Raw genomic sequence first — 57,671 nt, 5'->3', positions numbered from 1 at the left:
TTGCAGCCGCCCAGGTAGACCCCGCTCTCCTTTTCGCTGATGTCGATGTAGTAGTCGGTCATGTCTGCCAGGAAGCGGCCGGCGCTGGTGCCTGTTGCGCGCAGGGCCTCGGTGTCCTCGCGGCTCATCAGAGCCTGGGTGGTCACGTCCAGACCAACCATGGTGATGTCCGCCGTGGTGGCGAAGACCCGATTGGCGGCCTCGGGATCCTGGTTGATGTTGGCCTCCGCGAAGGGTCCCACGTTGCCCGGCTGGGTCAGTGTGCCGCCCATCATGACGATGCTGATGCGGTCGACGATGTCGGGGGCCTTTTCCAGGGCGGCGGCGATGGTGGTCAGGGCGCCGGTGGGCACCACGACCAGCTCGCCCTTGGGGTAACGGCGGACAGCGTCGATGATGAAGTCCACCGAGCTCTGCTGGCTGGCCTGCCGGTCGGTCTGTGCAGGGATTTCGACGTTGCCGGTGCCGTTGGCCCCGTGGAAGATCTCGGAGTCCGGCGGAACGCTGAAGGAGTCGGCCGTGCTGGGGTGGTCGATCCCCTTGAAGACCGGGATGTCCTCCCTGCCATACATGGCCAGCAGCCGCAGATCGTTGTCGACGCCTTGGTCGAGCACCACGTTGCCGTAGGTGCCGGTGATTCCGATCAGTTCGGCATCCGGGGAGCCCAGGACGTAGGACAGAGCCAGCGTGTCGTCGATGCCAGTGTCCAGATCCAGGATGATCTTGGGGACGGTTTCCTTGCTTGCTGACACGTTGGTCTCCTTCCCAGAAGGATGGGCAGCCCCAACCCTCTGCTTACCTATGTCGTGCCTTCCCTAGGCTGATTCGTTACTGCCGTGAAACAAACAACCTGTTTGATGTAACGTTTCATCAAACTGTACGGAGCTAAACTACCTGCGGCTTGGAGGCTTGTCAAAGCGCGTTGGGGGGTGTTCGCCATCAGGGCAGAGACCTGCAAATCTATCGGTGATCATGCATTCGCAGGTTGACGGCCGCTTTTCCTCGCACTCGACGATAATGAGGGGTATGACTTTAGCGACCCCTGAACAGTATGTGGCGATGCTTGATGCAGCCAGACGGAGGTCCTATGCCTACCCCGCCATCAATGTGACCAGCACCCAGACCCTGAACGCGGCCCTGCAGGGGCTGGACGAGGCCCAGTCCGACGGAATCATCCAGGTCTCCGTGGGAGGTGCCGCCTACCTGTCCGGACAGCGCCTGGCCGACCGGGTGGCTGGCTCCATCGCCTTCGCCAAGTTCGCCCACGAGGTGATCGCCCGTTACCCAAGCATCACCGTGGCCCTGCATACGGACCACTGTGCCCCGCAATACCTGGGCGAGTGGGTTCGTCCCCTGCTGGCCTATGAGAGGGACCAGGTGGCTCACGGTCAGGAGCCGCTTTTCCAGTCGCACATGTGGGACGGTTCCGGCCTGCCTCTGGGGAAAAACCTGGCCACGGCGGCGGAGCTGCTGGAGCTGTCCCGTGCCGCCCACACCATCCTGGAGATTGAGGTGGGCACAGTCGGCGGCGAGGAGGACGGTCACTCGGCTGCCATCGACCAGCGGCTCTATTCCTCGCCCGAGGACGGCCCCAGGGTGGTTGATGCCCTGGGTCTGGGCGAGCGCGGCCGCTACATGGTGGCTTTCACCTTCGGCAATGTGCATGGGTCATATAAGCCAGGTGTGGTCAAGCTACGGCCCGACCTGCTGGGGCGGATCCAGGCCAGGACCGCCCGAGCCATATCCGATGGGGAGATTGGCGGCATCCCTTCCCCGGGCGCCCCTGCCGATAAGCCCTTCCTCTTGGTCTTCCACGGGGGCTCCGGCTCACAGCCGGAGGAGATTGCCTCGGCAGTTGCTCATGGCGTGGTCAAGATGAACGTGGATACCGACACCCAGTACGCCTTCACCAGGGCCGTGGCAGGGCACATGTTCGCCAATTACGACAAGGTCCTCAAGGTGGATGGGGAGGTCGGTGACAAGAGCGAGTACGACCCCCGTTCCTGGGGACGCCAGGCCGAGGACGGGATGGCTGCCCGAGTAGTCCAGGCCTGCCATCAGCTGGGCAGCGCAGGGCGGGCCATGAGATGATCGCTGATTTCCAGTTCGAACATGGTCCTGTGGGCGGGACAGTCATGATCGGCTGCTGAGCCTATTCGGCCTTTTGATGCCAGGGTTGGTTCCTGGGTCGGTCGGTCTTCCGCTCCATACATGGGGTTAGGCTCGTCTATGGATGGTCTGCCTTTGTTTTCCTTGAATGGCGACCAGTGGATAAGGAGCATCGTATGCCGGGAATCGTGATTGTCGGAGCCCAGTGGGGCGACGAGGGCAAGGGCAAGGCAACGGATCTGATCGGCGAGCACATGGACTACGTCGCCAGGTTCAACGGGGGCAACAATGCCGGCCATACCGTGGTCGTGGGCGACCAGGAGTATGCCCTCCACCTTCTGCCCTCGGGAATCATTCACCCGACCATCACCCCGGTCATCGGCAACGGCGTCGTGGTCGACCCGGCCGCCCTCTTCGAGGAGATCGATGTGCTCCAATCACGCGGTGTGGATTGCAGCCGGTTGAGAATCAGCGAGTCCGCGCACATCATCGCCCCCTATCATCGGACGCTGGACAAGGTGACCGAGCGCTTCCTGGGCAAGCACAAGATTGGCACGACCGGCCGTGGAATCGGCCCGGCCTACGCCGACAAGATCAACCGTGTAGGCATTCGTGTACACGATCTGTTCAACGTCGACCACCTGCGCGACAAGGTGGAGGCCAGCCTCCACCAGAAGAACCAGATGCTGGTCAAGCTCTACAACCGCCGGTCCATCGAGGTGGAGGCCACCGTTGAAGAGCTGGCGGGATACGCTGAACGACTCAAGCCATACGTGGCCAACACCTCGCTGATGCTCAACCAGGCTTTGGAGCAGGGCAAGAACGTCCTCTTCGAGGGGGGACAGGCCACCATGCTGGACGTGGATCACGGCACCTACCCCTTCGTCACATCATCCAACTGCACGGCCGGGGGTGCCTGCACCGGTACTGGGGTGGGCCCGACCAAGATCGACCGGGTGGTCGGCGTGGCCAAGGCCTATGTGACCCGCGTTGGGGAGGGGCCCTTCCCCACGGAGCTGGACAACGATCAGGGCGAATGGCTGCGCCGTCAGGGCCACGAGTACGGGGTGACCACCGGCCGCTCCCGTCGCTGCGGCTGGTTCGACGCGCTGGTCAGCCGCTATGCAGTACAGATCAACGGCCTGACCGACATCGTGCTGACCAAGCTGGATGTCCTCTCTGGTCTGGAGACCATCCCGGTCTGCGTGGGCTACGACATCACCCGGTCCGACGGCTCCCGGGCCAGGGTGGATCAGATGCCCGTGGACCAGGCCGAGTTCCAATCCGCCCAGCCGGTATACGAGGAGCTGCCGGGCTGGCGCGAGGATATCTCCGGCGCCAAGAGCTTCGAAGAGTTCCCGACCAAGGCCAAGGACTACATCCACCGTCTGGAGGATCTGTCCGGCTGCCGCATCTCGGCCGTGGGCTCGGGTCCGGGCCGCGACCAGATCGTGCAGATCCACTCGCTGATCGACTAAGGAAGATCCATGGCTCTGCCCTGCCTGACCGCCTTCCCTGGGGCGGTCGGTACGGGAATCATCATCTCCACGGACAGGCCTCTGGGAGAACGGCTGCACGGCGCCATCATCGATCTGATTGAGGGTTACGAGCGTGCCCTGTCACGGTTCAGGCAGGATGCCATACCTGCGCAAATGGCCCAGGCTACTCATGGGGGCAGGTTTGTCTTTCCTGACTACTGCCAGGGGCTCTTTGACTTATATGACAGGCTGTATTCCGCCACCGACGGGGCCTTGGACCCCATGGTGGGCGAGGACTTGACCCGTCTGGGCTACGGCAGGCAGCCGACCTTCCGGTTGCAGGCCGATGCCGCCGGTCATTTGGGACGGATCCATGGGCGACCGACCTGGGGTGGTGACCTCAGCCGTCAGGGTGCCGTCCTTATGACCGCCGGTCCGGTCAGCCTTGACTTCGGGGCGGTTGGCAAGGGCTATCTGGTGGATCTGATTGCCGACCTGCTCGAACCTTGGGTCGAAGAGTATCTGATCGATGCCGGCGGCGACATGCGTATGCGGACCTCCCGCCCGGTCTCCATCGCCATGGAGGATCCCGGCGATCTGTCTGCAGGCGTGGGCCGGATTGAGCTGTCCCATGGCTCCTTGTGCGCCTCGGCGCCCAGCCGTCGCCACTGGACCGACCGGTCCGAGAATGCCGCAGCAGCGGGACTGACAGCCCTTCACCACATTTTGGATGCCATCGACGGCCGCCCTGTCGACCATGTGCTGGCCTCTTGGGTGGTGGCTGATGGAAAGGATGACGAACACCCCACGGGCCTGGCTGACGGTCTGGCCACCGCCCTCTTCCTGGTGCCGCCGGATGCGCTGGCCGCCCAGTTTTCCTTCTCCTGCGCCCTGATGTATGCCGACCGACAGGCCGTGGTCTCCGACGAATTTCCTGGCCGGTTCTTTACTGACTCCAATAACCATTTGTCCACATAGTGGACCAGTCTCGCTGGACCGGCCGACGTCAGGCCTATGGTCGGCACCAATGCGGATGTGCAGAGAACGCATCCGATTCGTGAATGATGAAGGGAGGTTCGCCGTGATGACCAGCTTGACAGACACCCGCCGATTCGGCACCGTGTCCGCACGAATTATTAGCCCGTCCTCACCGGCGGACTGACTCGACAATCTTCATTGTTCGACCCCGTCGGAAGGCGGGGCTGGACGCATAGGCTTCATCGCATCAGACCCTGCCAACAGCGGGGTTTTTCTATAAGGAGATGAGATGAAGTGACGGCAAACGACGTCAGTGTTGCTTCCCCGGCCTCGGCAGCCTCCGTGTCCGGCAGCACCCGTGTGACCCGCAGCTCGGTTCGCACAGTCATCGGGGCCTCCATGGTCGGCACGGCCATCGAGTTCTACGATTTCTACGCTTACGGGACGGCTTCGGCCAACTATTTCCCCAAGCTCTTCTTCCCCAAGACCGATCCGACCGTGGCCCTGCTGGCATCCCTGCTGACCTTCGCCATCGCTTTCATCGCGCGGCCCTTGGGATCCTTGATCTTCGGACACTTCGGTGACCGCCAGGGACGCAAGACCACGCTGGTGGTCTCCCTGCTGACCATGGGCTGCTCCACGGTCCTGATCGGCGTCCTGCCCACCTACGCCACCTGGGGACTCTGGGCCGTGGTGGTCCTCTGCCTCTGCCGGTTCGTCCAGGGAATAGGCCTGGGCGGTGAGTGGTCCGGCGCGGCTCTGGTGGCCACCGAGAACGCCCCGGAAGGCAAGAGGGCCCTCTACGGCTCCTTCCCTGAGCTGGGCGCCCCCATCGGTTTCTTCCTGGCCAACGGGACCTACTTCCTGCTGGAGATGTTCTGCACCCCCGAGCAGATGCTGAGCTGGGGCTGGCGTGTGCCCTTCCTGCTCTCCGCCATTCTGGTGGTCGTGGGGCTGGCTGTGCGCGTCTCCATGCAGGAGACCCCCATCTTCCAGATGGCCGTGGATCAGCAGAAGGTCGTCAAGACCCCGCTGCTGGAGGTCTTCCGCAAGAGCTGGCGCCAGGTGCTCCAGGCCACCTTCCTGGTCGCGGTCACCTATACCCTCTTCTATACCCTGGCTACCTGGTCGCTGGCCTACGGCACCAAGCCCAAGTCCCAGGGCGGCGGCGGACTGGGCTTCACCAACCAGGAGTACCTGCTCATGCTTATGGTCTCCATCCTGGTCTTCGCCCTCTTCATCGTGCTGGCCTGCGTCTATGCGGACCGCATCGGCCGTCGCCGGGTGCTGATCGGCAGCTCCGTCATGCTGGTAGTCTTCAGCCTGGTCTTCCCCTACCTGCTCATGGCCCATCACAACACCTTCCAGGTCATGGTCTTCCTCTGCGTCGGGTTCGCCCTGATGGGCATCGCCTTCGGGCCCATCGGCGCCTTCCTGCCGGAGCTCTTCGACGCCAACGTGCGCTACTCGGGTTCCGGCATCGGCTACAACTTGGCGGCCATCGTGGGCGCGGCCTTCGTGCCTACCATCGCCACCTGGCTCTCCTCCCACTGGGGAGTGCGCTCGGTCGGGCTCTACCTGGCCGTTATGGCGGTCTGCTGCCTGGTGGCAGTGCTGACCTGCCACGAAACCAAGGATGTGGACTTCACCAAGTAAGCCTGGATGCATCCCGCCGGCCGGTTCCTCGAATCGTGCCGGTGTCCGAACAACGAATTGCGGACAGTCCATCTGGCCATATCACGAGTATGGTTGGAGGCATACCGTATCCACAGGGTACGGATCGGGGTCAAGGACAAAATCCGTCGCCCCGGTCGAAAGAGCATCGTCCGCCTGGAACAACGACAGGAATTCACAGTATTTTGCGTTCCCCGGCCTGGAAGAGCCGGTCCGGTTGGACCGCACATAAAGGAGTGTAGATAATGGCAGCACAGATCTGGTATGAGAAGGATGGGGACCTTTCGGTTCTGGATGGCAAGAAGGTGGCCATCATCGGCTACGGTTCCCAGGGACATGCTCATGCGCTGAACCTGCGTGATTCCGGTGTGGATGTGGTGGTCGGCCTGCGTGCCAACTCCAAGTCGGTGCCCTTCGCCAAGGAGCAGGGTCTGGAGGTCAAGACCGTGCCCGAGGCCACCAAGGAAGCAGACATCGTCATGATTTTGGCCCCCGACCAGTACCAGCGCAACATCTGGCGGGACGACATCGAGCCCAACATCAAGGAGGGTGCGGCCGTCGCCTTTGCCCACGGGTTCAACATCCATTACGGCTACATCAAGCCCAGTGCCGACCATCCGGTCTTCATGGTGGCCCCCAAGGGCCCGGGCCATATCGTTCGTCGTGAGTATGTCGCTGGTCGTGGCGTGCCCGTGGTCGTGGCCGTGGAGCAGGATCCGCGCGGCGACGCCTGGGACATCACCCTTGCCTATGCCAAGGCTCTGGGTGCCCTGCGGGCCGGTGCCATCAAGACCACTTTCAAGGAAGAGACCGAGACCGACCTCTTCGGCGAGCAGGATGTGCTCATGGGCGGCGTCAACCATCTGGTCGAGGCCGGCTTCGAGGTGCTGACCGAGGCCGGCTACCAGCCTGAGATCGCCTACTTCGAGGTCTGCCACGAGCTCAAGATGCTGGTCGATCTGATGAACGAGGGCGGCCTGAACAAGGCCCGCTGGTCCTGCTCCGACACCGCCCAGTACGGTGATTTCACCTCCACCGTGGTGGACGAGTCCACCAAGGACAGGATGCGTCACCAGCTGAAGCGCATTCAGGACGGCTCCTTCGCCAAGGAGTTCATCGATGACCAGGATGCCGGCGCCCCCAAGTTCAAGGAGCTCCAGGAGAAGTACTCCCACGAGAAGATCGAGGAGGTCGGCCCCAAGCTGCGCGCCATGTTCTCCTGGAACAAGGACGTCAAGGATGCCGACGAGGCCCAGTCCTTCACCGGCAAGATCGCCCGTTCCCAGGTGCAGTGACCTCTGGGTTCTGTCGGGAGGAGCCTGCCTGGCCCGACTGACCATTCAGTAAATGGCCGTTCCCTCATCCGGATGCAATGCCGATGAGGGAACGGCCATTTTGTTATTCCCGAAATTCATATTGCAGTTGCGCGGTCAGATTGTTCGTTGACCGGATTGGTCATATGGATGTGCGAAATATTCAATGCCGGAGGATATTGGTAGTGCCCCGCGGCTGGAACGACCATCTGCGGGGCACCATTGGTTATAAGGGGAAGTGGTCCTTCTGAAGTGATCCTTCTACAAGGTGTCCTTTGTTCCCGCCGCCTCAGCGGGTGGATTCGGCGCCGGACACGTCCATGTCCTTGAGACGCACGATCTTGGTGTGGTTGACGAACTTGAAGCCCAGGTAGAGGACCAGGACCAGTACCACGCTGAAGTATGTCATGGCCATGTGCGACCAGTTCAGGCTGAGCAGGGAGGGGATGTCCTGTCCGGCGATGACGATGACGCAGAGCACCATGGCCAGGATCGGGCCGAACGGATAGAGCTTGGAGTGGTACTTGAGCTCGCTCAGGTCGTGCCCCTGGAGCTTGAAGGCCCTCCGGAAGCGGAAGTGGCTCAGGGCGATGCCGATCCAGGCGATGAACCCGGTCAGTCCTGTGGCGGTCACCAGCCACATATAGAAGGACTGGCCGAAGATGCTGGAGGCGAAGGTGGCCAGGGACATGCAGACCGTGGCCACCAGCGCCGCCAGGGGGATGCCCCTCTTTGTGGTCTTGGCGAAGATGGCCGGGGCATAATGGTCCTTGGCCAGTCCGTAGAGCATGCGGCTGGATGCATAGGCCCCGGTGTTGACGGCCGAGAGGATGGATGTCAGCACCACCGCGTTCATGACGCTGGCCGCCGAGGCCAGGCCGGCCCGCTGGAAGACCAGGGTGAAGGGCGACATGGCGATGTTCCCGTCAGAGGCTCCCAGGAGGTTGGGGCTGGTGTAGGGGATCAGGGCGGCGATGACGAAGATGGACAGCACATAGAAGAGCAGGATTCGCCAGAAGACATCGTTGATGGCCTTGGGAACGGCCTTGCCGGGGTTTTCGGATTCACCAGCGGTCACACCCACCACCTCGGTGCCCTGGAAGGAGTAGCCGGCAATCAGGAAGACGCTCATGATGGCCGGGAATCCTCCCACGAAGGGGGCATCCTTGTAGGTGAAGTTCTTCAGGCCGACTGCAGGTTGGAACATGATTCCGCAGATCATGGCCATGCCGATGACCAGAAAGACGATGATGGTGGCCACCTTGATCAGGGAGAGCCAGAACTCGGTCTCGCCGAATGCGGAGACCGTCAGGGCATTGATCAGGAAGACGATGACCAGGACCAGCAGGCTCCAGATCCATCCTGGGGTGTGGGGCAACCAGTACTGGATCAGCAGGGCGGCGGTGGAGATGTCCACGGCACCCGAGATGGTCCAGTTCAACCAGTAGTCCCAGCCCATGGCAAAGCCCAGGGCCGGATCCACGTAGCGGGCGCTGTAGGCGGCGAAGGATCCCGACACCGGAAGGTGGGTGGCCAGCTCGCCCAGACTGGTCATCAGGAAGTAGACCATGACGCCCATGGCGATGTAGGCCAGAAGTCCTCCGCCGGGACCGGCTGTGGAGATGGTGGAGCCGGAGGTCATGAACAGGCCGGTGCCGATGCAACCGCCCAGGGCGATCATGGAGATGTGGCGGGTCTTGAGGTTGCGCTTGACGCTGCCGTAGCCATGATGCTCTTGCCCGGCCCGGTCGGATTGATTGGTGTTCGACGCTGCATTGCTGGTGTTCTGCGTCATGATCCTCCTCCTTTTGGCTGGGCGACGCACCGGGGAGTCCGGGGTCGTACTGAAATTGCGATTCCTGATACACCGGCCGGATGCCGGAATAGGTTCATATGGCCGGGTCCTTGAGCCGGTCCTCGAACGCTTAGGGAGTCTATGCCATTGGTATGGCCTTTCGACTCCCTTGGTCACAATGTGTCATGGTAATTGGCAAACCTGTCATAGCGATTCCGGATCTCCGCTCAAATCCATCGTCTCCAGAGGCACAATCCGGGTATGGTTCCGGACCTTGTAGCCCAGGTAGAGCGCGAGTACCAGAGGCACGCTGATGTAGGTGACGCCGATCTCCTGCCAGTTCCAGTTGACGAAGGCCTCGAAGTTCTGCCCGCCGATGACGATGACACATAGGACAAGGGCCAGGATGGGCCCCAGGGGGAAGAGTTTGGCATGGTAGCGCAGTTCATCAACCCGGTGGCCCTGGACCACCCAGGCGCGGCGGAAGCGGTAGTGGCTCAGGGCGATGCCGATCCAGACGATGAATCCTGTCAGCCCCGAGGCGGCCACCAGCCACATGTAGATACGCTGGCCGAAGATGCTGGCGGCGAAGGTGGCCAGGGAGACCACGAGAGTGGCGACCAGCGAGGCCATGGGGATGCCGTGACGGGTAGTGTGGCCGAAGAAGGCCGGGGCGTAATGGTCCTTGGCAAGGGCGTAGAGCATTCGGGTGGAGGCATAGACACCCGAGTTGGCGGACGAGAGGACCGAGGTCAGGATGATGGCGTTCATGACGCTGGCCGCCGAGGCCAGACCCGCCCGCTGGAAGACCAGGGTAAAGGGCGACATGGCGATGTCTCCTTGCGCGGAGCTGAGCAGATTGGGGCTGGTGTAGGGGATCAGGGCGGCGATGACGAAGATGGACAGGATATAGAAGAGCAGGATCCTCCAGAAGACATCATTGATGGCCTTGGGTACCGCCTTGCCGGGGTTTTCGGACTCGCCGGCTGTGACGCCGATCAGCTCGGTGCCTTGGAAGGAAAAGCCGGCAATCAAAAAGACGTTGAGAATGGCGGGGAATCCGCCCACGAAAGGCGCATCCTTGTAGGTGAAGTTGCCCAGGCCCACGGCCGGCTGGAACATGATGCCGCAGATCATGGCCAGACCGATGACCAGGAAGACGATCACTGTCACTACCTTGATCAGGGAGAGCCAGAACTCGGTCTCGCCAAAGGTGGACACGGTCAGGGCGTTGATCAGGAAAATGACCACCAGGACCAGCAGGCTCCATATCCATCCTGGGGTGTGGGGCAGCCAGTACTGGATCAGCAGGGCGGCGGTGGAGATGTCCACAGCCACGGTGATGGCCCAGTTCAGCCAGTAGTTCCAGCCCATGGCGAAGCCCAGGGCCGGATCCACATAGCGGGCATTGTAGGCGGCGAAGGAACCGGAAGTGGGCAGGTGGGTGGCCAGCTCGCCAAGACTGGTCATCAGGAAGTAGACCATGAGGCCCATGGCCGCATAGGCCACCAACGCGCCTCCTGGCCCGGCCTTGGAGATGGTGGAGCCGGAGGTCATGAACAGGCCGGTGCCGATGCAGCCACCCAGGGCAATCATGGTGACGTGTCGGGTCTTGAGGTTGCGTTGGACCCGGTCGTCGGATGCGGAGGGACTGGCCTTTCCGCCCTGCCTGGTCGCCATGACTGCTCTTTTCCTCGAACTGACCTGAGAGCCCTATGGCGACGGTTCCGGTCGGTTCCGCTCAGGCGGAATCCAGACGCATTGCCTGTCCGTGACACTGCACATAGCGCTCCGCAACATGGGGTTGCGACAGTCCCGGACCTGTTCGACCCGGGCCCAACGGGACGGATGGGCGGATCCGTGCCGTTTCGGCCGAACTTCCTTTCGCCGGGAATACGCGACACCGTACTGTCTGATCCCGGTTACTGATAGGTTCGGCGACCTCTTCAGTGATTTGCAATTACCGGTCAGCATAGAGGGATTCTCAGACAAGGCCCAAACGGATCCCTTGTCTTCGATGATCGATAGGCAGATCTGCAATGTCCCTGGCCATGCTGAGCGGTCCTGGTCATGCCGGTCGACTGTCTTAGGATAAGTATGAATTCGTTAGGAAAGAAGGCAGCGACTGATGAAGGTCGACGACATCAAGGTAATCGGCAATATCGGAGCGGGGACCATGGGGCATGCCACGGCGCTCCAGTTCGCCATGCAGGGGTATCCGGTCCGGCTGGTGGACTCCAGCCGCCAGGCCCTGGACCGGGGGAGGGGATTGATCGAGCATGATCTGGATACCTTCATCGGTGCTGGGTTGATTTCCCAGGATCAGAGGGAGAGCGTGCTGGATCGGATTCAGGAGGACACTGATTACGGCATTCTGGCTGATGCCGACTTTGTCATCGAATCCGTCTTGGAAGACATGGATGTCAAGCACCAGGTTTGGCAGCAGGTGGAGACCATAGTTGGAGAGCAGACCATTCTGGCCACTAACACCTCGGGACTGGGGCCCACTGAGATCGCCTCGGTGCTGCAGCATCCTCAGCGGTTCCTGGTGGCCCACTTCTGGAATCCCGCCCAGCTCATGCCCCTGGTCGAGGTGGTGCCTGCTGCGGACACCGACCAGGGCGTGGTGGATACCACGGTTGAACTCATGAACCGCATCGGCAAGCATGCCGTGGCGCTATCTACAGAATCACTCGGATTCGTGGGCAACCGCATCCAGGCGGCGGTTATTCGGGAGTGCCTGAATATCGTGGAACGGGGGATCGCCACACCGCAGGCCGTCGATGAGATCGTCACCTACAGCCTGGGTCGACGGTGGAGCATCCTTGGACCCATCGCCAGCGCTGATTTGGGAGGATTGGATGTCTTCGACAATATCTCCAAGTACCTCTACGACGATTTGGACAACCGTCCTGGCGAGGACCCGATCTTGAAGACCAAGGTTCAAGCAGGGCAGCTAGGCGCCAAGAGCGGTCAGGGGTTCTATTCCTGGCAGGGGGCCGAGAGCCAAGCCATGATCGCCGACCGCGACCAGCGGCTGCTGGAGGCGCTGGTCGCGGACCGCAAAAAGGAGAAAGACCGCTGAGTTCTCCTGCTTATATCACTGCCGCGCTCGCCCCTGGGTCAGCTGATAGGCCACCAGCAGGACAATCAGCCAGATGGGCCCGGCGATGACGGCCACCCGGTAGCTGGGCGAGAAGCACATGAGCACCACGATCATGGCCAGGAAGGCCAGGACCGCCCAAGGGGTCACCCGGGCAAAGGGCAGCTTGAAGTGCAGGGCGTTCAGAGCGCTTTCGCCGGTCCTGCCTGCCAGGTCGCCGGGGCCCTCGCCGCGGGCAACAGCACGCCGGAAGAGCATCTCGGTCACCATGATCATGGACCAATTGATGATGGCCGAGATTGTTGCGATACTCATCAGGTAGTTGAAGGCGAACTGCGGCCAGAGGAAGACCACGACCACGGCCAGGGCGATGATGCAGGCCGAGGTCAGCACTCCTGCGTAGGGCACGCCGCCCTTGGACAGCCGTCCCAGATACCTGGGGGCGTTGCCCTGCCGGGCCAGGGAGAAGAGCATGCGGGAGTTGGAGTAGAGGGCCGAATTGTAAACGCTCATGACCGCTGTCAGACAGACGAAGTTGAGGATGCCTGCGGCTGCATGGACTCCAACCGAGTCGAAGATCTGGACGAAGGGGCTGACGACCATGCCCTGCGCATTGGGCTTGCCGATGGCATTCCAGGGGACAACGGCCATGATCACCCCAAGCGTCAGGATGTAGAAGACCAGAATCCTCCAGATGATGGCGTTGGTGGCCTTGGGGATGGTCCGGCGCGGATCGGAGGCCTCCCCGGCGGTGATGCCGATGAGCTCGGTACCGCCGAAGCTGAACATGACCACCGCCAGCGACATGAGCAGGCCGGTCCACTGGCCGTTGGCCCCGTGCCTCATGAGTCCGTTGGGCAGGAACCCGCCGCCCACAGTGAACCAGTTGGCGAAGGAGGCCCGCAATCCGTTGGCCGTGGGCAGGGCCATGACCACGACGGCCAGGCCGCCGATGATCATGGCGACGATGGCTGCGATCTTGATGATGGCGAACCAGAACTCGAACTCGCCGAACTTGCTGACCCCCATCAGATTGGCTGCCGTGATGACCACCAGGAAGAAGGCCGCAGAGACCCAGGCGGGGATTGCCGGGAACCAGAAGTTGACGAAGGTGCCCACCACGGACAGCTCGACCATGGATACCAGCACGTAGTTCATCCAGTAGTTCCACCCCGAAACGAACCCTGCCCGCTTGGACCAGTAGCGGGTGGCGTAGTAGCTGAAAGCGCCGGACTTGGGGTCTTCCACGCTCATTTCGCTCATGGCCCTGACGATCATGAAGATGGCCAGACCGCCTATCAGATAGGCGATGATGATGGCCGGCCCTGCCAATGAGATGGATTCCCCGGACCCGTAGAAGAGTCCCGTCCCGATGGCGCCGCCCAGCGAAATGAGCTGGATGTGCCTGTTCTTCAGGGTTTTGCGCAGGTTCTTGCCCTGCGACTCCTTGGGTTGATCCATGGGGATGTCGTTCCTTAGTTGGTAGTTGTCAGCTGAATGTGACCGGCTGACAGGGCCAACCCTATAGGAGCCGGTCCGAGCGGAATGAGCATGCCTTTGCATTGTGGAATAGAGGCGTCCGCCATATGAGACGGTCAATTCACCGAATGGTGACCGTCAGGCCCTACCATGGGCGTCGGGCCTGCCGCCTGCTCCCGGTTATCGACACCTCTGTGGTATTGCTGACCTACCGGCCTCGACGGGACGTCCCTTCCTGGACGGCGATGATTAATGGGTTGTGAAGACAAGGAGGTGCAGTCGCATGAACCGTACGGGCAATGGCCCTTTGGCGCAGCAGAATCAAGGTGACAGTGCCTCGGCAGGCGACGGTATGGAACGCGGTCTGAGCAACCGTCATGTGCAGTTCATCGCCATCGGCGGCACCATCGGCACCGGGCTCTTCCTGGGGTCGGGCAAGTCCATAGCCCTGACCGGTCCCTCCATCATCCTGGTCTACATCGGCGTGGGGCTGATCATGTACCTGCTCATGCGGGCCATTGGCGAGCTCATGTATCGCAGCCCCGTCCAGCACACCTTCATCGCCTTCATCAGCCGCTACCTGGGCCAGGGGTGGGGGTCCTTCGCCGGCTGGTCCTACTGGATCGTGCTCATCCTGATCGGCATGTCCGAGCTGACCGCCGTGGGCACCTACTTCGTCACTTTCTTCGGCACCTTTGGCATTGATCTGAGCGCCTGGCGGGGTCTGATCGAGCTGTGCTTCCTGACGGCCATGGTGTGCATCAACCTGATTGCCGTAAGGGTTTTCGGGGAGACAGAGTTCTGGTTCTCCATGATCAAGATCACCCTGATTCTGGCCATGATCGTCACGGCTGTGGTCATGGTCATCACAGGCTTCCACTATCCGGCGGTTCACATGCCGGGACAGGATTGGATCAGCCCGGCCGGACATGCCGGCTTTGACAACATCACCACCGGTCTGAGTCTGGCGCCCAACGGGTGGATGGCCTTCTTCATGAGCTTCCAGATGGTCTTCTTCGCTTACGAGATGATCGAATTCGTGGGGGTGACCGTCTCCGAGACCCAGAATCCCCGCAAGGTTCTGCCCAAGGCCATCAATCAGATCATCCTGCGCGTACTGATTTTCTACGTGGGTGCCCTGGTCGCCATCATGCTGATCGTGCCCTGGCGATCCTTCCGCCCCAACGCTGACGGCAGCTTCACCTCGCCCTTCGTCATGGTCTTCCGCTACGCCGGGGTGGACTGGGCGGCCGCATTGGTCTTCTTCGTGGTCATCACAGCAGCCAGCTCCTCGCTGAACTCCCTGCTCTACTCCGCCGGCCGCAACCTCTTCCAGTTGGCCGCCGCCGGCCGCTCTCCTGTGATGCGCAGCCTCCATACGATTTCGCGTCGCGGCAAGGTGCCCGCCCGAGCCATCATCCTGTCCGGAGTACTAATCCTCTTATCTCCGGTGTTGCATATGCTGCCCGGCTTCGAGAACACCTTTGTCTTGTTCACCTCCTGCTCCAGCGCGGTCATCATCTTCATCTACATCCTGACCCTGCTCGCCCACCGCCGCTACCGGACCAGCAAGGACTTCATGCCCGATGGGTTCATCATGCCTGCCTACCGGGTGACCGGGGCCGTTGCCATCGCCTTCTTCGTCCTGATCTACCTCTCGCTCTTCCTGGCTCCCGACACCCGGTATCCAGCCATACTGGGATTGGTCTGGCTACTGGTATTCGGCGGCATCTGCCTGTGGAAGCATAAGGGTGAGCCGTTGTCGGTCGACTGACCGTCTGCGAGCGTGGGCGCATTATATGGCCTTAAAACGCTAGAAACAAGTCTGTTTTTCCGCTTGCGCTTGGGCTAGATTGATTTTCGGTAGTTGTCAAATCGGCCTTCGTTTCTCGCAGGTTCGATTACGAGGGACTGACGAAGGAGATCATCGCCCATGGTTGCACAGGTCGGCAGGACACGAGTGGCCAGGACCGCTGGCTCCCTGCTCTCATGCCTGTTGCTGGCCCTGATGTTCCTGGTCCTGCAGACCCCGCAGTCGGCCATGGCGGCGAGCGGAGCCACGGATTATGACAGCTGGGCCCAGGTGGCTGGCTCAGTATCCCATCAGTTGGATAGAGGGTGCGAGGACTATGCCCGGGGGGATCGTGCCGGGGCGGCCTCGCAATTCATGGGGGCCTACAACGTAAGCTATGTGGGCTCAGGATTCGTTTCGGTCGTGGAGTCGACCCTGGGGCAGGACAGGCGCAACGCTCTGGACGGGCAGTTCCAGGCTCTGCAGGGCCAGGCCTACGCCCCGGATGCCGCGCAGGCCCTGACCCAGGGCAGTGAAAAGCTCAAGGCCGACCTGGTTGCTGCGGCCACCCAGCTGGATGCCACCCAAGGGCTGGCCAATCCCCGTGCCTATGCCAAGGCTCAGCAGGAGCAGATCAAGGCGGACCGTCGACGGCTGGACGCGGCCAAGAAGCATCGGAACATCGGCAAGGGCGACCGGACCTGGACCCAGGTGGCCCATGAGATGACGCCGATTCTCGATCAGGCGCTCGCCCAAGCGTCCAAGGGACAGGGCCAGGCGGGATCCGACCTGGTCAACAAGGCCTATTACCAGTATTACGAGAAGCTGGGCTTCGAAAAGAACGTCATGAATGCCATCAGTGGCAACAGGGTCTCCCAGGTCGAGTACCAGTTCAAGGAGACCCGGATGGCCATGGTGGCGGGCAAACCCGCCAAGACCCTGGTGAACGACCTCAAGAGCATGCTGGTCGAGGACGCAGCCACTCTGGACGGAGGCGCTGCGGACCAGGTCAATGGGTGGACGACCTTCCTGACCTCCGCCTTCGGCCAGGCCTTTGTGGTCCTGCTGAGGGAGGGGCTGGAGGCCATCCTGGTGGTGGCGGCCATCATCGCCTACCTGGTCAAGGCCGGCCATAAAGACAAGATTCGGCACATCTACTGGGGCATTGCGGCAGGTCTGGTGGCCAGCGGGCTGGTGGCCCTGCTCTTCACCCTGCTCTTCAACGGGAACGGTCCCCAGCAGGAGATCCTGGAGGGCGTGGTGGCCCTGGTAGCCATGCTCATGTTGCTCTACACCAGTAACTGGATGCTGTCCAAGTCCTCTGTGGAATCCTGGAACCACTACATCCGGAGCCGGACGGTGGCGGCCATCTCGAAGGGCAGCGTGATCTCCCTGGCCCTGCTCTCCTTCCTGGCGGTCTTCAGGGAGGGGGCGGAGACGGTCATGTTCTACCAGGCCATCTTCGCCATGGCTCCCGGTGGCAGACGGGAGATTTGGACCGGTTTTGCAGCTGCCGCCGTGGTCCTGGTCATCGTCTTCGTGCTCATTCGCTTCACCTCGGTCAAGATCCCCATCCGGCCCTTCTTCATCATCACCAGCCTGCTCATGGCGGTCATGGTGGTCATCTTCGCCGGCGGCGGTGTCCATGCCCTGATCGAGGGCGACCTAGTGCCGGCCACCTATCTGCCCGGTGTGCCCACCAGCGACTGGATCGGGCTGTATCCCTACACACAGACCATCGGCGCCCAGATCCTGGCCGCCTTGGTCGTGGTCGTGCTGGCAATTGTGTCGACCCGCCGCCTGCACAAGCAGGAGCAATCACGGTCGAATCAGGACTCCGGCGGGTCGCCGTCGGCAACCGTTCTTCAGACGGAAACCGAGCAGGCCGCCGAAGGGGCTGTGCCCTCTGAGGTCACGGCATCCATGCAAACACCAAAGAGCGAAGGACAATCATGAAGAAGAGACAATTGACCGCCCTGGTCGCGCTGGTGCTCTCAGGCACCCTGGCCCTGGCGGGGTGCGGCTCCAGCGGGTCAGGCACCCGTGAGGCCCAAGCGCCTGAGGCCTCCGGTGCCTCCCAGTCTTCGGCGGGCAAGGGGGCCGGGTTCGAGGAGATCCCCATCCCGCCCGACGATCAGCAGAAGGGTCCCCTGAACATCGGCACGGTCTTCTTCCAGCCCATCGACATGGAGCCCGCCTCCATGGGGCTGAAGGCAGCGGATGCCAGCCTGCACCTGGAGGCTGACATCCACGCCCTGCCCAACAACGACCTGGGCTATGCCAAGGGCGAGTTCGTTCCGGATCTGACCGTCAACTACACCATTCAGAACAAGGATGACCCCAACGACAAGCAGTCCGGCACCTTCATGCAGATGAACGCCTCGGATGGCCCGCATTACGGGGCCAACATCAAGATGGAGAAGGCCGGATCCTACAAGCTGACCTATTCCATCGACTCTCCTGAGAAGAAGGGCTGGATGCTGCACGTCGACCCGGAGACCGGCGTGAAGGGACACTTCTGGACCGAGCCCATCGTGGTCAGCTGGGACTGGGACTACACGCCCCACCAGTGGTAAGCTGCCATGCACCATGCTTGAACAATTTGTCACGGTCTTGCCGGGGACGCTGGCCCCGGCCCTCCTGGTCATGGTTTTCAGCGTGCTTCTGAGGGTTGGCGAGGGCCGCGATCGGCCCCGCTCCTCCTCCTGGCGACTGATTGGCCTGGGGGTCGGCGTGCTGGGGGCGTTGGTCTTCGCCCTCCTGCGCGCCACCGTGATCATCAACCGCCGGACCATGGTCAACTATCCGACCCTGGTGGCTTGCGTTCTGACCGATCTGGCGGCCATCGCGGTGGTGCTGGTCGCTGACCGGCTGGTCTCGGACTGGCATCGCCACCCCTGGGCCATGGATCTGGTCAACGCTCTGGCAGCCCTGGCCATAGCCCTGACCACCTTCCGAGCCCTGCCTGATGTCATCCTGCAGCTTACGGCCTTTGTGGAGCCGGGGGAGCCGGTGCTGACCTCGGCCATGCTCCTGCGGGCCCTGGGCTTCCTGCTCGGTCTGGCTGCCGCTGTGACGGTGGCTGCCATTCTGAGGACCATGCATACATCCTGCCCTCGGATGGCCTTTCGTCTGGCCGCCCTGCTCATGGTGGTCCTGCTGCTGATTCGGCACGGCGTAGCCCTGGTGGCCCTGATGCAGACCACCGGTCTGGTTCTTCTGCACGGCTGGGCCTTCCGGGTCATGGCCCTGGGTTACAACGCCGACCTGATCCTGGTCCTTGCCCAGGTGCTGGTCTTCATCATTCCGGTCCTGGCCTGCCTGGTTGCAGGCTGGCGCATGCCGGTGACCGGAGCCTCCACAGCCGACGACCGTAGCCACCGTGCCTTCCGCCGGAGGGCCCTGGCATCAGCGGTCTGGAGCCTGGTGGCCATGATCGGCGTCACCCTGGCCCTGACCGTGGGAACGGCCAAGGCCCACCAAGTGCCCGTGCTTTCGCCTCCAGAGCAGTATTCCTTGACTGCCCATACGGCTACCATCCGTTTCTCCCAGGTGGAGGATGGCCACCTGCACCGATTCAGCTACCGGGCCAAGGACGGCACCGAGATGCGCTTTATCATCATCCGCAAGAATGGCGCAGCCTACGGAGTCGGGCTGGATGCCTGCGAGAACTGCGGGGATGCAGGCTATTACGAAAAAGACGGCAAGATCATCTGCAAGAAATGCGATGTAGCCATCAACCTGGCCACCATCGGGTTCAAGGGCGGCTGCAATCCCGTACCCCTGCCATACAAAACCGGCCGGGGGGCCATACTGATCAGCACCGCCGACCTGGATGCTCTGTCCTCGCACTTCAAGAGCTGAAAAAGGGAAGGAGCGGTTGGTATGTTCTTCATGCGAATGATGCTGCGGTCATTCAGCCGCCAGTTCGGGCGAAGAATGCTCATCGCCGTCACGGTCTGCCTGTCGGCCTGCGTGGCCACGGCCATGCTGGGGGTGGTCTTCGATGTGGGCGACAAGCTCAACGCGGAACTGTCCACCTATGGATCCAATATCACGGTCCAGGCCAAGGCGGATGCCGTGGTCTCCGACCTCTATGGCGACCAGGAAGGCGGCCCCTCAGGCGATGAGTCAACGCCGACCGCCTTCCTCAAGGAGTCCCAGGTGCCCAAGATCAAGACCATCTTCTGGGCCTACAACATCACCGACTTTGCCCCCCGCCTGGACCTTCGCGGCACTGTGGACCAGGCCGCCGCCCCCCTGGTGGGCACCTGGTTCGGCCGGACCGTCAAGGTCGACAGCGGTGAAAGCAGCACTGCGGGTCTGAAAGGTCTTCGACCCTGGTGGAAGGTTCAAGGACGCTGGCCCAAGGACGAGGCTGGGTCCGGCGGCAGGACCGAGGCCATGATGGGCAAAGAGCTGGCTGCACGACTGGGCGGCCGTCAGGTTGGCGACCAGGTCAAGGTGGGTCTGGATGGTAAACAGCAGACTGTCACCATCGTGGGCATCTTCGACTCCGGTGATTCTGATGCCTCCTCCCTCTACCTGCCCACCAGACCCTTGCAGGAGATGTCCGGCCTGACCGATCAGATCGACCAGGTGGAGGTCAAGGCTCTGACCACTCCCGAGAACGACCTGGCCCGCAAGGCCGCACGAAACCCTGCTGCCCTCTCCCAGGACGAGTGGGAGACCTGGTACTGCACGGCCTATCCCTCATCCATCGCCTACCAGATCGAGGAGGCCATCCCCGGGTCCATGGCCAAGCAGGTCAGACAGGTGGCTGCCCTGCAGGGCGATGTTCTGCAGAAAACCCAGGCGGTCATGATTCTGATGACCGTACTCAGCCTGCTGGCGGCGGCCATCGCCGTAGCCAACCTGATGGCGTCCTCCATATCCGAGCGGTCCTCGGAGTTTGCCCTGCTCAAGGCTCTGGGCGCCACCGACGGGGCCGTGTCCCGACTGGTGCTGGCCGAGACGGCCCTGATTGCCCTGGCCGGGGCTCTGGTCGGTGCTCTGCTGGGCTCCGGAGTGGCTCAGATCGTGGGCAGGGTGGTCTTCGGCTCGGGCATTACCATGAGGCCCATGGTCTTCGTGCTGGTCTTCGTGCTGTTGGCCATTACAGTGCTGCTGGCGTCCATCTCGTCCATCAGATCGATTCTGCGGCTTCGGCCGGCGGAGGTGCTTCATGGCCGCTGATCGCCATAAGAGCCATATGACCAACACCCGCATGTTCCTGACCATGCTCTTCGGGGCCGTTTTCCGCCGTCGTGGCCGGGCCCTGATGGCCGTGGTGGCCTCCCTGGTGGGTGCCGCCACCCTCTTCTGCCTGGCGGCGGTCTGCATTGAGGCCCCTAGGCAGATCAACCAGGAGATGCGTTCCTACGGGGCCAACCTGGTCGTCTCGCCCATTCAGGGGGGCAATCGGTCCGGATCCGGCATTGAACAGGGCATGGTGGACCACACCACCCATATGGTGACCGTCAAGGCTCCGGCAAGGTACGCCACCTATCGATATGAGACGGTGCAGGTCAATGCCGGGGCCCGAGAGATGGCCGGCATCCACCCTGACCAGGTGCGTCAGCTCAACCGCCACTGGAGCGTGGAGGGTTCCTGGCCCCGGCCTGGTTCGGTCATGGTGGGGCGGGACCTGGCTGATTCACTGGGACTGACCACCGGCAAGCAGATGACCATCGGCTATCCGGCCGGACAGGTCACCGACACGGGCAAGGCCGGAGGCCAGGGCCGTGACTTTCGTGTGGGCGGCATTGTTGATACCGGTGGTCCCGAGGATCGGATCATCTACGCCGACCTGTCTGATCTGGAGCTCCTGACCGGGGCCAAGCGGGGCACCGATGTCATCGAATACTCGGTCAACACCATGGCCTCGGGGCTGAAGACCATTGCCGCAGGCATCAACGACATGACCTCCATGGGGGTCAAGGCCCGGCCGGTCACCAGGATCACAGCGGGCGACAGCCATACCATCGCCATGCTCCAGTCGCTCTTCTGGCTGGTTTCGGTGGTGGTGCTGGTCCTGACCTTTGTGGGCGTGGGGACCACCATGGCCTCCATCGTCTCCCAGCGGCGCAGCGAGATTGGCCTGCGCAAGGCCCTGGGCGCTTCCTCGCGGGGGATAGCCATGGAGTTTCTGGCGGAATCGGCTTGCTACGGATTGGCAGGAGGCCTGATCGGCACGGCCCTGGGCTATGGCTTCGCCCGGCTGCTCTGCCTGTCCGTCTTCCAACGGTCGCTGGGCTTCAACTGGTGGCTGGCCCTGGGCACGGTCCTGCTGAGCGTGGCCATATCCATGATCGCATCCATCCGGCCGGTCCTCCGGGCTTCGCGTATCGACCCGGCCCTGGTTTTGAGGGAGGAATGACAATGACGCAGGCAAAGGCGAGCGAATTCCAGTCGGGCGGCGGCATGCTGCTGGATCTGGACCATGTATCCAAGATCTACGGCGATCTGCACGCCCTGGACGATCTGAACCTGAGCGTCCCGCAGGGCCAGTGGCTGGCCGTGGTGGGGTCCTCCGGCTCGGGCAAGACCACGCTGATGAACATTCTGGGCTGCATGGACACCCCCAGCCGGGGGTCGGTCCGTCTGCAGGGGCGGCCGCTGGAGGATCTGAGCCAGTCCCAGCTGGCCGATGTGCGCAAGAATGTGATTGGCCTGGTCTTCCAGAAGTTCTACCTGGTCCCGCACCTGACCGCCCTGGAGAACGTCATGGTGGCCCAGTACTACCACTCGGTGGTGGATGAGGACCAGGCCATGAAGGCCCTGGACCGGGTGGGGCTGGCGGATCGGGCCCGCCACCTGCCCAGCCAGCTTTCGGGCGGCGAGCAGCAGCGGGTCTGTGTGGCCCGGGCGCTGATCAACGAGCCCAAACTGATTCTGGCTGACGAGCCCACTGGCAACCTGGACGAGGCCAACGAGCGGATCGTGCTGGATCTCTTCCGGCAATTGCATGACCAGGGAACCTCCCTGATTGTGGTCACGCATGATGCCCTGGTGGCCTCCTGCGCCCAGCGGGAGATCATGCTCAACCACGGTGTGCTGGCCGGCGAGCAGTGGAATGATGAGGAGGCCAAGCGGGCCTACCTGGCAGCCGGAGGCCGTCCGGCCTTCAGCGGGGCTCCTGTCGATTCAGGGGACCAGGATATTCCAGTGGGTTTCCATGACCCCACCAAGACGGCCAAGACCGGCGGCTCCCTGCCGGGATCGAATGCTGATGCAGAAGGAGGGCGTTGAAATGGCTAAAAGCAAGTCTCGGGGACTGGCCACGGCCTCGGCAACCCTGGCGACTCTGGTGGCGGTCGGCTCACTCCTGGGCGGTTGCGGAAGCCAGCAGGCCAAGCCCATGGACGACGAGTTCGTCGGATCTGGCGCCGAGTCCAGCTCTGCGCCAGAGTCAGGAGCCGGCTCTGCGGGCGAAGGTAATCCCACCGCCGTCTCCCGTGATGGACTGCCGACCGCCCCGGCTGACACGGGCAACTATCACGATGGCACCTACGCCCTGACGGGCAGGTACGGCCATGACGGGGCTGACAGCATTGATGTGGATCTGGACCTGTCGGGAGGCCAGGTGACCCGGGTCCAAGTCCAGGGGCATTCGGATTCGCCCATCTCGCGCGGCCACATGGAACGCTTCGCCCGGGCTGTGCCTGGAGTAGTCCAGGGGCGCCCACTCAAGGACCTCAAGGTGGACAAGGTGGCTGGGGCCAGCTGGACCTCGGATGCCTTCAACAAGGCCTTGGATCTGGCTCGGCTGGAAGCTTCGGCGGACAGGTCTTCCTGAGACCGGGCCGTACGGGTGGCAGAAACAAAAAGGGGCGAGGATTTGATTCCTCGCCCCTTTTCAAGCCTTCTATATTATAGGTCGTGTAGTTATATCGGTCGCCTCAGACCAACTATCGGTCCCACCAGGGCCGCAGCGGGTAGGTGTCCGTGCCGGTCTCGGGATCGGGCTTGATGCACTGGAACTGGTGTATCTGAATGTTGTCGAGCTCGAAGTTGAGCCGCGCGCCGGCCATGTACAGACCCCAGAGACGCGCCTTGGGCTCGCCCACCATGGGCTTGGCCTGGCCCCAATGCTCCTGGAGGTTCTCGGTCCAGTGCTTGAGGGTCAGCGCATAGTGCTGGCGCAGGTTCTCCTGGGTAATGACCTCGAAGCCGGTGTCCTGGATGGCCAGTTCGATCTCGGCCGGGCTGGCCAGCTCACCGTCGGGGAAGATGTAGCGGTCGATGAATCCGCCTGCCCGCTTGTGGTCGTGGGAGTTGGTGCGGGTGATCTGGTGGTTGAGCAGGATGCCGCCCGGACGCAGCTTGTCCATCATCTCCTTGAAGTAGGAGGGGTACTGCTTGTAGCCCACATGCTCCATCATGCCGATGGAGCAGATTCCATCGAAGCCGGACTCGGGCACGTCGCGATAATCCATCAGCCGGACCTCGGCCAGATCCTGCAGACCCTCCTGGCGAATCCAGTTCTGGGCCCACTCCACCTGCTCCTCAGCCAGAGTCACGCCGATGACGTGAATGCCACGGCGGGCGGCCGCTATTGCCATGGAGCCCCAGCCGCAGCCCACGTCCAGCAGACGGTCGCCCTTATTCAGGTGCATCTTGTCCAGGACCATGTTGAGCTTGTGCCACTGAGCGTCCTCCAGGCTGCCGTCCGCCTTCTCAAAGACGGCACAGGTGTAGGTCATGGAGGAGCCCAGGAAGAGCCGATAGAAGTCGTTGGACTGGTCGTAGTGGTAACTGACAGTGGCTGCGTCGCCCCGGCGGGTGTGGGGACGGATGCCCTCAGATAGTCGCTTGGCCAGCGAGGGCCCTTCGATGGCCGGTGGCTCGGGCACGCGCACTCCGTGAGAGAAGACAGCTCCTGCGGCCCGGGCCAGCTCCATCTTGCTGGGATGCTTGACGAAGTGCTTGAGACCCATCAGTTCCTTGAGAACCTGGTATGGGTTGCCTGGCAGCAGCTCGGGAGAGTCCAGATCGCCCTGCAGGTAGGCGCGGGCCAGACCCAGGTCGTTGGGATTTTCCGTGATGTAGTACATGGCACGGGAATTCTTGACTTCCAGATGCAGTGGCGCTTGGTCCTGCCCGAAGACCGACCCATCGAAGGCGGTCACCTGCACAGGCGCGTCAGGGGTGAGGAAGAGCCCGATCATCTCGGCTACAGTCATCTTGCTTTTGGCCATAAAGCCCCCTTGTGTGACCCGACATGACCGAACATGGCGGGTCTGGTAGTTAGTGGATACAAGTACTGTCTTCACCCTACCCCTGACACTGGTCCCTGTTGGTCCTATGTTCGGGGAATTATTCCGCATGGGAAACCTTGCCTGGGTACAGACTCTTTGGTAAGGCTGAGCATGGAGGCGAGCAGGAAATGGCCAGCAGCGGATCAGCGTCGGTTGGGGCAGATGAGGCCTGGATTAAGGGCACTCTTGCCAGATTGGGGCATTCGCGCTTCCGGGCCGGTTTCTCCCTGTCAGCCAAGGACCGCGCCTACGCCCGCGCCAAGGGCAAGGATACCATCGATCGCCACGCCCATGAGATGCTGGCCAAGCGTGTGGGGCCGGCCCATCCGCTGAAGGACGGCAAACAGACTCCCTACCGCGGGCATCCGGTTTTCACGGCCCAGCATGCAACGGCCACCTGCTGCCGGGGGTGCATCGAGCGCTGGCACCACATCCCGCGTGGCAGGGCTCTGACCGATGCAGAGGTGGATGCCCTGGCCAGGCTGGTCATGGCCTGGATCGAGCGCGATTTGGTCAATCATCCGGTTCGCTCGGCCTGACGGAAGTCGCTACTTTTTGTTCTTGGCTCCGGAGCGGGGAATGCCCAGAAGTTTGCGTGCCTCTGCTGCCAGCTTTTTCGGTGTCTTGCGCACTCCGCTCTCTTCGGCATCCTTGATGATGGTCTTCACATCCAGGTCGGGATTGCGGTCCTGGGTGGCCACCAGGTCGCGTGCCTCCTGTCGGTTGAGCACAGTGGGCAAGGTGCCGGGCATGGGGCGCCGGGCGGTCTCAGCCAGGAAGAGCACGGTAACAAGACCGCAGGTCGAGGTGAACATGATCCAGTAGGCAGGTGCCAGGGACTTGCCGGTCGCGGTCACCAGCCCTTCCATGATGACAGGCGCGGTTCCGCCGAAGACGGCTACAGCCAGGTTGTATGACAGCCCCATGCCGCCGTAACGGGAGGCAGTGGGGAAGAGGGCCGGCAAGGTGGAGGCCAGGTTGGCCACGAAGAAGATGACCGGGATGGCCAGCAGAACCAATCCGCCGAAAACGGCGCCCGTGGTTTCGTGCTCCAACAGTCGGAAAGCGGGCAGGGACAGGCAGAGTCCAGTGAATGCTCCCATAAACAGCACCTTCTTGCGGCCAAAGCGGTCGGAAAGGGCTCCGGTGATGGGGATGCAGCAGGCCACCATGAGCAGGACCGGCAGGGAGAGCAGGTTGGCCTGGGCTGTGTTGTAGTGCAGGGTGCCCGACAAGTAGGTGGGCATGTAGGCGGTCAGCGTGTAGCTCAGGGTGTTGGCCGCGGCCACCAGGATGAAGGCCATGAGCAGTTCCCGCCAATAGCCCCGGATCAGGTCCAGCAGGCTCTTGTGCTGGCTCTTGGTCTTCTCGTCGCTGGCATCCTGGGCTTGACGGAAAGCAGGGGTGTCCTGGACCTTGGCCCGGAAGTAGACCGCGATGGCAGCCAGCGGCAGGGCGATGATGAAGGGGATGCGCCAGCCCCAGGCCAGCATGGCTTCTGGGGAGATGGAGAACTCCAGGAGGGAGACCAAGGCTGCTCCGAAGGCGTAGCCCAGGTAGGATCCCACGTCCAGCAGGGAGGCGAAGAAGCCGCGATGCCGATCCGGTGAGTATTCGGTGACCATGGTCGAGGCGCCCGCATACTCGCCGCCTGTGGAGAAGCCTTGGATCAGCTTGAGCAGGATAAGCAGAATAGGTGCCAGCGGACCGACGGCCGCATAGCTGGGTAGAAGGCCGATCAGCAGGGTGGCTGCGGACATGCTCAGCAGGGTGAAGGCCAAAATGCGCTGACGGCCGATCTTGTCGCCCAGCTGGCCCAGGACCACGCCGCCCAGAGGCCGTGCGACGAAGGTGACAGCGAAAACACCCAAAGAGAAGAGCCGCTGCACGGCATCGGATGCGTCGGACAGGAAGACGCGGCCGATGGTCACCGCCAGGTAGCCGTAGACCCCTACGTCATACCATTCCATGAAGTTGCCGACCACGGTGCCGGCGATGGCCCGCTTGAGGGTGGACCTGTCCACCACGTTGATGTCGGTCAGATGCAGGCGCTCGCTCCAGCCCCGGTGCGGTTTGGGATTCTGTTTGCGGGCCCTGCGCTTTTCCGCGGCCTGCTGCTTCTTCAGTTGCTTGGCTGTCTGCCTATCGCGCCGTTCCTGATTGTGATGGCCGCTGTCAGCAGCCGAAATTTTATCGTCCTCTGCCATTATTCCTTCTCCGGCCACAAGGCCGTTGTTCGTCTATTCCGCCTTTGTGAGTTCTCTGCCTGCCTCTTCCTCTAGCGGTTTTCACAAAAATGCCATAAATACACAGCTTACCACGCCTCATGATGAAGGCTATGGTGGACCCGGCTCCGGCCCACCATAGCCCACTTGGTCGGATTTGATCAGACCTTGAGGAATCCGGGGTCCCGGTAGTCGGGATCAGGATACTGGTAGAAGCCCTGACCGGTCTCTTCGCCCAGCTTGCCTTGGTCTATCATGGCCTTGAGCTTGTCCAGGAGGGGCTTGGCTTGAGGATTGTCACCCTGGCGCTGGCAGAGGATGTTGTATGCGGTCCGAAGGCCGACCATGTCGTAGAAGCCGAAGGGTCCCTTGGGCGCGCCAGTGGCAATCATCCAGGTTTTGTCGATAGTCTGTGGATCGGCCACATCGTGCGCCCATAGCATGCCGGCGGCGCCCATGAGTGGCATCAGCAACGTGTTGAGCACATAGCCGGGCTGTTCCTTGTGCAGCTGGATGGGGACCATGCCAATTTCCCGGGCAAAGGAAACGATTCGGTTGTAGATGTCCGGATCCGTTTGATCGGTTCCCATGATTTCAGCAGTATTCATCAGCCAGATCTGGTTGGCGAAGTGCAAGTTCAGGAATTTGTCTGGCCTGCCTGTGTCGGCTGCAAAAGTGCTGGGCACGTAGGTGGAGGAGTTACTGGCGAAAATAGTGTTCTCGGGTGCCAGTTTGGCCAGGCTCTGGTAGAAGTCGTGCTTGATGGAGGGCTTCTCGGGAATTGCCTCGATGACCAGATCCGCGCTCTTGACTGCCTCGCTCAGGTCGGTGGTGAAGCTCATTCGACCTAACCCGGCATCAAACTGTTCGTCTGTTGCTTTTATGTCGCGCTTATAGGCGGCGCGAAGCGCTTTGACCCGTTCTCTGGCCGCTGCTACGGCATCGTCTCCGATGTCGTAGACCGTGACATTTTTGCCCTTGAATGCACATTGATAGGCGATCTGACTGCCCAAAACGCCACCACCGGCGACGGTGACCTGTTCGATCTCTGTCATAAATGACCTCTTTCATTGTGTCGGCACCCTTCCTTGGATGCCTGATTCAATGCTAGTAAAGAGGCGCAGTCGGCGGTTTGCGAGGGTTGGCGAGCAGCTTGACGGTTAGATTCGCTTGGAAATCGGCAGTGAAAACAGACCCTCCCATTGCGGGGAGGCGAGTTGCGTTGTGGTCCCCTGCAACGGGTGGGTCCTGTTTGGTGAAAACGGTTCTCTCAGGCCTTCAGGAAGTCAGGATCCGCAAAGGCGGGGTTGGGATAGGTGTAGAACCCTTCTCCCGAATCCTTACCGGTCTTGCCTTCGTCCATCATCTTCTGGATCTTCTCCAGGAAGGGCTTGAAGTCAGGGTTGTCTCCCCGCTGTTCCTTGGTGATATTGAAGGCGGTCCGCAGTCCCACAACGTCAAAGATGGCAAAGGGTCCCATGGGCGCACCTGTTGCGATCATCCAGGTCTTGTCCACGGTCTCCGGATCCGCGATGCCCTGACCCCAAAGGTAGGAGGCGGCTTCGAGCAGGGGGATGAGGAGGGTGTTCAGGACGTATCCGGGCTGTTCCTTCTTCAGGACGATGGGAACCATGCCGATCTCCTTGGCATAGTCCACGATTTCATTGAAGACCTTGGGGTCGGTCTGATCGGTGCCCATGATCTCAGCCGTGTTGTAGAGCCAAACCTGGTTGGCAAAGTGCATGTTCAGGAACTTGTCCGGCCTGCCCGTGTCAGCTGCGAAAGTGCTGGGCACGTAGGTGGAGGAGTTGCTGGTGAAGATGGCATCCTTGGGGGCCAGCTTGGCCAGGTTCTGGTAAAGGTCATGCTTGATCGAGGGCTTTTCCGGGACTGCTTCAATGACCAGGTCAGCGTCCTTGACGGCCTCGGCCATGTCGGCTGTAAAGGACATATTGTTCAGTCCGGCGTCGAATTGTTCATCGGTGGCATTGATGTCGTGCTTGTAGGAATCGCGCAGATTCTTGACACGCTCCTCGGCGGCCGCCACAGCCTGGTCATTGATGTCGTAGATCGTTACCTTCTTACCCTTGAAGGCTGATTGATAGGCGATTTGGCTGCCAAGCACCCCACCGCCGGCAACCGTGACATTATGAATGTTCGTCATAGAAACCTCTTTCCATAGCAATGCATCCGTCCTTGGATACTTATTCCATACTACTTGCAGTACCTGGGATTATTCTGGGTGTCCCTATGTTCCTGAAAGGCTGGAATAAGGGGATAAATCATGGTCTTTTCGGCCGTTCAAGCAAGCGTGTGAAACAATGAGAATTTTGTCGCTTTGCTCACATGAGTGTTCTGTGGCAGTCGTCGTTGGGGTGGGGTTGAGAGCTGCCATATAACCCGATTGTCCATCTGCATTCCTTGCTATACACGAGAGGGAAGAGTCGCCGGCCTTAGGAGGACAGTCAGAGAATCTGGCAGAACTCGATGGTCTCCTGGTTGGGGCCGATAACGTTGAAGTAGCGGATTCCCTGCTGCCAGAAAGTGGGAATGGACTGGATGGCCTTCTCTCTGATGGTCAACCCCATCTCCAGGGCATGCTCGTAAGCAGCATCGATGTCTGGCGCGTCCAGCGCCCAGTGGTTGATGGCCCCGGTGCGCATGGGCGCAGGCTCGCCCTCCCAGGTCTCGATGGTCAAATGTCCCAGGCGCAAAAAGGCGCATCGATTCTCTTCGTTGGGGTAGATGCCGACCAGTTCGAACCCGAGTTTGTTGGTGTAGAAGTCGATGGTCTCGTCCAGATCACGGGCGACCATGCCCGAGTGCTGCAGGTCCTTGGCATAGTCCGACATTGGTCTCATGATGGCTGCTCCTTTGGTGATTTGATGCTGCGATGCTTCCTTGCATCTACTCTAGGCGGTGGTGCGTGTGGAGATGGGGCGAGATGGAAAGTGGAACAGGCTTCGTAGCCTGAACCTTCAGAATCCTCCAATGTCCAGCATGAAAGCGAATAGGCTCTCAGTGTTAACCGAGAGCTGGGAGGCGAAAGTCGGTACTTGGGATGTTTCCAGAGGCGATTGTGGCCGTATACCTCGTTACGAACCTTGTCGACGATTGTCACTTGGTCCTTGTTGGCCAGAACCTCCAGTGTCGCCAAAACGTTGCTGACAAGGCGAACTGAGGGTTGTAGTACCGGTTGTTGCACAGGGTGGAATATGAGCGTGAAAGCTTAATGAAATTGGAAACGGGATGAATCATGTCTCGATTGAATAGGAAGTCGGGCCAGGACGAGCGGTCCTGACCCGATGTGAATGACGATGAGCTTCCGTGACTATGTGACGGATAGATCAGAGTATGCCCAGCAGCTCGTGGTTTCTGCTGTCCCTTGCGAATACCGGCAGAGTATCCAGCGGGGCTTCTGCAGTGATCGTCTGACCCCCGTTGTACATCGCTCCGTCGCGAAGATCCTGCCACTGCGTAGTCGCGTCCCCAGGCAAGTAGACCTGTCGGGATCTGGCTCCTTCCTCTACTACGGGGGCTACCAGCAGATCAGGTCCGAGCATATACTCGTCGGCGATATCGGAGGCAGCGTCGTCATTGGGGAATTCGTAGAACAGTCCTCTGATGAGCGGCTGCCCGTCCTCATGTGCCTGGGCAAACAGCTCACGCAGATAAGGGCGAAGATGCTCTCGGATCTTGATGAACTTGACATAGATGTCTTCGACGGACTTTCCATAGCTCCATGGTTCGTTGCTCGCTCCGGACGGTAATCGTCGTTCGCCTTGCGCCGTAGTGATGGCGGTCTTGGTGGTCCCGTCAGGGTGGTGCTGGCTACGGTCACCGTGATTGCGCATGACGGGCGAGAAGCAGGAGAATTGCGCCCAGCGCAACAGCAGTTCGCGGAATGTGGGATCGTCGATATCACCATCGTGGAAGCCACCCAGGTCGGTGGTGAACCAAGAAATGCCGGCCATGCCCATATGGATAGCGCAGGTGATTTGTGCTCTGAACGCCTCGAAGGTGGATGCTACATCGCCCGACCATACAAGAGCCCCATATTGCTGGGATCCGGCCCATGCGCATCTGGTGAGGTTAACGATCTGTCCCTGGCGCCCATAGGCCAGCTGTCCCTCGTAGAATCCCTTGTTGTATTCCCGCGGATACAGATTGGCTGTCTGCTGAGCAGGTCCAGCCCAGTAGCGGTAATTGCTGAAATCGTAAGTGCCATACTCCGGTTCGGCCTCATCCAGCCAGAATGCGTCGACGCCGACATCGGCGTAGTGCTCACGGCATTTCTCCCATACATATTGGCGGGCTCTAGGGTTGGTGGCGTCGTAGAATTGGCTGGGTCCCTCGAACATCATGCCGATGTCTTCGCCGTGGTCTGCCCGTACCAGCAGATTCTTGGCTTTCATCTCTGGATAGTTTTCAGAAGTCAGTGCTATCTGCGGCCAGACTGACACCATGAGTCGGATCCCCATCTTGTGCAATTCGTTGCTCATGCTGACGGGATCCGGCCAGAATTCGTCTTCGAATCTGAAATCACCCATGTGGGGCCAATGGAAGAAATCGATGACAATGAGATCCAGAGGAATGCTGCGTTTTTTGAACTCTCTGGCAACCTCCAGCAATTGATCCTGGTTCCAATAGCGCAGCTTGCTCTGCCAAAATCCAAGGCCCCATTCAGGCATCTGAGGAGCATGACCGGTAGCGTCTGCGTAATTGGACATGATAGAGCGGTAATCGGCACCGGCTGTAACCCAGTAATCAATCTGTCGAGTGCTGTCCGCCGACCATTGGGTCTTGTTTTTCCCAAAACTGACGGAACCGACGGCTGGATTGTTCCAGAGGAATCCGTATCCACAGCTGGAGACGACGAAGGGTATGGAGATTTGCGAGTTCCTATGGGCCAGTTCGAGCGTGCAGCCTTTCAGATTCATGATGTTCTGTTGATATTCGCCCATGCCGTAGAGACGTTCGTTTTCCGGAGGGACGAACGTTACCTTGACCTGGTGGTCGCCTCCCACGATGGGAGTGAAAGAACGCGCTCTTAAATTCAGGGAGCCGCCATCGTTCATCTCGCTGAAGAGCAGCTTGCCGTCGGCGCGCCAAAAGCTGAGCAGGCATTTCGGCTCGGTATAGCCGCTGCCGCCGTAAACGCCATCTGAGGCCTGTGCTTTGACCATTAGGGATCCGTTGATTATGGTGGCCTGGCCTTGCTGGTCATCGATGCTTATACGCACTGCCTCTGCAGGCTCGTGGTGGTCGTGTAAAAGCGCCCAGTCCGGGTCTTCAGGCTCGTGCATCTGCGAGGATCGGACGCGTATCGAATCTGTTCCCCAGGGCTCGATGCGAAGGTATTCGCCGTCGCCTGTCCACTGCAGCGCCTGGCCGTCGGTGGTAAATGTTGAATGTAGCATTGATTCAGTACCCTTTCAATTGGTTGATTCACTTTCGGTTTCAGTCCTTTATCGCACCTGCTGTAACACCCGCAGCGACATATTTCTGTGCGACGATCAACAGTATTGCGGTTGGCACCGAAGCCAGGACGGCTGTAGCCATCAATGGACCCCATTCCTGATTCTGTGCCCCTATAAAATCATAGAGGCCCATCGTGATGGGACGCATGCGCCCCCCGCCGGAATCCAGCGTTGACGCAAACATGAAGTCAGACCATGCCCAGAGGAATGAGAACAACGAAGTCGTTACGATGGAGTTTCTGCTTAGCGGAACCACTATGGTTGTGAATACACGCCAATGTGAAGCGCCATCGATTTCTGCAGCTTCAATGATGGAATGCGGCATGCCGGTCATGAAGCTCGATAGAAGCATGACGGCGAATGGCACGGCCACTGTGGAATCCGCAATGATCAGACCGGGGATGCTGTCCAAAAGGCCGATACGGTTGTAGATCTGATAAAAGCCCAGGGCCATGACTACAGCGGGGATCATCTGAGCCACAATCAGAAGGAAATTGATTGTTCTGCGGCCTTTGAGTTCAAGAAAAGCGATGGCGTAAGAAGACGGAAGTGCGATGGCGAGTGTCAACAGAACTACACCGATGGCAATGAGCAGGGATGTGCCCAGGTATGTCATTTCGGTGTGGAAGGCTGAAGAAAAGTTCGTCAACGTGAAATCGCGTGGATATAGGTCTCCCGAGCGAATCGACCGTCTTTTGGTCAGAGAGATGTTGATCATCCAATAAATCGGGAAAAGCATGATTAGGGTGAGTACGACGGCGATCAGCGTTTTCCACCATGTCGAACGATGCCTCATTATTGCTTGCTCCTCTCTGAACCTTGTGCCCGTAGATAGGCAAAGGCGAATACCAGGGCGATGGCGATCAGAATGGTGCCCACTACGGATGCTTCTGAATATCGGATGGTTGCGGATGTTCCCTTCCCGAATGCCATCTCATAAGCCCAGGTGGCAAGGGTGCGCGATGTGCCCGTTCCTTTGGTCATTATCCAAATTATGTCTACGGTTTTGAGTGTGTATACGAATCCGAGCAGGAGGGTGATCATGGTGACAGGTTTCAATAAAGGAAAGGTGATTTTCCAGAATCGCTGCCAAGAGTTGCAACCATCCAAGGATGCAGCTTCGTATAGATCTTGGTTAATGTTTTGTAATCCTGAATACAGAATGACCATATTGAATGGAATGCCTAACCAGATGTTGGCAATGATGACTGACCATAGGGAGTGATCAGCCTGCAGCCACCAGATAGGGGAGCCGCCGAAAAAGCCTATGACTTTGTTGATGACACCGGTATCGGCATCCATCATCCATTGCCAGATAGTGCCTGAAATCATTGGAGGCAAGAGCCAAGGGACCAGGAAAGCGCCACGGAGCACAGCCGATAGTCGAAAATTCTGGTTGAAGAATACTGCCAGTGCCAGCCCCAGGCTGTATTGAAAAATAATTGAGAGTACCACAAACAATAAGGTCTGTACGAGTATCGTCCAGAACTTCGGATTTCCTAGAACCTCTTGGTATACCTGAATGCCGGACCATGGTGCGTCACCGGTGACGAAAGTCCGGCGAGTGAAACGGTGCAGACTCATGAAGATATTTTGGATAAGAGGTGTTACGTAGAAGACGGCCAGATACACGATGAGAGGCATAGCGAAGCCCCAGGCCGCCAGTGTCGTCGAATGGATGCCGCGTTTTTTTGAGTTCTGGATGCTCCCGTCGGAGTCCTGTAGTGGATGAATATTGAATGACATCGTTCACCTGATCAACGCAAGAAATAAGATTATTGAAAATTGCCTTGAGACGAGGGGTGCTGAGAAGTCGAGCATCTCTGCCGACTTCTCAGCTGGTTCAGCGCTGGTTCAGCGCCTCTTGCAGATCTTCGGAGAGCTGCGCTGAAACATCCTCATATTTGAGGCCAATGTCAGAAGTTCTGCCCTTGGCCTGCTCGATCGGCTTTACCCACGGGGCCCAGATCTGGTTCTCTTTGACCTGTTGGTTTCTTACGGAGCGTTTCGCTGCTAAATAGACCATCTCATCATTGGTCTTTTTTAGATTATCCCCGTCAACCAGACAGTTAATGACTTCAGCCGTTGCTTTGCTGAGATTCTTGTCGGCCTTTTTCTGGGTAGGCATAGTGATGAATTCGCCTCCGGTCGGCACGGGGGCGACTCCGCCGGATTTGCCAGGAATCGGTATCATTCCGTATCCCTTTTCCTTGGCGGATTCGGCCTGCCATGAGCCATTTTCAGAGAATCCGTACTGATCAGTCAGGAAAGCATCCCAGGCTGCCGATTGGTTGTCGGTGGATACGGATTTTGGCGCCCAACCTTTTCGGACCCAATCGGAGACCAGGTTCAAAGCATCGGTTTCGGCTTGTGATTTTGGATGTTTCAGATCCCCCTCTGCTCCCCAAAACCAAGGCAGGAACTGGAATGTACCCTCCTCGCCGGAGATGCCTGCGAAGGTAATGCCTTTGCTTCCTGACGCCACCACTTGTTCTATAGCCTTGTTCAGGCTCGCCCAATCTTTTATGGACGCAGGATCGACGCCTGCTTTTTCCAGTATTTTCGGGTTATAGTAAAGCCCCAGTGCATTGGATCCGTAAGAGATGCCGTATTGGACGTTGTCGATGATTCCAGGCGCCTCGATGTTGCTGTCGTAGCCCTTGGTGTTGATGCCGGCGGCTTTGATGTCGGTAACGAGGCCAGCATCGACTGCGGTAGGCATTTTTGGATTATCTATCAAGGCGATTTGTGGGGCATTCCCGGCCTTTACGGCAGTGGTGAGATTATTCAGCAGATCAGACTGGGGGTATCCAGTACGCTTTATTTTGTAACCCTTGGGAGCGCAACGCTTGACGAATGCCTCCCATGTGCTGGATGCGTTTTTCTGTGGATAGGGATCCCAAAAACCAATGGTGTCCGCACTCTGATTCGAGCCGCCGCAAGCGGCAAGACTTGCCGCAATGACGACAGCTGAACAGATGGTTGCGAAGCGTTTGATGAACAGGTTGTGCATGATTTCCTTTCTGCGATGCCGCTACGGTGTGGCATCTTCATCCAAGCTGGTATGACTCGAGCCCCGGAGTCGAATCATCACTTATTGAACCGGTTCACAAACATTATATAATATCCGCGCCGTAGGTCAAATCAATTAATTATTGGACAGGTGGGATGCCGCTTGGGGTTTTGTATTCGGGATTGCAGAAACAAACTCTCCTGGAGATGGTCAGACGACTGCATCAGTGCTGTTTGCTGACTTGTTGCTGCAAGGTAAAATCCAATAATGATTTTGTGATGGGTGCATCCGGATCCTGAATGCGAGCCACCAATGTACTCACGATTTTCTGCGCCAACTGGTCTATATCGGTTTGGATGAAGGCGAATGAGGCTAGCACCGACCACTGCATTTGTTTGGGAAAGACGGAAATCACATACAGGTCGTCTGGAATCTGAATGCCTCTTGCGGAAAAGGCCTGCGGGGCTATAATCGATGCACTTTCGTTGTGGATGATCATCGCAGTGGCATGAGGATACAGATGTAACGCATGCAACAGTTCTCCTGCTGGATCCGATTCGTCGTTGTCAGGTGAATAGATATGCAGAATAATTCCTAGATCCTTGGCGCTTTGTGTGATTTGGTCTCTGAAGCGTAAGGCGAAACCCATACGCTTCTCAAAAATGCTCTTAGACCAGGAGTACAAGATCACCTCCTGATGGTTATCGGCAGCCATGCATTGCATGCATCTTGCAGCCTCCGATCGGAAGTCTGAGTCCACTGTGTCTAAACCGAAAGATGAAATCGGTGATCCGAAGACGACTGTGGGGATTCCAATCTCTTTGGCAGTAGTCATGCGCGGGTCGTTGTCACATACATCCATAAGTATGAAGCCGTCCACTTTATGGGAGGCGGCGGCTTTCTTCATGGCGTCGCAACCGTCATCAGAACCGATGAACATGCTGTCGTAACCGGATCGTGTCGCATACTCAGACAACAGATAAATGTGCAGTCCGAAAAAGGATGACAGGTAGACACCATGGTGGGTGGGCGACACAATTCCCAGTACGTTGCTTTTCTTGGTTGACAGGGCTCTGGCAGCGTGATTGACGGTATATCCCAGATCATTTATTGTGCGCCGCACCTTCTCTGCCGTTTGTTTGCTTATTCTTTTATCGTTGGAGAGTACGTATGAAACAGTGGCTTTCGAGACTCCAGCCGCTTGGGCTACGTCAGAAATCGTCACTACTTTATCCACTTTTTACCCTCCTTTTGGTCTGCGCAGCCCCTGGCGGGTATAACACGCAAGGCGTCAGGGCAAAGATGCCCACCCCTCATTAGCTATCTATATGGTACTCAGAGATTGAATAAGTTAAGTCGCTTCACATTGTCGCCGTCAGTATTATCGGAGAAACAGATCGCTCGCAGATGAAAAGTCGGGTTCCGAAAGGAACTGGTCATAGCTGTATTCATGGGCGACTGACTGCAAAATTCTTAAAGTACAGCCCCTGATTGCTGTGTCGGGCCGACGAGCATACCTTCAGAAGCTGTAGACCTTGATGATAGGCACGGCAGACAATCACAGCCTTCCGACGACCGTGCTTGCGCCCGGGCCGCTCAGTCGATCAGGCCTTCCAGCTGGCGGCGGTTGATCAGTGAGGGGATGACGCCTTCGTGGGCGACGCTGAAGCCGGCGGCCAGATTGGCAATGTGAGCGGCTTTGTCCAGGGAGCATCCGCTGCACAGATAGGAGGCCAGGGCGCTGATAAAGGCATCGCTGGCGCCGGTGTCGTCGATTGCTCGGGTCTCGTGGGCTGGGAAGTCCTTGTGCCCGCTGGAAGTGACCAGAGTGCAGCCGCGCTCGCCCAGGGTGATGATGACCCTGCCCACCCCGCCGTCTATGAACCGTTTCGCCTTGTCCACCACGGATCCTGCTCCGGGTATCAGGGTGTTCAACTCGTTCAGATTCGGGATCAGGATGTCGATCGAAGCCAGCAGGTCTTCAGGCAGGTGGTCGCAGGATGACGGTTTGACGATGGTGGCGGCCTGGTGGCGCTTGGCTGTTCTGCAGGCCTCGGCGACAGTGTCCATGGGGATCTCTGTCTGGATCAGGCAGTAGCCGGTGTTCCGGAAGATCTGGTCGCGCTCGGTGATGTCGTCCGGGGTCAGGGACTCGTTGGCGCCCGCCACCAGGGAGATCATCGACTCACCCTTGCCGTCGACGAAGATGTAGGCTTTGCCCGTGTCCGCGCCGGCGACTCTGCGCACACCGGTGGCATCCACATGGGCCTGCCTCATGGTTTTGTAGATGTAGTCTGCGGCCGGATCGCTGCCGACATTGCCGATCAGGGAAACCTGATGCTCCAGCCTGGCCACTCCCACCGCCTGGTTGGTGGCCTTGCCCCCCGGTGTGGAGGCGAAGTTTCTGGTAGTGGTGGTCATACCCGCCTTGGGCAGGCTTGGGGCGGTCAGGTAGGTGTCCACATTGATGCTGCCGACCACCACGATCTTCTTGCATTGCTGGTCCGGGGGCCGGCCGACGGTCTTCTCGCCTTCCAGGGTGAAGACGTGCTCAAAGGTCTCGCTCCGATCAGACTCATGCTCAATGGCGTGGATGATCCGTCTGCACAGGTAGGCGCCGAAGTCGGCGTTGCGCATGACGTAGGACGATATTTCCGGGCTGCCAGGGTAGCGCAGGTGCACGTTGGTGTCGTTCATCAGGGAGACCAGGGAGAGGTCCTGGGGCAGACGGTAATGCATGGATTCGGCGAACTGAAGGAATTCCAGGGCATGGTGGTAGTGGGATGCCACGATACCGGTGACGTGGCGGTTCTCCAGCACCTGGGTCAGGTCCTCGCCGATGGTTTCCAGGACCATGTCGGTGTGGTATTGGAGGTTATGGTCGAACAAGCAGCGACGATAACCGTGCAGGAAGCTCTGTGTCCGTCTGCCCGGCGAAATAAGGCAAGCGATGCTGGTGTGGTGGCGCTTGATCAGCTCTTCAGTAAGACTGTAGGCAGCCTCCTCGTAGGGCATGAGCGCGGCCCGGTCGTCTCCCAGGGGTCCAATGGTCAGTTCGGGAATCCCCCCTGCCTCGATCCTGCTTTTCAAGGCCAGGCTTGTGCGGTCGATCGGTTCCCAGACCATGCCATCCACTCGATGCTCCAGGGCGGCCAGGATGTTGCGTTCCTCCTGGTCATGATTGCCGTAGCTGTTGAAAACCAGGGTGCCGTACCCCGACTTTTGTGCCTGCTGGATGATCCCATCCAAGGTGGAGTCCATGGAGATGGATGAGCTGAGCAGGACTCCGATTCTCCAGGTGGTGGTGTTGGGTTTGGAGGATCCGTAGGGCGTGTAGTGGTACTTCCTGACCAGTTCAAGGACCCTGTCGCGCGTGGCGGCTGTGATGCTCGCGTCCTTGTGATTCACAATCTTGGAGACCGTCGATGTGGATACGCCGGCAAGCTGAGCAATGTCCTTGATGTTCATGTGGTTTCCTGTGCTCCTCATCTCTGACGCTCCGGCGAACGGCTCTGTCGACCTGTTGGATCTGGCGAATCAAGCTTACCTGAGAGATCGTCGTCGGAGGTTTCGCATTTGACACCCCATCCGGCTGTTGATAGTCTCTGTCAATGAAAGTTGTTTACTAAAGTGGTTTCTCAAAGCGGTGATGCGGATCTGGCTGTGAGCGACGGCCATCTGCAGAAATCGACATTCAAGGACCAAAGGCGGTACGGATTATGAGCGCGCGACCGGTGTGGAGAGGGATCACTGCGCAGTTCTCGACAAAATCCTTGGTGCTGATACCCATCGCGGTGGGCATCAACCTCATCGGCGGTACCCTGAGCTCCACCCTCAAACTGCCGCTTTTCCTGGATATGATCGGCACCACGGTAATCGCCTGCCTGTCCGGCCCCTGGGTGGCTGCCCTGTGCGGACTGCTGACCAACGTCTTCCTCGCCTTGGTGGCCAATCCGGTCTATCTGCCCTATGCGCTCTCCAGCGTTCTGTGCGGCCTGGTGATCGGATACATGGTCAAGGCCGGGCTCTTCAAACGGATATGGGGAGTCGTCCTGGTCTGGCTGGCCTGCGCCCTGGTCAACACGGTCACAGCATCTCTGATCACCGTGCTCGTCTACGGGGGTGCCACCGGAGTCAACGGCACCTCGGTCCTCACAGCTGCACTGGTGGTGGCTGTGAAGAACATCGTTATCTCGGTTCTCTCCTCCTCCATGCTGGAGAATCTGATCGACAAGGGCATTACCGTCCTGATTGCTTATGTGATTGTGCGTCGAATCCCCAAGCGTTTCCTGAGCCAGTATGCTCTGGACGGCAGCGAGGACCAGGGGGGTCTGGACGATTTGGACGACCTGGATGAGGACGAAGACGAGGATGGGCACGAAGCGGCTGGAGCGTCCAGTCGGGAGAGCCCAGCACGGCCGGTGAGGATCGACGGCGCAGCAGAAGCTGATCGGGGCACATCGACCAGGGACCCGGCTGACTTGGACTGTGAACCTACCCAAAGGTCTGAACGCTGATGCCTGGTCCTGCAACGAACGGGATTCCTGATTCTCCACTGTCCCGCAGCATGCATCCCATGGCCAAGATCGCTGGCGTGTGCTCCTTGGGCCTGGCGACCTTGGTCTGGCCGGACTTCACTCTTGGCCTGGGGATTATCGTCATGCTCTTTATCGCAGCTGCTATGGCTCGGGTGCTCAGGCCCTTCTCTGGCGTGATGCTGGGGTTCGGCATTCCCGTTACGCTCATGCTGCTGTTCATTCAGGGGTGCTACAGCCCAAGGAATTCCAAGGTCATTCTTGACCTGGGATTCGCCCGACTGGGTCTCGAAGGCAGCCTCTATGCGGCCAAAATCGTAGTAACTCTTTTGGTTTTCCTGGGGTCCTTCTACCTGACCAATAAAACTACCTACACGGGTCGTCTGGTTGCTGCTCTGACGCAGATCGGTGTTCCATCGAAGATTGGCTTCCTGATCCTGGCCAGTTTGAATGTGGTTCCGCAGATGCAGCGCAGGATTGCGATTATCGAGCAGTCTCAGCATGCACGTGGTCTGGAGACCGGTGGCGGCTTGATTTCCCGGGCGCGGGCCTTCCTGCCCCTGCTCGGGCCGGTTGTTCTTTCCTCTCTGACGGATTCGCAGGAGCGCGGGATGACCCTGGAGACCCGTGGATTCGGCATCCGAGGGGTGCGGCAGACCAGCTACCTTGAGGTGGTCTGGCGGCACAGTGACACCGTGATGACCATCCTGTTCACCGTTTTCCTGGTGCTCACCCTGGTGCTCGGTTGCCTCTCTCGTGCAGGTCTGATCACTTTCGCAATCCAGTGGGGAGGTCGGGCATGACCGAGGTCATACGGGTGGAGGACTTCTCCTTCAGATACCGTGATGCTGATCGGACCACCTTGAAGCGGGTGAGCTTCAGCGTCGAACAGGGCAGCTTCTTCTGCATCGTCGGATCCAATGGGGCGGGCAAATCGACCCTGTGCAACGCCTTGGTCGGTCTGATTCCGCACTATTTTGTAGGAAAATCCAAGGGAAGCGTCCGGATCAAGGACAGGGATGTAGCCAGTTCAACCATTGCCGATCTGTCCAGACACGTGGGTCTGGTTTTTCAAAACCCTTTCAATCAGCTCTCTTATACGGCCGGGACCGTGGCCGAGGAACTGGCCTTCGGACTGGGCAACCATGGGGTTCCACGTGAAACCATGCATACCAAGGTGGCCCGGGTGGCCGCCCTTATGCATATCGAGGATCTGCTCGACAAGAACCCCTTGGAGCTTTCCGGCGGACAGGTGCAGCGGGTGGCCCTTGGCTCGACCTTGATCATGGAACCGGACATCCTGGTTCTGGATGAATGCACAGCCCAGCTGGACCCGCTTGGCAGCGAGGAAATCTTCGACATTGTCAAGCGGCTCAACCATGAGGGGATCACCGTAGTCATGGTCGATCACGATATGGAGCGGGTCGCCCGATGCGCTGACCAGGTCATGGTCCTGGGCGCTGGTCGGGTTCGTGCCCTGGGCACCCCTGAGAAGGTTTTCGCCGACCCCGAGATCGTGAAGTGGGGGATTGACATACCGGATTACGTCAAGCTCTGTAGAGGTTTGCAGGACGCAGGATTCGAACTGTCGGATTTGCCAGTACGCGAGGACCAGGCGGTACGCATGATTCGGGAGGCGCTTCGATGAAGATCGACCTGGAGCATCTGGAGTACGTCTATCCTCATGATCATCGTGCTTTGGATGGAGTGGAACTGACCCTCGAAGGTGATCGGCCCGTGGCGCTGATCGGTCAGAACGGCGCTGGCAAAACCACCTTGGCCAAGCATCTGAATGGCATCCTTAGACCGACCAGTGGTCGGATCTTGCTTGACGGCGTCGATCTGGCTACGGCGGACACGGCCCAGTGGGCCCGGAAAGTGGGATACGTCTTTCAGAATCCCGACGATCAGCTCTTTCTGGACAGCGTGCGCAAGGAATTCGAGTTCGGTCCCCGGCAGCTTGGGTTCGATCAGGATCTGATAGGGCGACGTATGGAGCAGGTGGCTGGGTTGGTGGGCCTGGCAGACCGGCTGGACGATCATCCTTTCGATCTGAGCCCCACCGAGAAGAAGTTCTGCGCCATCGGATCCGTTCTCATGATGGATACGGGTGCCGTGGTCTTCGACGAGCCCACATGCGGCCAGGACAAGGCCGGCAATGATCGACTGGCTGCCATCATCGCCAGTCTGCGGGACCAAGGCAAGCTCTGCATCACGATTTCCCACGACATGAAGTTCGTCACCCGCAACTTCCCCAGGGTCGTGCTCATGCAGCATGGCCGGGTCCTGCTGGATGGCAGCCGCGAGGAGGTCTTTTCCCGGGATGATGTGCTCAAGCAGGCCTATGTGACGCCTCCGCCCATCACCCGGGTGGCCCGGCAGGTCGGATTGGAGGGCCCGGTCTTCACCGTTTCCGGCTTTGTCGATGCAGCCCGGCGGGCCAAAGCGGGGGCAGGAATTTGAGTTTGGACACGACAAGAGCAAAAGGAGTGAAGCAATGACCAGACCACTGATCATCGACACGGATCCTGGCATCGATGATGCTGCGGCCATTACGATGCTGGTCGACGAGCCCAGCTTCGACATCAGGCTGATAGCCTCGGTGTCCGGCAATGTGGGCATCGGCCACACCACCAACAATGCCCTGAATCTGCTGACCTTCCTGGGCAGGCGCATCCCCGTGGCCCGTGGCGCTGCGGCCCCGCTCATGCGTGACAACAGGTTCGCCACCGAAGCCCACGGCAAGTCAGGGATGGGGTCATTCGTCTTCCCTGAGCCGGACACCAGCCTGCTGACCGAGAACAATGCGGTCCTGGAGGAGCGGCGGGTGCTGCTGGAGAGCGATGAGCCGGTCACCATCCTGACCCTGGGCCCTCTGACCAACATCGCCCTGCTGCTGGCCACCTTCCCGGAGGTCAAGGACCACATCGACCGGATCGTCATGATGGGAGGCTCCACCGGACGCGGCAACATCGGGGTCTATGGCGAGTTCAACATCTCCGTCGATCCTGAGGCTGCCAAGATGGTCTTCCGCAGCGGGCTGCCCGTGACCATGGTCGGTCTGGACATCGGTCGCAAGGCCCATCTGGTCGCCGGAGACCTGGACGATCTGGACGCAGCCGGCGAAGTGGGCGGCATGGTCGCTTCCCTCTTCCGGTCGTACGACGGCGGACATATCGAGGAGGGGATCAAGATGTACGACCCCTCGGCCGCTATGGTCCTGCTCCAGCCCGACCTGTTCACCATGCGCCAGGCCTTCGTGGATGTCGAAATCTCCAGTCCGCTCACCCTGGGCGCCACGGTGGTCGATTACGACGGCATCCTGGGCGGCAAAGCCAACGCCAGCGTCTGCGTGGACGTGGATGTGGACGGGTTCCGCTCCGCCTTTGTCGACAGGGTCGGCCGGGTCCAGCGCCAGTAGCTTCCGCATTGAGAAGAACCGAAAGGAAACTAAGGAAAAATGAGTGAGTCAACTGTCTCCGAGGAGCAGAAGAACGGCATACCCGTTCCCGAGGAGGGGACTCCCGAGTTCACGAAAATGAACAAGATGGCCCGCGTGGCCATCCCGGTGGTCCTGATCATCTTCACCCTGGGCGTGCTCCAGCAGCAGGCCTTCGGCATGATCTACGTGAACATCGGCAAGCAGCTCAACCAGGCCAACCTGGCTCCGCTGATCACCTCACTGCCCGGCATCATCCTGGGAATCGTCTGCGTCATCTACGGATCCCTGGGCGATTTCGTCTCCCTGAAGAAGATGATGATCCTGGGTACGATCGTCTTCGTGCTGGGGTCGATTCTGGGGTGCTTCGGCACTTTCAGCATCTGGATCGTCATCGCCGCCCGTGTGGTGCAGTCTGCCGGTTGGCAGGTTTCCGGCTCCATCTTCCTGGTTCTGGTCTCCAAGTATGTGGAGAAGAAGAAGCGCGTGCTCTGGTACGGCGTCTTCGTCGCGGTCTTCCGCTTCGCCGCCGCCCTGGGAGTCTTCCTGGCCGGCTACATGACCCTGCTTGACTGGCGCTGGCTCTTCGGCGTGGGCATCCTGGCCGTCTTCTTCATTCCTGTTCTGGCCAAGAACCTGCCCGACCAGCATGCAGCTGGCGTCAAGATCGACGGCATCGGCTTCACGCTAATTGGACTGTTCGCCGCTTCAGTGACCATGTTCTTCACCGACATCAACTGGGGCTGGGGCATCGCCTGCATCGTGGCCCTCGTTGCATTCGTGGTGTACATCAACAAGGCCAGCAACCCCTTCATCACTCCGAAGATGCTGACCAACCCGGCATTTGCCATGACCATGACCGTCATCTTCGTCGGCTACTTCTTCAGCTACACCCTGAACGCCGGCGTCAACGCCATTGGTCTGAACGTGTACGGCATCGACTCCTCCAAGGTCTCCAACCTGCTGGTCTGGTCCATCATCCTTGCTGGCATCATGGGATTCGCTGCCGGGCCTATCATCCAGAAGATCGGGCGCAAGGCTTCGGTCATCCTGGCCCTGGCCTGCATGGGCGGCGGTCTGATCGCCATCGCTTTCCTGATTCCTGCCGGCAAGATCTGGGCCCTGGCTGTAGCGCCCTGCATCTACTACTTCGGCACCTCCTTCTTCTACCAGCCCATCGTTGACACCGCGACCCTGACCGTGGCTCCTGAGGAGTCCGGCCGTGTGCTCGGTTTCAACGACCTATTGCAGGCCATCACCGGCTCCGTCGGTGTCGCCCTCTTCGGCCAGCTCATGGCCAACGGATCCATGGGTTCGGGCAGCCTGGCCGGCACTGCGCAGGGCCTGGCCTCGACCTACGCCAATGTCTTCATGATCGGTGGCGTGATCATCCTGCTGGGCTTGGTGCTCTTCATCTGCTCCATGAAGATGATCTACAGCCACTCCCGCGTGGCTGAGGACGAGGACTGATCTTCCGAGCTGCTGATTGAGAGAACCGGGTCTGGGATTTATTCCCGGGCCCGGTTCTTCTCTATAAGGGTGTGGACAGAATTCCATTAGGCATGATGGGCATATTGCCGCCGCACCGCTGGCGGGTGGACAGCCTTCGGTCTAGAAATGTCCGAATTATGGATGCCGGTTGGGCGGTTGCATCCTGGTGCTCTAGCATCGTGGCCATGGAGAAAACGACATCACTGCAGCCTTGGTTGCCCAAGGGTGTCTTCTTCTATGTCGATGCCCGATGGCGTTGATGTTTTAGCCGGTTCTTCTTCTGATTCCTATATTTACCTCTGTGTTTGAGGTTGCTCTTTTATTATCTGCGGACATGCTGCCATAGGAAACTCATATCCACGGCGCGCTGAAACGGCATCAGGTGAGGTATCGCTGCCGCTCCAAACCGCAGTACTTGACCTAGGAAGTGCCCTAATGACTATCAACGTAACCATGGAATCTAGCCGGTTCTCCAGTGACCTCGATGCCCTGGCCATCTACAGGCGGCTGTGCGCCAGGTATCGGGAGGATCAGCTCTTTCTTCTGGAATCTCTGAGTGGCCCAGATAAGGACCGGAATCGCTCAGCCATCGGGTTCGAGCCGATGCTGACTCTGAGTGTGACGGACCATGTCATGACCATTGATTCTCTGGGCAATGCTCAGCTGACAGGAATCCTGGAGACATTTGGTCGGATCGAGCAGGGGGTGGTCCACCATCCGGTCCCCGACATCAAGGAGGTCTTTGCAGTGCTGAGGCGGCTGGAATCCTCCTTCGTCATCAGCGGTGACCACGAAGGCCCTTTCGGGATGGGCTGGTTCGGCTACTTCGGGTATGACACCATCTTCATGATCGAGGATCTGGAGGAGCATATACCAAGGGACGCGGCTTTGCCGGTCATCTCGTTGACACTTTATCAGGGAATCATCACCTTGGATCTGAAGGCCGGCGGCCACTGCGCTACTTTAATTCATGTCGAAGAGGACACTGCCGGGTGTGGCATTCCAGGGGGCGGGGAGAATTTGCGAGAGTGCGGATCTTCTGCACAGTCTGGTCCACAGATTCAGAATATTGCAACCGGAAGCGGGGAGACCAGGCATGGATCCGCGCTGTTAGAAGATTTGCTGGAGTTGCTGCAATCCGACGCAACGCCGGCGCAAACTTCTGAGTCGGATGCTACTCGTACCGGCATTCAGGGTGGCATTGGGCCGGACTATCCATACGAGGCCCATGACACAATCGATCGGGATCGTTTTTATCAATGGTTTGCCAAGGGCAAGGAGCACATAGCCCAGGGTGATGTCTATCAGCTCCAGCTCGGGCATGAGATCGAGGTGGATTCCCGCATTCCGCCCTTCCAGGTCTACCAGCGACTGCGTCTGCAGGACCCGTCCCCCTATATGTACTATTTCGTGACTCCCCAAGGGGTGCATGTCATTGGAGCCAGTCCCGAGCTTTTCATTGGGCTGACCCCTGATGGCGATATAACCCTGCGGCCCATCGCCGGGACGGTCGGCAATCCCGGAGATGAGGAGGCCCGCCAGTCGGCCATCAGGCAGCTGACCGGCGACCCCAAGGAGCGGGCCGAGCACCTGATGCTGGTGGATTTGGGTCGCAACGATGTAGCCAGGTGCTGCACACCCGAATCCTTGGAGGTGGACCGGCTGATGACCACCGAGGTCTACTCCCACGTCATTCACATGGTTTCGGATGTGATCGGCCGGATCCGGCCTGGCCTGGACAAGTACGACGTCTTCTCGGCAGCCTTCCCCGCCGGTACCATGACAGGAACCCCCAAGGTACGTGCCGTGGAAATCATTGAGGAGACCGAGGTCAGTTCGCGCGGGGTGTACGCCGGGGCAGTGGGTTTCCTTGGATTCGACGGTATGGTCCTGACTGCACTGTGCATACGGACGGCCTCCTACCATTCCGGCAGCTATCACCTGCGTGCATCGGCCGGGATCGTTGAGGACTCCCAGCCTGAGAGCGAGTGGCAGGAGACCATGAAGAAGATGAGTTCGGCCTACCTGGCCATCACCGGAAAGGAGCTGGCCCATGAAAGTCTTGCTGGTTGATGCCTTTGACAGTTTCGTCTATGTGGTCAAGAACTACGTGGACCTGCTGGGCGTCGATACGACCATTGTCAGGGTAAACCGCCTTGCGCAGGTGGATCCGCTCGCCTTCGACGCGGTCATTCTGGGCCCCGGACCGGGTCGCCCGGAGGACTGCGGCTACCTGGAGTTTCTTGATCAGGTGGCAGGAAGGAAGCCGGTCTTCGGCATCTGCTTGGGCATGCAGGCCATCGCGGTACATGCTGGAGCTCAGGTGGTCAGGGCCTCCAGTCGTCAGCATGGCAAGGTGAGCGGAATAAGAAACGACGGGAAGGGCTGCTTCAAGGGCCTGCCCGATACTTTCGACGTGACCAGATACCACTCTCTGGTTGCTGACGAGGCCTCGGTCAGTCGGGTTGCCGATCTGGAGATCAGCGCGCGCTCGCTTCTGGATGGTTATGTGATGGGTCTGAGGCGGAACCGGTCGCTCATGGAGGGTGTCCAATTCCACCCCGAGAGCATCGGCAGCCAGTATGGTCACCAGGTGATCGCCAATTTCTTCCGGGAGTACTGCGGTTCATCTGATGGGGACTGACTCATCAGGCCGGGCCGGGTTCCTCTCCATATAATCCACCGTGCAGTAAGCAGGACTGTGGCTTCTCTTCATCTGTCCTGCAAGATGCTGTGGCGAGGTTCAACTCGGCAACCCATGGCCTGATACTCACATAGTCAGAAGACTCCGTGTGATCACTCTCTGATTCGTAGGTCAAGAAAGACTGGAGTGGGTTGTCCGCGCACGGCAGGTCATCGCCCGCTCACGGGATCGGTCAGTCAGGACATCTCGCTGCGACCCTGACGCCAATATCCCATGAAAGAGACGTTGCTCCGGTCCATCCCTCGGTCTCTGACCAGCATGCGCCTCAGCTCGCGGACGGTGGCTGCCTCTCCGGCGATCCAGGCGTACAGGTCGTCGGCACGAATGGAGGCATCGGCTTGGGCGGCATCGGCAGTCTCCCAGAGCAGTTCTTTGTCGATATCAATCTCTGAGAATTCCTTGGAAGATTCAGCGGCTGCGGCCGTAGGCGAATGGATCGGCAGGTCCTCCAACAGGTTACGCATGGCTTCGATGAGGGCGCGCCCATGTCCGGATTCGTCGCAGGTCGTCCAGATGACGCGGATTCCTTCGAGTTCGGGCAGTGGAAGACGATCCTCTTCGATAGGTACTTCAATCAATGCCACCCCGTCGCCCTGCCAGTGGTCGCGGATCAGACTGTCCATTATGGCGGCGATGGCTGGTACCGCTGTCTCATCGCCCACCAGGAGAAGATGTCTGGACTGACCCGGGTGAAAGTCCATCCCAGCGACCGGTCCTCCGGCCTGCGCATTAGGACCGATGATGATGGCCTGGTCGCCAGGTTTTGCAGCCTCTGCAAAGGCTCCAGCAGGTCCGGCATGATCGTGGATGACGAAGTCCACATCGATTTGCTCGCTCTCGGGCCTGACCTTGCGAACCGTATAGGTGCGCATGGGATTGCGACTCTCTGCGGGCAGGGTCCTCCACTTTTGATACCAGGCGAGCGGATCCTCAGGGGTCGCCTCAAAGAAGGAAGGGGGCGGCACGGATCCGTCGGGAAGGGGCAAAAGGATTTTGATTCGCTCATCGTACCCGGCGTCTGCAAAAATCTTCAGATCCGGTCCCTGGAAGACGATTCGCTTGAAGTGGGGCGAGAGCGTTTCTGCTCTGGCTACGGAGACACGGAAGGGGATCAAGGGTACAGGATGATTGTCGGCTTGGCGTTCCACGGCTGGCTCTCTTTCGGTTGAGGTTTATGGGTCGATCTTGGTGTCGGGTTGTCGTCGTTCAGGTTGTGGCAGTTTGTGACTTTGTGGCTTGAGACCTCGCGGTTCAGGACGTCGGGGTAAGCGATGTGGGGAGCAGGACGAGAGGTTTTACATCATTGGGTTGTTTGGTGTCGTCCTGCCGCGTCATCCCAGTGTACGTGTACATTGCAAGCCCCGCCAGAGTGGGCTTTGAGACTATGGAGGGGTGTCGGGGTCATCAAGGGGGCACCGGTGGACCCATCGGTCACCACAGTGGATGCGATGTCGAATACCTCGCTGACCAGGTTCTCGGTCATGACCTCATCGGGAGCGCCCAAGGCGACCCTCCTGCCATCCTTGATGGCCAGGATCCAATCCGAGTATCTGGCAGCCATGTTCAGGTCGTGGAGGACCATGACCACCGTGACGCCCTCCTGCCTGTTCAGGGTGCTCAGCAGGTCAAGCACCTCAAGCTGGTAGGCGATGTCCAGGTAGGTGGTCGGCTCGTCAAGAAGGAGTATGTCGGTCTGCTGGGCCAGGGTCAGAGCAATCCAGGCGCGCTGGCGTTGGCCTCCGGACAGGCGGTCGATTGGGCACCCCGCCCTATCGGCCAGTCCGGTCAGGGCGAGGGCTCGTTCCACTGCCTTTTCATCCTTGGCGGTCCACCGTTCGACGAAGTGGTGGTGGGGATATCGGCCGCGAGCAACTAGGTCGGCGATGGTGATGCCGGCGGGGGCTGACGGGTTCTGCGGCAGCAGCCCCAGAATCGTCGCCACCTTGCGGGTGGGCATGCTGGTGATGGGTTCTCCGTCCAGCGTGACAGCCCCCGACGCCGGTTTCAGAATCCTGGCCATGGCCTTGAGAAAGGTCGACTTCCCGCACCCGTTGGGTCCGATGATGGATCCCATCGTGTGTGGAGGTATATCAAGACTCAGGTCCTCGATGACCGTACGTCCGCCATAGGTGAGGCGAAGGTGCGAGGCGGCCAGCCGATGCTCGCTGCTCCAGGAGTCGTGTGCCGGGGGTGACGTCATGATGTTCAGAGCTCCTGTCTGCGGGTCATGAGGACCATGATCGCGATGAGGACGGGTCCGCCCACAATGCTGGTGATGATGCCGACCGGCACCTGGGCCGAGGGCAGATGTTGGGCGACGATGTCCGAACCCAGAACCAGGCAACCTCCTACCAGGCCTGACTGGATAAGGGCTGATGCTCCCCGGCCGACCAGGACCGTGGCGATGGGGCCGGAGAGGAACGAAACGAAGGAGATGGGACCGGTGGTCGCTGTCGCGACAGACAGGAGGAGCACGCCTACGATAATCACCTGAAACTGAACACGGCTTACCCTGACGCCCAGTCCTGCGGCCATCTCCGGTCCCAGCTGTAGGGTGCTGATATTCCTGTCGAGTGCCAACAGGAGCGTGGCGCCGAGCAGTGTTGTTGTCGCCAGTATCGGCAGATCGGTCCACTGGGCATCGGCCAGGCTGCCCGTCAGCCATCTGGTCGCAGCCTGGATGTTCCATTGGTCGCTACGAATCATCAGCCAGGAGCCCAGTGCGTTGAACCCTGCGGCTACTCCTATTCCGATCAGTATCAGCCGGGTCGGGTCAAACGAACCGCGCCAGGCCAGGGCCATAACCAGGAGGGCTGTCAGGAGACCACCCATGACCGCCAGGCAGGCCAGAGGCATGCCCGACAGACCCAATACGACAATGCCGAAGATGGCAGCAGTGTTGGCTCCGGCAGTAATGCCGATGATGTCCGGGCTGGCCATCATGTTGCGCAGGAGATGCTGGAAACCAATTCCGGCCATGCCGAATGCGATGCCGGCGACACAGCCAATTAGTGTCCGGGGCATGCGCAGTTGGAGAATCACGAACCTGGTGCCTTCGTCTGACTGCCCCCAAACCACTCCAAGCAGGTCGCTCATGGAGTAGACGCGATGTCCTAGGGCCAGATCGGCCAGTGCGAAAGCGACCAGGAGTATCACAAGTAGGACGGTAACTGTCAGCGAACGAATGGCATGGGCCCGTCGTATCCGCTGCAGGTCGGTCATCGCATCGGGTTTACCCGAATCATGAAGGAGACAAGCATCCATGCCTATACCTCCGTGGTTCTTCTGCGCCCGGCCAGAACCACGAATACGGGAGCTCCGATCAGTGCCGTGACGATGCCCACCTCCACATCGGATGGACGGGTGATTATCCTGCCCACCACGTCGGCACCAACCACCAGGAGGGGGCCGATGAGGATGCTCAGGGCCATGATTCGCCTGTAGTCGGGTCCTATGAGCAGTCGTGCCACATGGGGGACCACCAACCCGACGAAGCCAATCGGACCCGCCAACGCCGTACAGGAGGCGCAGAGGAGTATAGCCGCAAGCCAGGCCAGGCTGCGGACACGTCCGACGTGCATCCCCAGCCCTTTGGCCATCTGGTCCCCCAGGGTCAAGGCGTTGATTCCGGGCGTCAGGCAGAAGGCGAGCAGCAGCCCAAGAGCAAGAAGAGGCAGGACCGGCATCATGAGGTCGAACCGGGCGCCCGAGATTCCGCCCACTTGCCAGAAGCGATATGAGCTGATGACGTTGACGCGCGGCAGAAGGATGGCGGAGGTAAGAGACCCCAGTACCGAACTGATCACGACACCGGCCAGGGTCAGCCGTAGCGGAGATGGACCGGATGGCCCCAGGGATCCTATAGCCCAGACGACCAGTGCGGTCGTCGCACTGCCCAGCAATCCCACCCAGACATACTGGGCTGGTGTTGAAAGGGAGAAGAAGGCTATGGAGCAGACGATTGCAAGAGCTGCCCCCGTGTTGAAGCCTAGAATCGACGGGTCCGCCAGCGGGTTGCGGGATATGCCCTGCATCAGGGTCCCGGCCACCCCGAGCCCGGCACCGACCAGGATACCGAGGACGGTGCGGGGAATTCTCAGGCGGATGGCCGAGACCGCGATGTCATCCGAGGAGGCGGACAGGGCGTGGAGGATGTCGGAAGGGCTGACGGAACGGGATCCGAAAACCAGGGACAGGGCGCAGACCATGACCAGGCAGACCGCCAGAATCAGCCCGGACAAGACCATGGGTCCGGTTCTCTTGCGATGCATGACGGCCTGTCGAGTATCAGGGCGCGGTGTCATTTCTGACCGCATATCGGCGCTCCCTCTTCCTTTTCCATCCCTTCCCTGCGGGGCCGAATCAGATCTTGGCGGCAGCCTCGCCCAGAAGCCCTGCGTAGGTGTCGGTCGTCTTCCGGATGGACAGGGCTGAGGGGTCAAGGGCGTTGGCCATCTCGCTGTCGTTGGCGATGACCACAACGGATCCGCGCTCGACTGCGGGAATCTTGGAGAGGAGGGGGTCCTTGTGCATCGCTTCAAGCAGGTCCGGGGTGCCGTAGGTGACGATGATGTCGACGTCCTTGTACCTGTCGGCATGCTCGGAGGAGATCTCCTTGTAGAAGTCCTTGGTGCTCTTGGAGTCCTCCTTGATGGACTCCGGAGTCTCCAGTCCCAGGTCGTTCAGGAATTGCGGCCGGGCGTCTGAGGTGGTGTAGACGCTGAACTTGGAGAGTTTGGAGGCATCGAAGTACATGACCGCCCCGGTCTTCCCCTTGATTGCTGAGTGGGTTTCTCCGGCCTTTGCGATGCGCTCCTCCAGGTCGGCTATCAGCTTCCTTCCCTTTTCGGGTTCTCCGATGGCCTGGGCCGTGGCGGTGATGACCTTGCGCCAGGGGTCGCCCCAGGCAACCTTCTGATAGGCGATGGTGGGCGCAATCTTGCTCAAGGTGTCGTACTGCTTCTTGGTCATGCCGGAGAGCAGGCCGATGATCAGATCGGGTTTGGATGCGGCGATGGCCTCGACATCGATGCCGTCTGATTCGTCATGCAGCTTGGGCATATCCGCCTTGTCCACATGCATGGCATCCAAGGCATCCTTGGTCCAGGTCAGGTATCCGCCATCGACGGTCTTGCCGAAGGCATTCTTCTGGATGCTGACCGGCACGACCCCCAAGGCGATGAGGTTGTCGGGGGTGGCCCATCCGACGGTGGCGATGCGCTTGGGCTTGGAGGGTATGGAGGTGGTGCCGTAGACGTGGTCGATCTTGATGGGGAAGGAGCCTTGCTCCTCCGAGGCTTTTGGCTGGCCGGACTGGCCTGCCTGCGAGCCCGATCCGCAGGCGCCCAGGAAGAACAGAGCGCTTGCCAGCACCAGGATGACTGCGATAGTGCGCTTGAATCGAGTGAGGGAAAGGAATGGTCGAATGTGCATGTGGTTCCTTTGATCGTGCTGTCGAATTGGCATGGTGCACCAGAGCCAAACACCAGATGTAGCATCGGCGCGACGGGAAGAAAAGAGTTGATTTCCCTGGTTGCACGTGTTAAGCGGAGCATCTGCAAAGGCGGTAGGCAAATGCCGACCCCAGCGTCTTTGTGATCAAGGGCATGGGTAGCCTAATGACCCCAGTCTTCTCTGCCGCTCCGTACACGGTTCCCAACCACTTAGGTGCGGCGTATATCAAGGTTTTTCAGACGGGTTCACACTGGACGTGATGCGTAAAAGCGGTTCTCTACGATTGTCATCATCGGCCGGGGAACCGTACCCCGGCCCGGTGTATAGTGGCAAGCGGGTTCCTGCGGGGGCCTGGATACATGCATGGGGATGGACCCTTGCGGTCCCGATTCCCTGCGACCTTTGATTATCAGTGGATGGTGAAGTCATATGACTGCCGGCTTCCTTTGCGAGAAGCTGATTCCGGGCAGGGTCCTCTGAAGCCCTTTAGACTCTGTAGGCCCGCTGGTTCAGGCCGCCCATAGGGGCGGCGACTCCGTTATGCCCGGTCTGGCGCCCCTGTGAGGCGTCTCTCATGGTACTCCGGACCGCATTGGTTCGATTCTGATTTCGATCCCGGTCTGGGTGCACATGGATTTGCAAGCACTGAGCACGGAAACGGCATTTATTTTGATTGATTTCATCAAGCATTCCAACATAGGTATACGTGAAGGCTGCAGGTATCCGCAGGCCGAAGATGATGAGAGTCCGGCCCTGGCCCTCTCCCACGTCTGGCGGTCCTTCGCCGGAAGGCGAAGTAGGCAGAGGGAGGGGCCTCACACAGTCCTATCGGACATCAGCCTGAAGGTGGACCGGGGAAAGATACAGGCCTTGGTCGGTCTGAACGGGGCCGGCAAGACCACCCTGGTCAAAATCGCTTCCACACTTCTAACCCCTACTCGTGGCGAGGTGAGCGTGGACGGGGTGGATGCCCTAGCCGATCCGAGCCAGGCCCGGAAGAGATTGGGGCTGGTGCTCGGTGGGGACAGGGGTTTCTACCCCAGGGCCACGGTAATGGCCAATATGCGCTTCTTCGCCGACTTGGCAGATGTGCCCTACCGGCGGAGGGACAGCGAAATCGGCCGTGTCCTGGAGGAGGTGGGTCTGAACGGTAAGGAGCGCCATGCAGTATATGAGCTCTCACGGGGTCAGACCCAGCGCCTCCACATAGCAAGGGGGCTCTTAGGCTCCCCAAGACTTCTCCTCCTGGACGAACCAACTGATGGCCTGGACCCGGGCACGGCCCTGCGCATCCGCAGCCTGATCCGTTCGGTGGCGGATTCGGGGGTGGGCATCCTTCTGACCAGCCATGGCATGGAGGAGGTGGAGGAACTGGCCGACCGCATAGCGGTCATCGACTCGGGCAGGGTTCTGGTCGATGGGTCCCTGGAGGCCGTCCGGCGGTTCGCCGACGTTGGCTGGGTGGCTTCCTTCACTCTGAGGCCGGACCAGTTGGCCGACCCTGGTATCCTGATTGGCTGGGTCGGTCGGCGCGGCGTGGTCCTCACACGGCCATCAGACCCCGACTGGATGGTCTCCATCCTCTGGAAGCGAGTTTCGGAGGAGGGATCAGGACCTGCCGATGCAGAGCCGACCCGTCTCAGACGAGAAATGGCCCGGTTCTTCGCGGACCGATCTCTCGACTGCCCGGCGGACCTCCTGGTCAGGCCCGCAGGTCTGGAGGACGCTTTCCTGGCCCTGGCCGCCCGCCCAGGCGCGGAGGCGGATCTATGATGAGGATGCTCAGGGAAGCCGCCTTCCAACTGCGCGAATACACCAGAACCACCTACTTCATTGAGATCCTCCTGGTAGCCACCCTCTCAGCCTGCCTGGTCCAACGGTTGGGAGTCAGGGCCTGGGGATCCGATCCCTACGAGGGGTTTCTCCGTTCGGCCGTCATGGGCCTGTGGACCTCCTGCACCTCCGCCGCAGGTCTGATTGGTTTCGAGCGGCGCAAGAGGACCTTGGCTCATCTCATGGTCAGCAGGTCTGGCCCCCGGCCTGCCATCCTTGCCCTCATCTCTTCAACCGCCACCTTTGGCCTGCTGGCTTTTCCTCTAGCCGGTGTGGCCTGGTTGATTCCAGGGCCGGGTGCCCTCCTGCCGACCGAGCTGGGGGAACATTGGCCGGTTCTGGTCCTGGGGGTGCCCCTGATTTGGCTGGGGGCCCTGGTCATGGCCCTGGCTGTGGCCTGTCTCTTCGTCATGACCCCTTATGCCACGGCCTATGAAGGCCTGGTCCTTGTCCCCTGTATGGCTCTGTCAGGAGTTTTCGAGGGTCCGACGAGAACGATTGACCTGGGGGAGGGGTTGAAGAATCTGATCCCCACCCGGCCCGCCCTGTCCATCATGAAGGCAGGTGGCATTGCATCCGATCCAGGGGTTTCCATCCTTTGGTGGGACCTGGTTTGCTGGCTGGTGGCCCTCCTCCTGTGGATCAGCCTGGCCGCCCGCCTTGCTGGCATTTCCGAGGCCAGAGCCAGGCGTGACGGCACAATCGAGGTGATCTGACCGTGAGTTGGATTCATAGGATGCTTACCGTAGCCAATGTCAGCTGGCGCTCTTCCATGCCTGCTGGCCGCCCCCTGGCCCTCCTGGTATCCCTGGTCGTTGTCCCCATTCTGGACGTGGCCTGCCAGCTCATGCTCGGAGGAAGCCTGAACTCCCCCGCCCTGGCTCGCATCGGATACGCCGGTGGTCTGGTGGCTGCGGCCTGCCAGGTGGCGACCGTCATGGCCAGCGGTATGACCATGGACAGGGAGGAGGGAATCATCCCACAGATCCTGATACGCCGTCCGATGGACCTGGCCTACTGGATTGGCCTGGGTCTTCCGGGTGTGATGGCTGCTTCGTTCACAGGGCTGGTCGCCCTGGCCGGAACCCTGGTCCTGAATGTCGGACACAGCCCGTCCGATTTTCTCCGGGCCCTGAGCCTCCTGCCCACCGCCCTATTTGCAGGTTTGGCCTTGGGACTCCTTGTAGGTGGCCTCGGCCTGCTGACTGCGGATTCCTTCGCCCCGCTGAATGCGGTCACTGTCCTTCTGCCAGTGGTTGTGGGTGTGGTCGTGCCTGCCGAAGCCTACCCGGCCCCACTTCGTTGGATCGCAACCATCCTCCCTTTGGGGGTCACGGTTCAGGCCGTGGGAGATTATGGCCTATCCTGGACGGCGGTCCTCCTTGCTGAAGCCGTCAGGGGTCTGATGGAAGTGGCCATCGGTCTGGTGGCTTCTGTAGTGGCCCTGCACAGAATACGGTCAGGCGCACACCTGAGGTTGTGATTCAATCCGGCGGCGATTGGCTGTCCCATGAACGGACGTAGAAGGCGGGAGCGGCTGTGTGCGTGCATGCACCCCTCCCTCCTGTCTCAGGTGTTCGTCTAGCAAGACATTATGTCAGCGTGAGAATCCGTTTCGGCTCCTTTATCTTTCTTTATTTTCGGTCTTTAGTCTGGCTCCTGCTACAAGGAAACGAATAGGAGCTGACCATGCGTTACATATTGAGGACCGAGGGGCTGACCAAGGTCTTCGGCCACGGACAGCGGGCCGTCGACCAAGTGTCCCTGCATGTCCCTGAGGGCGGAGTCTACGGGCTCCTGGGCCCAAACGGGGCCGGCAAGTCCACCACACTGAAGATGGTTACAGGCATGCTGCACCCCACTGGCGGATCCATGATTCTGGACGGGCACCCCTGGTCGCGCCGGGACCTCTACGACATCGGCGCCCTGATCGAGCAGCCGCCCGTCTACCCAAACCTGACGGCCCGCCAGAACCTCAAGGTGCGCACAACCTTGTTTGGTCTACCTGATGAGTGGATTGACCAGGCGCTCTCCATTTCAGGACTGAGCGATACGGGCTCCAAGAAGGCTGGACAGTTCTCACTAGGCATGAAACAGCGCCTGGGGATAGCCAATGCCATCCTGACCAACCCTCGTCTGCTGATCCTGGACGAGCCCACCAACGGGCTGGATCCGCTGGGCATCGAGGAGCTGAGGGGGATGATCCGCAGTTTCCCGCAGCAGGGGATGAGCGTAATCGTCTCCAGCCATATCCTCTCCGAGGTGTCGATCCTGGCGGATCACATCGGCATCATTGCCGACGGCCGCCTGGCCTACGAGAATGAACTGCACGCCGGGGAGGACCTGGAAGGGCTGTTCATGGATGTGCTCAGGAGGTCGCGATGAACGAGAGGAACCTCAACGAACTCATCCAGCAGGATATGGCTACTTCAGACGCCCGAACCGTGACAAAGGCTAGAACACGGGGAGGAGGCATCCCCTTCGGCAGGATCCTGGCAGCGGAGATCATGAAGGGC

47 protein-coding genes, 1 pseudogene and 1 riboswitch (2 of these 49 cut by a window edge) are annotated in these 57,671 nt (G+C 59.9%); of the genes and pseudogenes, 28 read left to right on the top strand and 20 right to left on the bottom strand.

Annotated elements, in window-relative coordinates:
* On the bottom strand, positions 1-752 hold the 5' portion of the coding sequence (locus H3T89_RS04650; protein WP_198216352.1) for a nucleoside hydrolase. 241 nt of this gene lie to the left of the window's left edge; 752 of the gene's 993 nt are visible here — the first part of the coding sequence; its start codon is at positions 750-752; its stop codon lies off the left edge, out of view.
* A gap of 274 nt (positions 753-1,026) precedes the next feature.
* Here H3T89_RS04650 and fbaA point away from each other — a divergent pair, with 274 nt between their 5' ends.
* From fbaA to ilvC, 5 genes are all read left to right on the top strand, one after another.
* Entirely contained in the window at positions 1,027-2,091 is a 1,065-nt protein-coding gene (gene fbaA / locus H3T89_RS04645; protein ID WP_198216351.1) for a class II fructose-bisphosphate aldolase, read from the top strand.
* Between the two features lie 194 nt (positions 2,092-2,285).
* Positions 2,286-3,587, top strand: a complete 1,302-nt coding sequence (locus H3T89_RS04640) for an adenylosuccinate synthase (protein WP_198216371.1) — start codon at positions 2,286-2,288, stop codon at positions 3,585-3,587.
* Positions 3,588-3,596: 9 nt separating this feature from the next.
* On the top strand, positions 3,597-4,565 hold the full coding sequence (locus H3T89_RS04635) for an FAD:protein FMN transferase (RefSeq protein WP_198216350.1): 969 nt from the start codon (positions 3,597-3,599) through the stop codon (positions 4,563-4,565).
* A gap of 399 nt (positions 4,566-4,964) precedes the next feature.
* Positions 4,965-6,221 carry an MFS transporter gene (locus tag H3T89_RS04630; RefSeq protein WP_232348460.1) on the top strand — a complete coding sequence of 419 codons (1,257 nt, stop codon included), beginning with the start codon at positions 4,965-4,967 and terminating at the stop codon, positions 6,219-6,221.
* 263 nt (positions 6,222-6,484) lie between these two features.
* Positions 6,485-7,534: a ketol-acid reductoisomerase gene (gene ilvC, locus H3T89_RS04625; RefSeq protein WP_121912809.1), complete on the top strand. Its 1,050-nt coding sequence runs from the start codon at positions 6,485-6,487 to the stop codon at positions 7,532-7,534.
* 307 nt (positions 7,535-7,841) lie between these two features.
* Here the strand turns inward: ilvC and H3T89_RS04620 are convergent, their stop codons facing one another.
* Both H3T89_RS04620 and H3T89_RS04615 read right to left on the bottom strand, forming a co-directional pair.
* Positions 7,842-9,347, bottom strand: coding sequence for an amino acid permease (locus H3T89_RS04620; protein WP_198216349.1), 1,506 nt, complete (start codon positions 9,345-9,347; stop codon positions 7,842-7,844).
* A 204-nt stretch (positions 9,348-9,551) separates the two neighbouring features.
* The gene (locus H3T89_RS04615) at positions 9,552-11,027 is read right to left on the bottom strand and encodes an amino acid permease (RefSeq protein WP_198216348.1); all 1,476 of its coding nucleotides are present in this window, start codon (positions 11,025-11,027) and stop codon (positions 9,552-9,554) included.
* 96 nt (positions 11,028-11,123) lie between these two features.
* Positions 11,124-11,302: riboswitch (Lysine riboswitch) on the bottom strand.
* 173 nt (positions 11,303-11,475) lie between these two features.
* On the opposite strand from H3T89_RS04615, the gene H3T89_RS04610 reads away from it, so the two are divergent.
* Entirely contained in the window at positions 11,476-12,432 is a 957-nt protein-coding gene (locus H3T89_RS04610) for a 3-hydroxyacyl-CoA dehydrogenase family protein (RefSeq protein ID WP_198216347.1), read from the top strand.
* A 15-nt stretch (positions 12,433-12,447) separates the two neighbouring features.
* On the opposite strand, the gene H3T89_RS04605 is transcribed toward H3T89_RS04610, so the two are convergent.
* A complete protein-coding gene (locus tag H3T89_RS04605; RefSeq protein WP_198203144.1) occupies positions 12,448-13,911 on the bottom strand; it encodes an amino acid permease in 1,464 nt (487 codons plus the stop codon).
* Positions 13,912-14,212: 301 nt separating this feature from the next.
* Between H3T89_RS04605 and H3T89_RS04600 the strand changes: the two genes are divergently transcribed.
* The 8 genes from H3T89_RS04600 (at position 14,213) to H3T89_RS04565 (ending at position 23,519) form a co-directional block, all read left to right on the top strand.
* Complete coding sequence (locus H3T89_RS04600) at positions 14,213-15,703, top strand: amino acid permease (protein ID WP_198216346.1); 1,491 nt, start codon at positions 14,213-14,215, stop codon at positions 15,701-15,703.
* Positions 15,704-15,862: 159 nt separating this feature from the next.
* Positions 15,863-17,677 carry an FTR1 family iron permease gene (locus H3T89_RS04595; RefSeq protein WP_198216345.1) on the top strand — a complete coding sequence of 605 codons (1,815 nt, stop codon included), beginning with the start codon at positions 15,863-15,865 and terminating at the stop codon, positions 17,675-17,677.
* Positions 17,674-18,297: an iron transporter gene (locus tag H3T89_RS04590; RefSeq protein WP_015022628.1), complete on the top strand. Its 624-nt coding sequence runs from the start codon at positions 17,674-17,676 to the stop codon at positions 18,295-18,297. The genes H3T89_RS04595 and H3T89_RS04590 overlap by 4 nt, the downstream gene beginning before the upstream one ends.
* A 13-nt stretch (positions 18,298-18,310) precedes the next feature.
* A complete protein-coding gene (locus H3T89_RS04585; protein ID WP_198216344.1) occupies positions 18,311-19,585 on the top strand; it encodes a DUF2318 domain-containing protein in 1,275 nt (424 codons plus the stop codon).
* 21 nt (positions 19,586-19,606) lie between these two features.
* Positions 19,607-20,917, top strand: a complete 1,311-nt coding sequence (locus tag H3T89_RS04580; RefSeq protein WP_015022626.1) for an ABC transporter permease — start codon at positions 19,607-19,609, stop codon at positions 20,915-20,917.
* Between the two features lie 16 nt (positions 20,918-20,933).
* Complete coding sequence (locus H3T89_RS04575) at positions 20,934-22,100, top strand: ABC transporter permease (RefSeq protein ID WP_033510884.1); 1,167 nt, start codon at positions 20,934-20,936, stop codon at positions 22,098-22,100.
* Between the two features lie 44 nt (positions 22,101-22,144).
* Positions 22,145-22,972, top strand: a complete 828-nt coding sequence (locus H3T89_RS04570; RefSeq protein WP_044091125.1) for an ABC transporter ATP-binding protein — start codon at positions 22,145-22,147, stop codon at positions 22,970-22,972.
* 1 nt (position 22,973) lies between these two features.
* Entirely contained in the window at positions 22,974-23,519 is a 546-nt protein-coding gene (locus H3T89_RS04565) for an FMN-binding protein (RefSeq protein WP_015022623.1), read from the top strand.
* A 112-nt stretch (positions 23,520-23,631) separates the two neighbouring features.
* On the opposite strand, the gene H3T89_RS04560 is transcribed toward H3T89_RS04565, so the two are convergent.
* A complete protein-coding gene (locus H3T89_RS04560; RefSeq protein WP_015022622.1) occupies positions 23,632-24,921 on the bottom strand; it encodes a class I SAM-dependent methyltransferase in 1,290 nt (429 codons plus the stop codon).
* Positions 24,922-25,109: 188 nt separating this feature from the next.
* Between H3T89_RS04560 and H3T89_RS04555 the strand changes: the two genes are divergently transcribed.
* Positions 25,110-25,520 (top strand): DUF4186 domain-containing protein, encoded by a 411-nt coding sequence (locus H3T89_RS04555; protein WP_015022621.1) that lies wholly within the window; start codon positions 25,110-25,112, stop codon positions 25,518-25,520.
* 9 nt (positions 25,521-25,529) lie between these two features.
* Here the strand turns inward: H3T89_RS04555 and H3T89_RS04550 are convergent, their stop codons facing one another.
* The 10 genes from H3T89_RS04550 to H3T89_RS04505 all read right to left on the bottom strand — a co-directional run bounded on the left by H3T89_RS04550 (position 25,530) and on the right by H3T89_RS04505 (position 39,167).
* Positions 25,530-27,188 (bottom strand): MFS transporter, encoded by a 1,659-nt coding sequence (locus H3T89_RS04550; RefSeq protein WP_198216343.1) that lies wholly within the window; start codon positions 27,186-27,188, stop codon positions 25,530-25,532.
* Between the two features lie 179 nt (positions 27,189-27,367).
* On the bottom strand, positions 27,368-28,261 hold the full coding sequence (locus H3T89_RS04545) for a 3-hydroxyacyl-CoA dehydrogenase (RefSeq protein WP_198216342.1): 894 nt from the start codon (positions 28,259-28,261) through the stop codon (positions 27,368-27,370).
* Positions 28,262-28,476: 215 nt separating this feature from the next.
* Entirely contained in the window at positions 28,477-29,370 is an 894-nt protein-coding gene (locus H3T89_RS04540) for a 3-hydroxyacyl-CoA dehydrogenase (RefSeq protein WP_015022614.1), read from the bottom strand.
* Between the two features lie 301 nt (positions 29,371-29,671).
* Complete coding sequence (locus tag H3T89_RS04535) at positions 29,672-30,067, bottom strand: VOC family protein (protein WP_232348443.1); 396 nt, start codon at positions 30,065-30,067, stop codon at positions 29,672-29,674.
* A 486-nt stretch (positions 30,068-30,553) separates the two neighbouring features.
* Positions 30,554-32,626, bottom strand: a complete 2,073-nt coding sequence (locus H3T89_RS04530) for a glycoside hydrolase family 31 protein (RefSeq protein ID WP_198216341.1) — start codon at positions 32,624-32,626, stop codon at positions 30,554-30,556.
* A 40-nt stretch (positions 32,627-32,666) separates the two neighbouring features.
* Positions 32,667-33,482, bottom strand: a complete 816-nt coding sequence (locus H3T89_RS04525; protein WP_198183248.1) for a carbohydrate ABC transporter permease — start codon at positions 33,480-33,482, stop codon at positions 32,667-32,669.
* A complete protein-coding gene (locus H3T89_RS04520) occupies positions 33,482-34,432 on the bottom strand; it encodes a carbohydrate ABC transporter permease (protein ID WP_198183246.1) in 951 nt (316 codons plus the stop codon). The genes H3T89_RS04525 and H3T89_RS04520 overlap by 1 nt, the downstream gene beginning before the upstream one ends.
* A 97-nt stretch (positions 34,433-34,529) precedes the next feature.
* Complete coding sequence (locus tag H3T89_RS04515; protein ID WP_198216340.1) at positions 34,530-35,699, bottom strand: ABC transporter substrate-binding protein; 1,170 nt, start codon at positions 35,697-35,699, stop codon at positions 34,530-34,532.
* A 223-nt stretch (positions 35,700-35,922) separates the two neighbouring features.
* Positions 35,923-36,936, bottom strand: a complete 1,014-nt coding sequence (locus tag H3T89_RS04510) for a LacI family DNA-binding transcriptional regulator (RefSeq protein ID WP_198216339.1) — start codon at positions 36,934-36,936, stop codon at positions 35,923-35,925.
* 359 nt (positions 36,937-37,295) lie between these two features.
* Positions 37,296-39,167, bottom strand: a complete 1,872-nt coding sequence (locus H3T89_RS04505) for a PfkB family carbohydrate kinase (RefSeq protein WP_198216338.1) — start codon at positions 39,165-39,167, stop codon at positions 37,296-37,298.
* A 251-nt stretch (positions 39,168-39,418) separates the two neighbouring features.
* Between H3T89_RS04505 and H3T89_RS04500 the strand changes: the two are divergent.
* The 8 genes and pseudogenes from H3T89_RS04500 to H3T89_RS04465 form a co-directional block, all read left to right on the top strand.
* Positions 39,419-40,069: pseudogene (locus tag H3T89_RS04500) on the top strand (ECF transporter S component); the annotation flags it as partial.
* A 146-nt stretch (positions 40,070-40,215) separates the two neighbouring features.
* Positions 40,216-41,037, top strand: a complete 822-nt coding sequence (locus H3T89_RS04495; RefSeq protein WP_198216336.1) for an energy-coupling factor transporter transmembrane component T — start codon at positions 40,216-40,218, stop codon at positions 41,035-41,037.
* A complete protein-coding gene (locus H3T89_RS04490; protein WP_198216335.1) occupies positions 41,034-41,882 on the top strand; it encodes an energy-coupling factor ABC transporter ATP-binding protein in 849 nt (282 codons plus the stop codon). Before H3T89_RS04495 ends, H3T89_RS04490 begins: the two co-directional genes overlap by 4 nt.
* Positions 41,879-42,697, top strand: a complete 819-nt coding sequence (locus H3T89_RS04485; protein ID WP_198216334.1) for an energy-coupling factor ABC transporter ATP-binding protein — start codon at positions 41,879-41,881, stop codon at positions 42,695-42,697. The genes H3T89_RS04490 and H3T89_RS04485 overlap by 4 nt, the downstream gene beginning before the upstream one ends.
* A gap of 34 nt (positions 42,698-42,731) precedes the next feature.
* Entirely contained in the window at positions 42,732-43,655 is a 924-nt protein-coding gene (locus H3T89_RS04480; protein ID WP_198216333.1) for a nucleoside hydrolase, read from the top strand.
* 39 nt (positions 43,656-43,694) lie between these two features.
* Complete coding sequence (locus tag H3T89_RS04475) at positions 43,695-45,143, top strand: MFS transporter (protein WP_198216332.1); 1,449 nt, start codon at positions 43,695-43,697, stop codon at positions 45,141-45,143.
* Positions 45,144-45,599: 456 nt separating this feature from the next.
* Complete coding sequence (locus H3T89_RS04470; RefSeq protein ID WP_198216331.1) at positions 45,600-47,237, top strand: anthranilate synthase component I family protein; 1,638 nt, start codon at positions 45,600-45,602, stop codon at positions 47,235-47,237.
* The gene (locus tag H3T89_RS04465) at positions 47,218-47,808 is read left to right on the top strand and encodes an anthranilate synthase component II (RefSeq protein WP_198216330.1); all 591 of its coding nucleotides are present in this window, start codon (positions 47,218-47,220) and stop codon (positions 47,806-47,808) included. Before H3T89_RS04470 ends, H3T89_RS04465 begins: the two co-directional genes overlap by 20 nt.
* A gap of 236 nt (positions 47,809-48,044) precedes the next feature.
* Here the strand turns inward: H3T89_RS04465 and H3T89_RS04460 are convergent, their stop codons facing one another.
* The 5 genes from H3T89_RS04460 to H3T89_RS04440 all read right to left on the bottom strand — a co-directional run bounded on the left by H3T89_RS04460 (position 48,045) and on the right by H3T89_RS04440 (position 53,301).
* Positions 48,045-49,016 carry a siderophore-interacting protein gene (locus H3T89_RS04460; protein WP_198216329.1) on the bottom strand — a complete coding sequence of 324 codons (972 nt, stop codon included), beginning with the start codon at positions 49,014-49,016 and terminating at the stop codon, positions 48,045-48,047.
* A 152-nt stretch (positions 49,017-49,168) separates the two neighbouring features.
* The gene (locus tag H3T89_RS04455) at positions 49,169-50,068 is read right to left on the bottom strand and encodes an ABC transporter ATP-binding protein (RefSeq protein ID WP_198216328.1); all 900 of its coding nucleotides are present in this window, start codon (positions 50,066-50,068) and stop codon (positions 49,169-49,171) included.
* Positions 50,069-50,073: 5 nt separating this feature from the next.
* The gene (locus H3T89_RS04450; RefSeq protein ID WP_198216327.1) at positions 50,074-51,132 is read right to left on the bottom strand and encodes a FecCD family ABC transporter permease; all 1,059 of its coding nucleotides are present in this window, start codon (positions 51,130-51,132) and stop codon (positions 50,074-50,076) included.
* Positions 51,133-51,134: 2 nt separating this feature from the next.
* Positions 51,135-52,184, bottom strand: a complete 1,050-nt coding sequence (locus H3T89_RS04445; protein WP_198216326.1) for a FecCD family ABC transporter permease — start codon at positions 52,182-52,184, stop codon at positions 51,135-51,137.
* A 46-nt stretch (positions 52,185-52,230) separates the two neighbouring features.
* Positions 52,231-53,301, bottom strand: a complete 1,071-nt coding sequence (locus tag H3T89_RS04440; RefSeq protein WP_198216325.1) for an iron-siderophore ABC transporter substrate-binding protein — start codon at positions 53,299-53,301, stop codon at positions 52,231-52,233.
* A 651-nt stretch (positions 53,302-53,952) separates the two neighbouring features.
* Between H3T89_RS04440 and H3T89_RS04435 the strand changes: the two genes are divergently transcribed.
* The 5 genes from H3T89_RS04435 to H3T89_RS04415 all read left to right on the top strand — a co-directional run.
* Entirely contained in the window at positions 53,953-55,095 is a 1,143-nt protein-coding gene (locus tag H3T89_RS04435) for an ABC transporter ATP-binding protein (protein ID WP_198216324.1), read from the top strand.
* The gene (locus H3T89_RS04430; RefSeq protein ID WP_198216323.1) at positions 55,092-55,871 is read left to right on the top strand and encodes a multidrug ABC transporter permease; all 780 of its coding nucleotides are present in this window, start codon (positions 55,092-55,094) and stop codon (positions 55,869-55,871) included. The genes H3T89_RS04435 and H3T89_RS04430 overlap by 4 nt, the downstream gene beginning before the upstream one ends.
* Positions 55,872-55,873: 2 nt before the next feature.
* A complete protein-coding gene (locus tag H3T89_RS04425) occupies positions 55,874-56,638 on the top strand; it encodes a hypothetical protein (protein ID WP_198203172.1) in 765 nt (254 codons plus the stop codon).
* Positions 56,639-56,844: 206 nt separating this feature from the next.
* Positions 56,845-57,540, top strand: a complete 696-nt coding sequence (locus tag H3T89_RS04420; protein WP_198216322.1) for a lantibiotic protection ABC transporter ATP-binding protein — start codon at positions 56,845-56,847, stop codon at positions 57,538-57,540.
* Positions 57,537-57,671, top strand: the start of a protein-coding gene (locus H3T89_RS04415) for a hypothetical protein (RefSeq protein ID WP_198216321.1). Its footprint extends 723 nt past the window's final position; only the first 135 of its 858 coding nucleotides appear in the window; the start codon lies at positions 57,537-57,539; its stop codon lies off the right edge, out of view. Before H3T89_RS04420 ends, H3T89_RS04415 begins: the two co-directional genes overlap by 4 nt.

The organism is Bifidobacterium sp. W8114 (assembly GCF_016101165.1).
Taxonomy (GTDB): Bacteria; Actinomycetota; Actinomycetes; order Actinomycetales; family Bifidobacteriaceae; genus Bombiscardovia; species Bombiscardovia asteroides.
Note: the sequence above shows the minus strand (reverse complement) of the source record. Positions and strands in the feature narration are given on the sequence as shown.

Bases quoted from the DNA above. Each gene is read 5' to 3' on its own strand.
- H3T89_RS04610 (WP_198216347.1), top strand. From the start codon at position 11,476: ATGAAGGTCGACGACATCAAGGTAATCGGCAATATCGGAGCGGGGACC.
- H3T89_RS04570 (WP_044091125.1), top strand. From the start codon at position 22,145: ATGCTGCTGGATCTGGACCATGTATCCAAGATCTACGGCGATCTGCAC.
- H3T89_RS04435 (WP_198216324.1), top strand. From the start codon at position 53,953: ATGGATTTGCAAGCACTGAGCACGGAAACGGCATTTATTTTGATTGAT.
- H3T89_RS04490 (WP_198216335.1), top strand. From the start codon at position 41,034: ATGACCGAGGTCATACGGGTGGAGGACTTCTCCTTCAGATACCGTGAT.
- H3T89_RS04420 (WP_198216322.1), top strand. From the start codon at position 56,845: ATGCGTTACATATTGAGGACCGAGGGGCTGACCAAGGTCTTCGGCCAC.
- H3T89_RS04550 (WP_198216343.1), bottom strand. From the start codon at position 27,188: ATGGCAGAGGACGATAAAATTTCGGCTGCTGACAGCGGCCATCACAAT.
- H3T89_RS04595 (WP_198216345.1), top strand. From the start codon at position 15,863: ATGGTTGCACAGGTCGGCAGGACACGAGTGGCCAGGACCGCTGGCTCC.
- H3T89_RS04590 (WP_015022628.1), top strand. From the start codon at position 17,674: ATGAAGAAGAGACAATTGACCGCCCTGGTCGCGCTGGTGCTCTCAGGC.
- H3T89_RS04540 (WP_015022614.1), bottom strand. From the start codon at position 29,370: ATGACGAACATTCATAATGTCACGGTTGCCGGCGGTGGGGTGCTTGGC.
- H3T89_RS04545 (WP_198216342.1), bottom strand. From the start codon at position 28,261: ATGACAGAGATCGAACAGGTCACCGTCGCCGGTGGTGGCGTTTTGGGC.
- H3T89_RS04485 (WP_198216334.1), top strand. From the start codon at position 41,879: ATGAAGATCGACCTGGAGCATCTGGAGTACGTCTATCCTCATGATCAT.
- H3T89_RS04620 (WP_198216349.1), bottom strand. From the start codon at position 9,347: ATGACGCAGAACACCAGCAATGCAGCGTCGAACACCAATCAATCCGAC.
- H3T89_RS04640 (WP_198216371.1), top strand. From the start codon at position 2,286: ATGCCGGGAATCGTGATTGTCGGAGCCCAGTGGGGCGACGAGGGCAAG.
- H3T89_RS04635 (WP_198216350.1), top strand. From the start codon at position 3,597: ATGGCTCTGCCCTGCCTGACCGCCTTCCCTGGGGCGGTCGGTACGGGA.
- H3T89_RS04580 (WP_015022626.1), top strand. From the start codon at position 19,607: ATGTTCTTCATGCGAATGATGCTGCGGTCATTCAGCCGCCAGTTCGGG.
- H3T89_RS04565 (WP_015022623.1), top strand. From the start codon at position 22,974: ATGGCTAAAAGCAAGTCTCGGGGACTGGCCACGGCCTCGGCAACCCTG.
- H3T89_RS04475 (WP_198216332.1), top strand. From the start codon at position 43,695: ATGAGTGAGTCAACTGTCTCCGAGGAGCAGAAGAACGGCATACCCGTT.
- H3T89_RS04615 (WP_198216348.1), bottom strand. From the start codon at position 11,027: ATGGCGACCAGGCAGGGCGGAAAGGCCAGTCCCTCCGCATCCGACGAC.
- H3T89_RS04530 (WP_198216341.1), bottom strand. From the start codon at position 32,626: ATGCTACATTCAACATTTACCACCGACGGCCAGGCGCTGCAGTGGACA.
- H3T89_RS04520 (WP_198183246.1), bottom strand. From the start codon at position 34,432: ATGTCATTCAATATTCATCCACTACAGGACTCCGACGGGAGCATCCAG.
- H3T89_RS04450 (WP_198216327.1), bottom strand. From the start codon at position 51,132: ATGGATGCTTGTCTCCTTCATGATTCGGGTAAACCCGATGCGATGACC.
- H3T89_RS04465 (WP_198216330.1), top strand. From the start codon at position 47,218: ATGAAAGTCTTGCTGGTTGATGCCTTTGACAGTTTCGTCTATGTGGTC.
- H3T89_RS04560 (WP_015022622.1), bottom strand. From the start codon at position 24,921: ATGGCCAAAAGCAAGATGACTGTAGCCGAGATGATCGGGCTCTTCCTC.
- H3T89_RS04515 (WP_198216340.1), bottom strand. From the start codon at position 35,699: ATGCACAACCTGTTCATCAAACGCTTCGCAACCATCTGTTCAGCTGTC.
- H3T89_RS04445 (WP_198216326.1), bottom strand. From the start codon at position 52,184: ATGCGGTCAGAAATGACACCGCGCCCTGATACTCGACAGGCCGTCATG.
- H3T89_RS04605 (WP_198203144.1), bottom strand. From the start codon at position 13,911: ATGGATCAACCCAAGGAGTCGCAGGGCAAGAACCTGCGCAAAACCCTG.
- H3T89_RS04585 (WP_198216344.1), top strand. From the start codon at position 18,311: ATGCTTGAACAATTTGTCACGGTCTTGCCGGGGACGCTGGCCCCGGCC.
- H3T89_RS04470 (WP_198216331.1), top strand. From the start codon at position 45,600: ATGACTATCAACGTAACCATGGAATCTAGCCGGTTCTCCAGTGACCTC.
- H3T89_RS04480 (WP_198216333.1), top strand. From the start codon at position 42,732: ATGACCAGACCACTGATCATCGACACGGATCCTGGCATCGATGATGCT.
- ilvC (WP_121912809.1), top strand. From the start codon at position 6,485: ATGGCAGCACAGATCTGGTATGAGAAGGATGGGGACCTTTCGGTTCTG.
- H3T89_RS04430 (WP_198216323.1), top strand. From the start codon at position 55,092: ATGATGAGGATGCTCAGGGAAGCCGCCTTCCAACTGCGCGAATACACC.
- H3T89_RS04505 (WP_198216338.1), bottom strand. From the start codon at position 39,167: ATGAACATCAAGGACATTGCTCAGCTTGCCGGCGTATCCACATCGACG.
- H3T89_RS04440 (WP_198216325.1), bottom strand. From the start codon at position 53,301: ATGCACATTCGACCATTCCTTTCCCTCACTCGATTCAAGCGCACTATC.
- H3T89_RS04555 (WP_015022621.1), top strand. From the start codon at position 25,110: ATGGCCAGCAGCGGATCAGCGTCGGTTGGGGCAGATGAGGCCTGGATT.
- H3T89_RS04575 (WP_033510884.1), top strand. From the start codon at position 20,934: ATGACCAACACCCGCATGTTCCTGACCATGCTCTTCGGGGCCGTTTTC.
- H3T89_RS04600 (WP_198216346.1), top strand. From the start codon at position 14,213: ATGAACCGTACGGGCAATGGCCCTTTGGCGCAGCAGAATCAAGGTGAC.
- H3T89_RS04455 (WP_198216328.1), bottom strand. From the start codon at position 50,068: ATGACGTCACCCCCGGCACACGACTCCTGGAGCAGCGAGCATCGGCTG.
- fbaA (WP_198216351.1), top strand. From the start codon at position 1,027: ATGACTTTAGCGACCCCTGAACAGTATGTGGCGATGCTTGATGCAGCC.
- H3T89_RS04630 (WP_232348460.1), top strand. From the start codon at position 4,965: ATGGTCGGCACGGCCATCGAGTTCTACGATTTCTACGCTTACGGGACG.
- H3T89_RS04535 (WP_232348443.1), bottom strand. From the start codon at position 30,067: ATGAGACCAATGTCGGACTATGCCAAGGACCTGCAGCACTCGGGCATG.
- H3T89_RS04495 (WP_198216336.1), top strand. From the start codon at position 40,216: ATGCCTGGTCCTGCAACGAACGGGATTCCTGATTCTCCACTGTCCCGC.
- H3T89_RS04525 (WP_198183248.1), bottom strand. From the start codon at position 33,482: ATGAGGCATCGTTCGACATGGTGGAAAACGCTGATCGCCGTCGTACTC.